Source organism: Clostridium sp. (assembly GCF_029267215.1).
Lineage (GTDB): Bacteria > Bacillota > Clostridia > Clostridiales > Clostridiaceae > Sarcina.
This window is the reverse complement of record NZ_JARIDH010000027.1, coordinates 1-50,673: the sequence shown is the minus strand read 5'-3', so window position 1 is coordinate 50,673 and position 50,673 is coordinate 1. Positions and strand designations below refer to the sequence as shown.

At 27.1% G+C, this 50,673-nt stretch carries 45 protein-coding genes; 33 read left to right on the top strand and 12 right to left on the bottom strand.

Annotated elements, in window-relative coordinates; all coding sequences use genetic code 11:
* Positions 1–553: 553 nt before the first annotated feature.
* Complete coding sequence (locus tag Q1K13_RS04420; RefSeq protein WP_300347986.1) at positions 554–1,462, bottom strand: DMT family transporter; 909 nt, start codon at positions 1,460–1,462, stop codon at positions 554–556.
* Between the two features lie 290 nt (positions 1,463–1,752).
* Here Q1K13_RS04420 and Q1K13_RS04415 point away from each other — a divergent pair, with 290 nt between their 5' ends.
* The 4 genes from Q1K13_RS04415 (at position 1,753) to Q1K13_RS04400 (ending at position 6,214) form a co-directional block, all read left to right on the top strand.
* The gene (locus Q1K13_RS04415; protein ID WP_300347985.1) at positions 1,753–2,307 is read left to right on the top strand and encodes an EndoU domain-containing protein; all 555 of its coding nucleotides are present in this window, start codon (positions 1,753–1,755) and stop codon (positions 2,305–2,307) included.
* 16 nt (positions 2,308–2,323) lie between these two features.
* Positions 2,324–2,653, top strand: coding sequence for a hypothetical protein (locus Q1K13_RS04410; RefSeq protein ID WP_300347983.1), 330 nt, complete (start codon positions 2,324–2,326; stop codon positions 2,651–2,653).
* A gap of 571 nt (positions 2,654–3,224) precedes the next feature.
* Entirely contained in the window at positions 3,225–4,463 is a 1,239-nt protein-coding gene (locus tag Q1K13_RS04405) for a competence/damage-inducible protein A (protein ID WP_300347982.1), read from the top strand.
* An 824-nt stretch (positions 4,464–5,287) separates the two neighbouring features.
* Complete coding sequence (locus Q1K13_RS04400; RefSeq protein ID WP_300347981.1) at positions 5,288–6,214, top strand: CPBP family intramembrane glutamic endopeptidase; 927 nt, start codon at positions 5,288–5,290, stop codon at positions 6,212–6,214.
* 262 nt (positions 6,215–6,476) lie between these two features.
* On the opposite strand, the gene Q1K13_RS13070 is transcribed toward Q1K13_RS04400, so the two are convergent.
* Positions 6,477–6,746: an iron-sulfur cluster biosynthesis family protein gene (locus Q1K13_RS13070; protein WP_498038036.1), complete on the bottom strand. Its 270-nt coding sequence runs from the start codon at positions 6,744–6,746 to the stop codon at positions 6,477–6,479.
* Between the two features lie 366 nt (positions 6,747–7,112).
* Between Q1K13_RS13070 and rbr the strand changes: the two genes are divergently transcribed.
* On the top strand, positions 7,113–7,700 hold the full coding sequence (gene rbr, locus Q1K13_RS04395) for a rubrerythrin (protein ID WP_300347979.1): 588 nt from the start codon (positions 7,113–7,115) through the stop codon (positions 7,698–7,700).
* 104 nt (positions 7,701–7,804) lie between these two features.
* Here the strand turns inward: rbr and Q1K13_RS04390 are convergent, their stop codons facing one another.
* On the bottom strand, positions 7,805–8,359 hold the full coding sequence (locus Q1K13_RS04390) for a 2'-5' RNA ligase family protein (protein ID WP_300347978.1): 555 nt from the start codon (positions 8,357–8,359) through the stop codon (positions 7,805–7,807).
* 1,000 nt (positions 8,360–9,359) lie between these two features.
* Here Q1K13_RS04390 and Q1K13_RS04385 point away from each other — a divergent pair.
* The 3 genes from Q1K13_RS04385 (at position 9,360) to Q1K13_RS04375 (ending at position 13,126) form a co-directional block, all read left to right on the top strand.
* Entirely contained in the window at positions 9,360–10,916 is a 1,557-nt protein-coding gene (locus Q1K13_RS04385; protein ID WP_300347976.1) for an ABC-F family ATP-binding cassette domain-containing protein, read from the top strand.
* Between the two features lie 137 nt (positions 10,917–11,053).
* Positions 11,054–11,992, top strand: coding sequence for an Abi family protein (locus tag Q1K13_RS04380; protein WP_300347975.1), 939 nt, complete (start codon positions 11,054–11,056; stop codon positions 11,990–11,992).
* A gap of 267 nt (positions 11,993–12,259) precedes the next feature.
* Positions 12,260–13,126, top strand: a complete 867-nt coding sequence (locus Q1K13_RS04375; protein ID WP_300347974.1) for a DUF2971 domain-containing protein — start codon at positions 12,260–12,262, stop codon at positions 13,124–13,126.
* A 118-nt stretch (positions 13,127–13,244) separates the two neighbouring features.
* On the opposite strand, the gene Q1K13_RS04370 is transcribed toward Q1K13_RS04375, so the two are convergent.
* Positions 13,245–13,406, bottom strand: a complete 162-nt coding sequence (locus Q1K13_RS04370; RefSeq protein WP_300347973.1) for a ribbon-helix-helix domain-containing protein — start codon at positions 13,404–13,406, stop codon at positions 13,245–13,247.
* A 297-nt stretch (positions 13,407–13,703) separates the two neighbouring features.
* Between Q1K13_RS04370 and Q1K13_RS04365 the strand changes: the two genes are divergently transcribed.
* The 3 genes from Q1K13_RS04365 to Q1K13_RS04355 all read left to right on the top strand — a co-directional run bounded on the left by Q1K13_RS04365 (position 13,704) and on the right by Q1K13_RS04355 (position 15,495).
* On the top strand, positions 13,704–14,186 hold the full coding sequence (locus Q1K13_RS04365) for a hypothetical protein (RefSeq protein ID WP_300347971.1): 483 nt from the start codon (positions 13,704–13,706) through the stop codon (positions 14,184–14,186).
* Positions 14,176–14,562, top strand: coding sequence for a type VII toxin-antitoxin system MntA family adenylyltransferase antitoxin (gene mntA, locus Q1K13_RS04360; protein ID WP_300347970.1), 387 nt, complete (start codon positions 14,176–14,178; stop codon positions 14,560–14,562). Before Q1K13_RS04365 ends, mntA begins: the two co-directional genes overlap by 11 nt.
* A gap of 249 nt (positions 14,563–14,811) precedes the next feature.
* Positions 14,812–15,495 (top strand): TVP38/TMEM64 family protein, encoded by a 684-nt coding sequence (locus Q1K13_RS04355; RefSeq protein ID WP_300347968.1) that lies wholly within the window; start codon positions 14,812–14,814, stop codon positions 15,493–15,495.
* A 582-nt stretch (positions 15,496–16,077) separates the two neighbouring features.
* Here the strand turns inward: Q1K13_RS04355 and Q1K13_RS04350 are convergent.
* Positions 16,078–16,722 (bottom strand): DedA family protein, encoded by a 645-nt coding sequence (locus tag Q1K13_RS04350; RefSeq protein WP_300347967.1) that lies wholly within the window; start codon positions 16,720–16,722, stop codon positions 16,078–16,080.
* Between the two features lie 302 nt (positions 16,723–17,024).
* On the opposite strand from Q1K13_RS04350, the gene glpT reads away from it, so the two are divergent.
* The 6 genes from glpT (at position 17,025) to Q1K13_RS04320 (ending at position 24,281) form a co-directional block, all read left to right on the top strand.
* A complete protein-coding gene (gene glpT / locus Q1K13_RS04345; protein ID WP_300347965.1) occupies positions 17,025–18,338 on the top strand; it encodes a glycerol-3-phosphate transporter in 1,314 nt (437 codons plus the stop codon).
* Between the two features lie 505 nt (positions 18,339–18,843).
* Positions 18,844–20,085, top strand: a complete 1,242-nt coding sequence (arcA, locus tag Q1K13_RS04340) for an arginine deiminase (RefSeq protein ID WP_300347964.1) — start codon at positions 18,844–18,846, stop codon at positions 20,083–20,085.
* A 76-nt stretch (positions 20,086–20,161) separates the two neighbouring features.
* Complete coding sequence (argF, locus tag Q1K13_RS04335) at positions 20,162–21,157, top strand: ornithine carbamoyltransferase (protein ID WP_300347962.1); 996 nt, start codon at positions 20,162–20,164, stop codon at positions 21,155–21,157.
* A 153-nt stretch (positions 21,158–21,310) separates the two neighbouring features.
* The gene (arcD, locus tag Q1K13_RS04330) at positions 21,311–22,744 is read left to right on the top strand and encodes an arginine-ornithine antiporter (protein ID WP_300347960.1); all 1,434 of its coding nucleotides are present in this window, start codon (positions 21,311–21,313) and stop codon (positions 22,742–22,744) included.
* A 66-nt stretch (positions 22,745–22,810) separates the two neighbouring features.
* A complete protein-coding gene (gene arcC / locus Q1K13_RS04325) occupies positions 22,811–23,755 on the top strand; it encodes a carbamate kinase (RefSeq protein WP_300347959.1) in 945 nt (314 codons plus the stop codon).
* 70 nt (positions 23,756–23,825) lie between these two features.
* Complete coding sequence (locus tag Q1K13_RS04320) at positions 23,826–24,281, top strand: arginine repressor (RefSeq protein ID WP_300347957.1); 456 nt, start codon at positions 23,826–23,828, stop codon at positions 24,279–24,281.
* Between the two features lie 183 nt (positions 24,282–24,464).
* On the opposite strand, the gene mscL is transcribed toward Q1K13_RS04320, so the two are convergent.
* Positions 24,465–24,959 (bottom strand): large-conductance mechanosensitive channel protein MscL, encoded by a 495-nt coding sequence (gene mscL / locus Q1K13_RS04315; RefSeq protein ID WP_300347956.1) that lies wholly within the window; start codon positions 24,957–24,959, stop codon positions 24,465–24,467.
* 241 nt (positions 24,960–25,200) lie between these two features.
* Here mscL and Q1K13_RS04310 point away from each other — a divergent pair, with 241 nt between their 5' ends.
* The 7 genes from Q1K13_RS04310 (at position 25,201) to Q1K13_RS04280 (ending at position 32,570) form a co-directional block, all read left to right on the top strand.
* A complete protein-coding gene (locus Q1K13_RS04310) occupies positions 25,201–25,746 on the top strand; it encodes a DUF4352 domain-containing protein (protein WP_300347954.1) in 546 nt (181 codons plus the stop codon).
* A 199-nt stretch (positions 25,747–25,945) separates the two neighbouring features.
* Positions 25,946–27,616: an ABC transporter substrate-binding protein gene (locus Q1K13_RS04305; RefSeq protein WP_300347953.1), complete on the top strand. Its 1,671-nt coding sequence runs from the start codon at positions 25,946–25,948 to the stop codon at positions 27,614–27,616.
* A gap of 59 nt (positions 27,617–27,675) precedes the next feature.
* Positions 27,676–28,635: an ABC transporter permease gene (locus Q1K13_RS04300; RefSeq protein WP_300347952.1), complete on the top strand. Its 960-nt coding sequence runs from the start codon at positions 27,676–27,678 to the stop codon at positions 28,633–28,635.
* A 10-nt stretch (positions 28,636–28,645) separates the two neighbouring features.
* A complete protein-coding gene (locus tag Q1K13_RS04295) occupies positions 28,646–29,566 on the top strand; it encodes an ABC transporter permease (RefSeq protein ID WP_300347950.1) in 921 nt (306 codons plus the stop codon).
* A gap of 11 nt (positions 29,567–29,577) precedes the next feature.
* The gene (locus Q1K13_RS04290; protein WP_300347948.1) at positions 29,578–30,600 is read left to right on the top strand and encodes an ABC transporter ATP-binding protein; all 1,023 of its coding nucleotides are present in this window, start codon (positions 29,578–29,580) and stop codon (positions 30,598–30,600) included.
* A gap of 16 nt (positions 30,601–30,616) precedes the next feature.
* Entirely contained in the window at positions 30,617–31,636 is a 1,020-nt protein-coding gene (locus Q1K13_RS04285) for an ABC transporter ATP-binding protein (RefSeq protein WP_300347947.1), read from the top strand.
* A gap of 1 nt (position 31,637) precedes the next feature.
* Positions 31,638–32,570 (top strand): N-acetylneuraminate lyase, encoded by a 933-nt coding sequence (locus tag Q1K13_RS04280; RefSeq protein WP_300347945.1) that lies wholly within the window; start codon positions 31,638–31,640, stop codon positions 32,568–32,570.
* A 100-nt stretch (positions 32,571–32,670) separates the two neighbouring features.
* On the opposite strand, the gene Q1K13_RS04275 is transcribed toward Q1K13_RS04280, so the two are convergent.
* Entirely contained in the window at positions 32,671–34,260 is a 1,590-nt protein-coding gene (locus Q1K13_RS04275; protein WP_300347940.1) for an oleate hydratase, read from the bottom strand.
* 400 nt (positions 34,261–34,660) lie between these two features.
* Here Q1K13_RS04275 and Q1K13_RS04270 point away from each other — a divergent pair, with 400 nt between their 5' ends.
* Positions 34,661–35,623 (top strand): alpha/beta hydrolase, encoded by a 963-nt coding sequence (locus Q1K13_RS04270; RefSeq protein WP_300347938.1) that lies wholly within the window; start codon positions 34,661–34,663, stop codon positions 35,621–35,623.
* A gap of 358 nt (positions 35,624–35,981) precedes the next feature.
* On the opposite strand, the gene Q1K13_RS04265 is transcribed toward Q1K13_RS04270, so the two are convergent.
* From Q1K13_RS04265 to Q1K13_RS04255, 3 genes are read right to left on the bottom strand one after another with little or no spacing between them, the layout of a single operon-like run.
* Complete coding sequence (locus Q1K13_RS04265; protein WP_300347936.1) at positions 35,982–36,773, bottom strand: ABC transporter permease; 792 nt, start codon at positions 36,771–36,773, stop codon at positions 35,982–35,984.
* A 4-nt stretch (positions 36,774–36,777) separates the two neighbouring features.
* On the bottom strand, positions 36,778–37,596 hold the full coding sequence (locus Q1K13_RS04260) for an ABC transporter permease (protein ID WP_300347935.1): 819 nt from the start codon (positions 37,594–37,596) through the stop codon (positions 36,778–36,780).
* Positions 37,597–37,598: 2 nt separating this feature from the next.
* Positions 37,599–38,624, bottom strand: coding sequence for an ABC transporter ATP-binding protein (locus Q1K13_RS04255; RefSeq protein WP_300347933.1), 1,026 nt, complete (start codon positions 38,622–38,624; stop codon positions 37,599–37,601).
* 331 nt (positions 38,625–38,955) lie between these two features.
* Between Q1K13_RS04255 and Q1K13_RS04250 the strand changes: the two genes are divergently transcribed.
* From Q1K13_RS04250 to Q1K13_RS04225, 6 genes are all read left to right on the top strand, one after another.
* Positions 38,956–39,624 carry an NAD(P)H-dependent oxidoreductase gene (locus Q1K13_RS04250; RefSeq protein WP_300347932.1) on the top strand — a complete coding sequence of 223 codons (669 nt, stop codon included), beginning with the start codon at positions 38,956–38,958 and terminating at the stop codon, positions 39,622–39,624.
* Between the two features lie 358 nt (positions 39,625–39,982).
* The gene (locus Q1K13_RS04245) at positions 39,983–40,648 is read left to right on the top strand and encodes an N-acetylmannosamine-6-phosphate 2-epimerase (RefSeq protein ID WP_300347930.1); all 666 of its coding nucleotides are present in this window, start codon (positions 39,983–39,985) and stop codon (positions 40,646–40,648) included.
* 477 nt (positions 40,649–41,125) lie between these two features.
* Positions 41,126–42,013, top strand: a complete 888-nt coding sequence (locus Q1K13_RS04240; RefSeq protein WP_300347929.1) for an ROK family protein — start codon at positions 41,126–41,128, stop codon at positions 42,011–42,013.
* Positions 42,014–42,306: 293 nt separating this feature from the next.
* Positions 42,307–42,942, top strand: coding sequence for a 3-hexulose-6-phosphate synthase (gene hxlA, locus Q1K13_RS04235; protein WP_300347927.1), 636 nt, complete (start codon positions 42,307–42,309; stop codon positions 42,940–42,942).
* Between the two features lie 5 nt (positions 42,943–42,947).
* Positions 42,948–43,505, top strand: a complete 558-nt coding sequence (gene hxlB, locus Q1K13_RS04230; protein ID WP_300347925.1) for a 6-phospho-3-hexuloisomerase — start codon at positions 42,948–42,950, stop codon at positions 43,503–43,505.
* Positions 43,506–44,152: 647 nt separating this feature from the next.
* Complete coding sequence (locus tag Q1K13_RS04225; RefSeq protein ID WP_300347923.1) at positions 44,153–44,317, top strand: hypothetical protein; 165 nt, start codon at positions 44,153–44,155, stop codon at positions 44,315–44,317.
* 174 nt (positions 44,318–44,491) lie between these two features.
* On the opposite strand, the gene Q1K13_RS04220 is transcribed toward Q1K13_RS04225, so the two are convergent.
* The gene (locus Q1K13_RS04220; protein ID WP_300347922.1) at positions 44,492–45,355 is read right to left on the bottom strand and encodes a 5'-nucleotidase, lipoprotein e(P4) family; all 864 of its coding nucleotides are present in this window, start codon (positions 45,353–45,355) and stop codon (positions 44,492–44,494) included.
* A gap of 240 nt (positions 45,356–45,595) precedes the next feature.
* Here Q1K13_RS04220 and galU point away from each other — a divergent pair, with 240 nt between their 5' ends.
* Complete coding sequence (galU, locus tag Q1K13_RS04215; protein ID WP_300347920.1) at positions 45,596–46,471, top strand: UTP--glucose-1-phosphate uridylyltransferase GalU; 876 nt, start codon at positions 45,596–45,598, stop codon at positions 46,469–46,471.
* Between the two features lie 294 nt (positions 46,472–46,765).
* Here galU and Q1K13_RS04210 read toward each other — a convergent pair whose 3' ends face one another.
* On the bottom strand, positions 46,766–47,992 hold the full coding sequence (locus tag Q1K13_RS04210; RefSeq protein WP_300347919.1) for a murein hydrolase activator EnvC family protein: 1,227 nt from the start codon (positions 47,990–47,992) through the stop codon (positions 46,766–46,768).
* Between the two features lie 821 nt (positions 47,993–48,813).
* Between Q1K13_RS04210 and Q1K13_RS04205 the strand changes: the two genes are divergently transcribed.
* A complete protein-coding gene (locus Q1K13_RS04205; protein WP_300347917.1) occupies positions 48,814–49,482 on the top strand; it encodes a hypothetical protein in 669 nt (222 codons plus the stop codon).
* Positions 49,483–50,673 lie beyond the last annotated feature (1,191 nt).

Sequence of the window (50,673 nt, the reverse complement as noted above, 5' to 3'; positions counted from 1 at the left end):
CTATTATGGGAAATTTAATTGGTTTTGGAGCTAGGGAAGGTTTATTTATTTACCTTAGTATTTTAGGAGGTCTATCAATAAAAGTTTATGATATATTTCACGCAAAAGATAAATATGATAAAAAAAGAAATTGAAAGTATAAATAAAGGTTAGATTAAGCTTTAGAAAATTCTAAATATTCTTTAGTTTATGAGGGTTTCACAAGCTAGTTAATAGGTGAAATTTTGTGAAAAAATTAGAAAATAAGAAGGTTTAATAGAGTATGTCCATAAAATAACTTTAGTGAAAAGTGAAGAACATTGATTTTTATTAAATAAAAAATTATAATTAATTGATTTCATTAGTTAATAACAATTTTATATTTCGACAATCAAAAAAAAAGCCGTGATTTCATCACGGCTTTTTTATAAAATATAATTATGTTATACATAAAGTGAATTACTCACCACTTAGATAAAGCTTGAAGTGGGAAATTATTAGTAAATATAACCAATATTACAATTTTATCCAAGTTAACCTAGTTGTATCAACGGTTTTTAAAAATCAAATATAATTATATGCTTAAATCTTCTTCAATTAATTCAGAAGTAATTTTTTCTTCAGTAATTTCTTTTGAAGATTTTTTATTTCCAAGTATATTTAATATGGATGCTCCAATTATTATTACATATCCTAAGAATGATAATAAATCTGGGATTTCTCTAAAGAATGCAAATCCATATAAAGCAGCTATGATTAATCCTATGTAGTCATACATTGATATTTCAGAAGCTGGTGCGTTTTTATAAGCAATTGTTAAGGCAACTTGTCCAAGAGTAAAGGCAACTCCTGCTCCCATTAAAAACAATACATTTGATGTTGTTAAGTTTTCAGTATTAAAAAACATTGATGGAAGCATAACTATGGTTGCTATTCCTGTGAAAGAGAGAATAATTGTCCAAAAGTCCTCTTTATTTCCTAATACCCTTATCATTGTATAGGCAAATCCAGCAAATCCAGCTGAGGCAACTCCTATTAATGCAGGAATAACAGCTGTACTAAATTGAGGTTTAATTACGAATAAACTTCCTAAAAAGGCTACTATTAGAAGAGTAGCTTGTCTTTTAGTAATCTTTTCACTTATTAAAAGATAAGAAAAGATTATTGTGAAAAATGGAGCTAATTTAGTAAGTATTGTTGCATCTGATAAAAACATTTTATCTAAGGCATAGTAATTTGTAAGTATTGCTAATGTTCCTGCAATTCCTCTTGAAAACAAATATTTTCTGCTTTCTTTTTTTCCTAGGAAAGAACCTTTTTTTCTCCAAAGAATAAAACAAACTATTACTGTGGCAACTACATTTGTTAAAAAAGTTTTTTGATACGAGTTAACTCCTTCAGCCAGTTTGCTAAATAGATTCATAGTAGCAAAGGAAGCTGAAGAAAGTATCATAAAGATAATTCCTTTAAATTTTGAATTCATTTCATTTCTCCTTAATAAAAGTATTTAATACAACATTAATATAAATTAACAAACATAACCTATTATAGGAGTTAGAAATTAATAGGTCAAATTCATAATAGTTTGATTTATAAATAAATAATAGACAGATAGTAATAAATTATAAGAAAAATTAAATTTAATTAATTATTTTAGAAAACTTTAATTTTTTATGATATTATTTATGAAATTAATTTTTGAATTTAATTAAGAATCAAATTTAAAACTGGTAGAATATTTATTAGAAATTAAAAAAAGAAAGAGAGGATAATATGAAAAAACTAATAAAAAATAACTTTATTAAATTATTTTTAGGGATGTTTTTAATTGCAGGGCTACTTACAGGGTGTAGTACTAATAAGGTTAGTATGCAAAATAGTAATTCTAATATTGAAAAACATACAGTAAATTCAATAGAAGATTTAAAACATACGGAGCATTTTCAAAGAGGTGCTTTGAAACATATTTTTGATGGTGAGATAAATGGTAGAGGAAAAGCTGTAGGTTTTCACTATGAAGATTTTCCAGGTACAAAGGGAAAAGTTATAGAGGGAACTAGATCAAAACCTAATAAAGAAGGGGTTTACACAGGAAAGGTAGAAATTGAAGGAGTTAAGAAAACTGCTAACCATGGTAAATCAACTTTCTTCCCAGAAGATTGGACACCTCAGCAGGTTGTTGATGCTATTAATGAGGCTTATAGAGATAGGGAGTTTGTAGAAGGTAGTAAGAATACATATGTTGGAGAAAGTAAAGAGGGTGTTGAAATAAGTATGTATATAAATGATGAAACAGGAAAAATTATTTCAGCCTTCCCAGTTTATTAGGAGTGTATGTAGAGAGATGAAATATGCATATAAATTTGATGAAATTACTTTTAAAAGTGGAAGAAAGAAAAAAATAATAATTGTTGAACCTAAAATAAGATTAGTTGCAGAATTTTTAATGTCAGATATACAGGGGTCAGATGCAAGTTATGTTTTTAGTGCCATAGATAAAGTATTAAATGGAGAAAGTGAATATGAGGAACTAGATGGAAATGTATGTGGAGTTGAAGTGAGAAAAGACTTTACAACTATCTATGACAATATTTCCAATGATGAAGATAAATGCATAATAGAAACGAAAGAGCTTAGAGAATTCGTAGAAATATGGGTTGAAAATAGAGAGTAATTTATATAAGAATTAAATAATGTTATTAAACCTCAGTAAGTATAATATATTTTTTACTAAACTGAGGTTTTTATTATGAAGGATTTAAATATTAGGTTCTGTTTTAAGAGCATGTTGATTTTAACTAGTCCTTCAGACCTACTTAATTTCGCAGAGAGTTTCTATTGAATATTCCAGAATAATAGCTAAAGCGAAGAAACTTCTGTAGGTCAAACAACTTCGCTTTTTAATGCTATTATTCTTCCATATTCAATGAAACTCTAAACTACTTATTAAAATGGTCTTAAAGTTCTATATAAAATCAACACTAGTTTGAAGTAGAGCTAAATATTAAAATAACATGGAAGAATTCTTTTTTGACTTTGTACAAAATGTATTTAAAAATAGACTGGTATTTAAACAAGAGTATACTTTAAAATTTTTAAATTTAGGATTATATTGGAATAGAAGAAATAAAAACAGTAAAACAAAATGGGATGGAATTTGATATTTAAAAATTAAAATTTGATGTGATTAATTTTCTCACTTGTATAACTTGGTGAGTGATTAAGAAGAGTAAAGAGGTGATTTTTTGAAAGCTGAAATAATTTCAATAGGAACAGAGATACTTTTAGGTGATATATTAAATACTAATGCACAGTTTCTAGCTAAAGAACTTGCTGAATTAGGTGTTGAAGTTTATCATCAATCAGTTGTGGGAGATAATAATAAAAGAGTATTAGAAGCTTTTCATAATGCTTTTAAGGAATGTGATACTATAATTACTACTGGTGGCCTTGGACCAACTAAGGATGATTTAACTAAGGAACTTTCTGCAAAATATTTTAATATGGAAATGAAGCTTAGAGAAGATCTTCTTTGTGATTTGGAAGCTTATTTTAAGAAAAATAACTTTGAAATGACAGAGAATAATAAGAAACAATGCTATTTTCCAGAGGAAGCAATAATACTTCCGAATCCTAATGGAACTGCCCCAGGAGCTATATTTGAAAAGGATGGCAAGAGGATAATTCTTTTACCAGGACCTCCAAGAGAAATGGAGCCTATGTTTAAAAATCATGTAGTTCCTTATTTAAGCAAGTTTACTAATGGAATAATAGTTTCAAAAGTTTTAAGAATTTTTGGCTTAGGAGAAAGTAAGATGGAGGATTTAGTTTCAGATCTTTTAGACAATGAAAATCCTACTGTTGCCCCTTATGCTAAAAATGTTGATGTTATATTAAGAATAACAGCAAAAGGAAAAGATGAAGAGGAAGCTAAAAAACTTATTGAACCAATGGAAAAGGAAATAAGAAGTAGACTTGGTGATAATATTTATGGTGAAGGAGAAATTTCATTAGAAGAGGTTGTTGGAAAGATGTTGGTTGATAAAAAAATGACTATTTCAACAGCAGAATCTTGTACAGGTGGTTTGGTAGCTTCTACCTTAATAAATTATCCAGGAATATCAGAAGTATTTATGGAAGGTGCAGTTACTTATTCAAATGAAGCTAAGATGAGAAGACTTGGAGTAAAAAGAGAAACTTTAGATAAATTTGGAGCTGTAAGTGAGGAATGTGCTAGAGAAATGGCAGAGGGAATCTCAAAAACAGCTAATACAAGAATTGGAGTTTCAACCACAGGATTGGCAGGCCCAGGTGGTGGAACATTAGAAAAACCAGTTGGATTAGTTTATGTTGGTCTTTCAATTGATGGTGAAACTAAGGTTAAAAAGTTTAATTTTAAGGATAATAGACAAAGAATTAGAAGAAAAACTATGATGAATCTATTGGATTGGATAAGAAGAGAATTGGAAAAAAAAGAGAATTAAAATTAGAAAAATTGAAATCCCAATTAGGATAAATCCTAATTGGGATTTTATATGTGCTTAGATTAGTTAAATAATTTATCTAAAAATATTTTATGTCTAAATTTATGTTTTTATTTAAATTAAGAATAATTTTGATTTTGTTTAAATAAAAAATAATATGAGATTGAAAAAATTCATTTACTTTAATATATTATTTTTAAAAAGTAAGAGAGTATTTTTAATACTCTCTAACTAAAAACATGAAGAAAATTTATTACATTATAAGGGTTTTAAGGGGGAGACAGCCTCGTTATTCCGTACATTAACGAAGCTGTCAGTATAAATAAAATGGGGGAGAGGCTATTATAAGATTGAAGCTTATTGCCTCAGTAAATAGTATTGACATTATTATTTTTTTTATACAATTTAATTTAAATTTTTATAACTTTTAATTAATTGTAAGAAAAAATTAGGTGGATATAAGTTAGTAATACTTAAAAATTATTACATATAAATGATTTTCAGTTTGAATAACATTTATAATCAATAATATTAAATATTAAATGCATTTATATTTCCTGCAATTATACATATGATTAATTTTATAAAGTGTGAGAAAAAATAGGTAAAGATTTTAAATTTGAACTCTTTAGTAATATGAAATTATAATGTAATATATTGTATAGTGATTGAATTTTAGATATTTCTTAGCAAATAAGGATTAAAGGAGTTATTTTAATATTAGCTTTGTTTTAAGTGTTATATTAAAACAAAGCTAATATTTAGATTTTTATTATATTAGAAAATTCAATTTTAATTTAAAAGTTAAAGAAAGGAAGAATATGATGAAACCTATATTCAAAGTAAGCTTATATTTTCTAATAGTATTAGTTGGCTCTATAATTGGTCAAATATTCTTAGGAGCAGAACTTTATAAATTAGGTATAGCACCTCCATTTAGGCTTATAATACTTCATTTAGTATTATTTATAACACCAGCAATAATATATATAGTAGTGACAAAGAGTAATTATAAAAAAGTATTTAGTCTAAAAAAACCAAGAATGATAGATATTTTTTATGCTTTATTAATAGCTGCATTATCACAACCTGTGATGGCTTTATTTTCTTATATAGCAAGCTTTTTTACTGTTGATAATGTATCTTTAATGCTAAATCAGATGAATACATACCCAGTATGGCTTATGATAATAGTTGTTGGTGTTACTCCAGCTATAACTGAGGAAATAACTATAAGAGGGATTGTTTTATCAGGATTTGAATTTAAAGGTAAGAATGTTGCAGCTATTATGTCAGGAATTATGTTTGGAATACTTCATTTAAATGCCTATCAGTTTTTATATGCAACAGTTATGGGAATGATTTTAGCTTATGTTGTGAGGGCTACAGGAAGTATATATTTATCAATGCTTATACATTTTTCAGTTAATACATTTAATCTATTACTTCAAAGAATAAATAATAGTGGAATTCACACAGATGATTTACTTCATCAAATTAATAGTATGAAAAATTGGCCAATTCAGTTAAAAATAGAACTTTTCTTTTATTATTTAATCTTCGCAATAGTTGCAGTGGTATTAATAAGTTTTCTAATTAGACGTATGGAAAAAGGAAACTTAAACATAACTTTAGATGAATTAGATGTTGCAACAAGAGTATCATATAAAGAGGAGAAAATATTAAATATACCAATTATATTAAGTTTTGTTGTATTTATTTCATATACTTATTTTCTATATTTTAGATAAAATTATATAAAATAAAAAAGGAACTGTCTTGGGAATGACAGTTCCTTTTTTATTTAATTGTGTGGTTAACTTAAGAGTGTATTAAGCTATTTATATTATTGCCCCAAAAATAAAATATTATACTCAATATTTAGAATCTTTTTTTATAGTTTTGATTTTAGATATAACTGTAAGTAGATCTTATGTTATAAATAAAATCAAAATTTTAATAAAATAAAGCATATATTTATATATTTTTAGAGATAGTTATTAATTTAGTTTTTTAATAAACCTTAAATTTATGACCAAAAAAAGTTCTTTTATATTCTATTGTTGCATCTGTGAAAAAGTGAGAAATCTTTTTGTCTGCAACAATTTTTATTCCATTATCAATAACTAAATCATCATTATCATGTTGTTCATCCAGAACAACCTCAATATTTAAGCCGGTTCAGCCGGCAGAACATGCCTTTATTCTTATTGCATCTTTTTCGCTATTAGAAAGCATGTTTTTAATTTTATCAACTGTGTTAGGGTGTATTTTTACTTTCATAAAGATCCTCCTAAATATATTTTTATATTATAGTTATTATAACCTAAATTATAATAGATTCATTTGTGAATTTTATGAATAATATTAATTTATATAAGAAAAAATACTATCACAGCAGAAATTAAAATAAACATTTTAAAAAATTATAAATAAACTCTATTAAAATTATTTTGTTAGTATTTAAAGAAGAAATATTTTTAAAAATTTACAAAATGTTAAAAAACTCTTGAAGTTTTAATTGGAAGTGGTAAAATAAGAAATATAAAAAATAATAATTATTATTGTTTAAAAATTAGAAATCATTTATTTATCTAAATAGTTTTATCTTATGTTTGTATAAATAAGTGATTTGTAGGAGGGTTTATTATGAAAAGTTTAAAAGGAACTAAAACAGCAGAAAACTTAATGAAATCATTCGCTGGAGAATGTCAAGCAAGAACAAGATATACTTATTTCTCAAGCACAGCTAGAAAAGAAGGATATGTTCAAATATCAAACATATTTATGGAAACAGCTGAAAATGAAAAAGAACATGCTAAAAGATTCTACAAATTTTTACAAGCAGATTTACAGGGTGAAGCTGTAGAAATTAATGCTGCATATCCTGTAGAATTACCAACAGATACTTTAACTAATTTAAAATTTGCTGCAGAAGGTGAGCATGATGAATTAAGCAATTTATATCCAACATTTGCTGATGTAGCTGATGAAGAGGGATTCCCAGAAGTTGCAGCTGCTTTTAGAATGATAGCTAAGGCTGAAACAGCTCACTTTAATAGATTTACTAAATTAGCTAAAAACATGGAAGAAGGAAAAGTATTCAAAAAAGATGAAACTCTTCTTTGGAAATGTGGAAACTGTGGATTTATTTGGGAAGGTGCTGAAGCTCCATTAAAATGCCCAGCTTGTTTACATCCACAAGCTTACTTTGAAGTATTTAAAGAAAACTACTAAGATTAATAATTAAAAAAGACTCAAACCATTTTATGGATTAACATACGAATACTTATAAATTAAAAGGTGTAAGATTAAAACTTACACCTTTTTTATATATAATATTAAATCATTGGTTTTAGTGGGTAATCAAAAACAACCATCTTACTTTCGTCATTTATTGGACGCCAAAATTGTATATGATCTATTAAAAGTTCTCTATTAAACCCATAGTTTTTAAGTTTTATACAGGCTGATTCAAATTCATCTTCCCCCCATACTCTTTGAGCAAAATATGGATTAGCTAAGGATACATGAAGTTGCCATGTATCTGGATTTGAAGTAAGAGTAAACCCTTCTTCACATAATCTTTTATGTATTATTCTAGAAATAGACTTTATTGAGCCACTTTCTTCATCAACCTTTAAATTAACTGATTTACAATCCCCTCCAAAACATATAACCCCATTTAAATGAACTTCAAATTCTTTATAATCTTTTAATGTATCAGAAAGAATTTTATTTAATTTATCCATATCAGGGTCTTCAATTACAGCTAACGTAATATGAAGCATAGGTAAGTTTTTGTATAATTTATATTCACTTGAAAGTGATTTTTGCATTGGCTTTATTAAATCATATGAATCTTTATTAAATAATGCAACTAAATAATATAGCATATATACCCCTTTCTTACTAATGTACAAGTTTATACCATTTTAATTTATTATATCATAATTAATGGGATATTTTTATGATTTAATATGACTTTAGGATGATAGGGGAGATAGTTTTAAATTTCTTGTAACAATTTTTAATATGGATGTGTATATTGTGATATTGAAATGATAATATTTTATAAAGATCTTAGTAGAGGGAATTAAGAGAAAGTGATATTTAAGTTAATGTGTGTAGTTATAGCCTTTTTAAATTTGAGAAATTGGTCTAATTATATAAAGAATTATTAGTTCACAGTTTATATTGTGGGAAAAATATATTTGAAAAACTAATGTTAGATAATATACTATATAATATGTATATTTGATTGAATTTAATAAAGTCAAATTTTTATAATTTAGGAAGAAAAATTGGGGAATTTAGCTTTAATTTCAACTGATACAATTAGTTGAACAAAAATGCATTATAAAAAATAAAAGTTAGAATTAAATATGAAATAAAAATTTGAAAGTGAGGTGAAAAACCATTGTCAATTTAAAAAACTTAAAAGTTTTTTGATGATGGTAAATTAAAAATGGTTGAAAGTAGAATGGAAAGACTACACAAAAAGAAATCATCAGTGGTATATAACATAGTAGGCATTTGTTTTTTAGCTTTTATTATATTTATTGGTGGAAGAATATTTCTTTAAAAAGCAGATAGTTGGAATTAAACAATAATTTTATGCTTTTAATAAGGTTCCAACTTATGCTTACAATTTTACATAATAATTAAAGGTTATATTTCAAGCTGAAAACAAGATGTATAATAAGGAGATAATTTTATCTATTTTAAAGATAAATCAGTTTGAATTTTATATATATATGAGGGTATAAAACATGGAGGCTTTATGGTAGAGGATGAGAATTAATTACTTTAGTATATAATTATATTTTCATAAAAAATAATACCAAGGATTAAAAATAACTTTTGAAAGAATATTTTTAGAATAGGAGATAGTAAATGAGTGTTTTAATAGTAAAAAATATTAATCATGGTTTTGGAGACAGAGCTATATTCGAAGATGTTTCTTTTAGACTTTTAAAAGGAGAACACGTTGGACTTATAGGAGCAAATGGAGAAGGTAAGTCTACTTTTATGAATATAATCACAGGAAAGCTTATGCCTGATGAAGGAGATATTCAATGGAGTAATAAGGTTAGAGTAGGTTACATGGATCAGCATGCTCAGCTTGAAAAAGGAAAAAGTATAAGAGAAGTTTTAAGAGAAGCTTTTAAGTATCTTTTTGATATGGAAATTGAAATGAATGGGCTTTATGAAAGAATGGGTGAAATGACTGAAGATGAGATGAATGAAGCCTTAGAAAGAACTGCAACAATTCAAGATATGCTAGATCATAATGGATTTTATATGATAGATGCAAAGGTTGAAGAAGTAGCAGGGGGACTAGGTCTTAAGGATGTAGGACTAGATAAGGATGTTACTGATTTAAGTGGAGGACAAAGAACTAAGGTCTTATTAGCTAAACTTTTATTAGAAACTCCAGACATATTACTTCTAGATGAGCCTACAAACTATCTTGATGAAGAACATATTGAATGGCTTAAAAATTACTTACTTGCATATGAAAATGCCTTTATATTAATATCACATGATATTCCATTCTTAAATAGCGTAGTAAATGTAATATACCATGTTGAAAATAGAGCATTAACTAGATATACAGGGGATTATGATAACTTTAGAAGAGTATATGAAGCAAATAAAAAACAATTAGAAGCTGCCTATGAAAGACAACAGGCTGAAATTGCTAAACTAGAAGATTTCGTTGCTAGAAATAAGGCTAGGGTTGCAACAACAGGCATGGCAAGAGCTAGACAAAAGAAATTAGATAAAATGGATAGAATAGAACTTGCAGGAGAAAAACCAAAACCAGAGTTTAACTTTAAACAAGGAAGAACTTCAGGTAAATTAATATTTGAAGCAAAAGATTTAGTAATAGGATATGATGAACCATTAACTAAACCTCTAAACATAAGAATGGAAAGAGGGCAGAAGATAGCCTTAGTTGGAGCTAATGGACTTGGAAAATCAACACTTCTAAAAAGTTTAATGGGATTAATAAAGCCAATAAGTGGAGAGGTTGAAACAGGAGATTACCAAAGCATAGGATACTTTGAGCAAGAAATAAAAGAAGCAAACTATAACTCATGTATAGAAGAAGTATGGCAAGAATTCCCTGGATATACTCAATACGAAGTAAGAAGTGCCTTAGCTAAATGTGGATTAACAACTAAACACATAGAAAGCTCTGTGGCAGTATTAAGTGGAGGAGAACAAGCTAAGGTAAGACTTTGTAAACTAATAAACAAAGAAACAAACATACTTATCCTAGACGAGCCAACAAACCACCTAGATGTTGAAGCTAAGGATGAATTAAAAAGAGCAATAAAAGAATATAAAGGAAGTGTACTTCTAGTATGCCATGAACCTGAATTCTATAGAGATGTAGTAACAGATGTATGGAATTGTGAATCTTGGACTTTAAAAATTGTCTAGAAGTAATTAAATTAAAAAACAGTCTAAACATTAGTTTAGGCTGTTTTTATATTAATAAATAACAGTCAATTGTTTTATATAAAAATATTGGATGTTATAATTAAGTCTAAGTTATAAAATTATAGATTGAGGTTAAGATGGAAAAAGTTAATTTATGTTTAGATAGGCAAATAGAATATATGAGAGATATTAGTGGAATAAAGTTTGATATAATTTCAGAAGAGGAGGCAAAAGAGTTTTTAAAAAATAGTAATTATTATTTTAAGATAAAGTCATTTGCAAAGAATTATGATAAATATTATAAAGGAGAAAACCAAGGGAAATATATAAATTTAGACTTTGCATACTTACAGGAATTATCTAAATTAGATATGGTTTTAAGAAAGTTAATAATAAATATGACTTTAGATATAGAACATTTTGCTAAAACTAAATTAATTTATGATTGTTCTGAAAATACATATGAAGATGGCTACTCAATAGTTGAAGAATTTTTAAATAAACATCAATACATAAAAGAAGAGTTAATAAGAAGTAAGTCTTACTATAATTCAATAAGTGGAGATCTAAAAAGAAAATATTCAGAAAAACCTGCTATTTGGAATTTAGTTGAAATGATATCTTTTGGTGATTTTATAAAATTATATGGATTTTATTATTCAAAATATAAAAGTAAAGATAATTATGCAAATTCATTATGGTCAGTTAAATGTTTAAGAAATGCAGCAGCTCATAATAATTGCATATTAAATGCATTGAAAAATCCATATAATATAAAACTTAATAGTAATAAAGAAGTTTTAAGATACATACATAATATTAAATCAATTACAAAAATAGAAAAACAGAAAAAAATGTCTAATCCTATAATTCATGATTTTGTTGTTACAATATATGTTTTTAATAGTTTAGTAAATAGCAAATCTACTAAGAAAAAGAATATGATAGAATTAGAGAATATAATTAATAATAGATTTATAAAAAATAAAGAGTATTTTGAAAAAAATCAAGTTATAAAGAGTTCATATAAATTTATTAAAAAAGTTGTTGAACATTATTCTATGTTATGTATATAATATATTGAAGGACAAAAACATAATGTTTTTACTGAAATGGTGCCCGCACCAGTTTCATGGTTTTTTTTATTATTTGTCTTATAAAGATAAGCAAAAAAAGCTCAAGATTTAATCTTGGGCTTTTTTGCTCATATAAAATATATGTATATATTTTATCATATTTAAAAGAACAAAATTTGAAAATAAAAAATACTTAATAAAATCAAAAAGCTATATATTTGTAAGATAAAATTTCTTTATAATATAATTATAAAGAGGAGTGATTGTATGTCGTTTGAAATTAAAACTTATATTTCTATGATAAGAGAAAATAAAGATTATGATTCATATAGGATGAAATACATTCCTAAGAAGTTATATAAATATATTTATTTAAGTGATGTTCCGAGTTGTAAAAACAAATGTAGTATAGATTATTTAAATGATTTAAAACTTAATTCACTAAAAAATAATGAGTTTTGGTTATCATTTTGCAAAAATCTTAATGATCCATTTGAATTAAAAACACTATTTATAACAGAAGATAAAATTAAAAAGTATAACTATCCTATAAAGTTAGTAAAAGATTTAAGGGATTCTTATTATAATGGATTTTTAATAGGATGTTTTACACAGAATCTAACAAACAATATGCCTATGTGGGCACATTATGCCAACAATCATACTGGGTTTTGTATTGAATATATGATAGAAGATCCAAAGTTTTTTTATCCAATTTCGTATGAGAAAACACGATCAGTAGCTAATGTTACATATATGAATTGCATAGCTTTAATATGTAAAGAAATGACAGGAACAATCACAGAAAAAGAAAAAGAGGATTTAGTATTATATAATACATTATTATTTCATAATTGTGTTGTAAAAAATGATGCATGGAAATATGAAAATGAGTATAGGTTGCTATTTCCAACTGAATCAGCTAAGCTCGTTACTAATGTTAATGATGAAGGTGGTTTAATACCTAATGAAGTTTTAGGTATTAAAATAACAGGGATATATTTAGGTATTGCTTGTGAAAAATATAAGGACAGGCTAATTGAGATAGGAAAAGAATTAGAAATAAATACTTATCAAATGTATTTTGATGATAATTCAGAAAACTATCAATTGAGTTATAAAAAAATAGAATAACTTATTTTTATAAGTATTTAAATATTATTAATGAAGGTGAATTTAAGTTAAAAAGCGTTCAAAAGAATTGCTTTAAGTAATTAAATATAGTAGAAGAAAAATTTACTTGAAGAAAGTACTAAATTTTTTTAGTACTTTCTAAGTACATAGTCATAGCTCTATCTAGTATCTTAGATATTGGGATACCAGTTTTTTCTGAGTATGCCTTCATTTCATAATAAATTTTATTATCCATTGCACTTCCTACAGGCGTTCTATTTTTCAAATCTTTTCTTGGCATTAATAAATCACCTCTTAGAATATTATTAACCTAAAATAAATTTTTCATAACTGAATACAGTTGATATAAGTTTGGAATACTATTTTTGAAAAATATTTTAGGGGGAATTACTTATGGATGAGTTAATCATAAAAGAGTTTAACCAATAATGATTTATATACCTGTCATCTTAACTTAAAATCTGATACTAGAGATTTTAAAAATATAATTAAAAAATAGATATTTACATAAGTAATTATAAGAAATAAGTTACTATGGTATAATTATTAAAAGAAATTAGGTTTGGAGTGATATTTTATGATGAGAATTAACTCTATGAGATTACAGAGAATATATAATAATTATACAGAGATTTTATCAGAACTTGAAGAAGATAGTATTTTATATAGTGAAATGACTGAAGAAGATAAATATTATAAGCAGGTTTCAAATTCTTTTAGAAATAATATGAAGGAAATGTATACTGTTTTTGAGGATTACTTAGCTTTTTCATTAAGTAGTGTTGGAGTAGCTGTTACTGATAAAAGACTTAGAGATTATTTGAATAATGCACATAAATTAAATTTACTACCAGATGATTTTTATGAGTTTTATGATAAAACAATTAATATAAGAAATACTTTTTCACATCAGTATAAGAAACCGTCAACGAAAGAATTAGTCAAGTTGTATACTTCTAATAAAGAAATACTAATGGATTTTAATAAATTTATGGGAGATAGACTTTCAGAATTAATAAAAAATAATAGAAGGGATCTGTTATCTTTATATGATGAGTAATAATGATATAAAAAAAGAAATTAAAAAAATACTTAATAGAGAAGACATAGATGCTGTCTATATTTTTGGAAGCTTTCTAACTAAAAGATTTCAAGAAACATCTGATATTGATATAGCTATTATTGGTGATATTTCATTAGAAGATATACTTTATTTAGAATCATCATTAGAAGAAAAGCTAGGAATAGAAATAGATTTAGTTAATATTGAAGATTTGGAAAGACCAATACAGTTACAAGTTATAAGTAGAAATAAAAGGCTTATATTTAAAGAAACTGAATTGGTTAGAGATTTTTTAAATAACCTAGATAAATGGTATAGAGAAGAATATCCATTTTGGGTAAAAATGCAAAGAGAAATTGGATATGAAATATAAATTTTATGATAAGTATGAATGTTTTAGTTAAACTAGAATTTTCATACTTATTTTTAGTTAAAAATGTAACTCAAATTTAATATTATTTTGATTAAAAAAAGGTAAAATCATATTACATAATATAAATTTAGTATATGTTTTGATAATATATTATACATAAAAATATGTTAAGATTAATTAATACTAATGAATATACAAGTATAAGGGAAGTATAAGCGAAGAATAAATGAGAATAGGGGTTTAAATTTTATGAATAAGAAAAAAAAGATTTTCATTATTTTAGGAATATTAATTTTAATATTTGCTGGAATAACAATTTTTTTAACAAGGGAACATATAAAACTTTTTTATGAAATGATTACTGATGGTAATTTTATGAAAAAATATATTGAGCGCTTTGGTCCATGGGCAGCTGTAATATTTTTTGTTTTTCAAATATTACAGGTTGTTATATTCTTTATTCCAGGAGAAATTATACAGGCTGCAGGTGGATATGTATTTGGAACATTTTGGGGGTCTGTTCTTTCATTCTCTGGAATTGCAGTTGGATCAGCTATTTTATTTTATATATGTCAAAGATTTGGTAAGAAACTAGTTGAAAAATTAGTTCCTAAGGAAATGTTTGATAATCTAGAGAGGATATTAAATAGTTCAAAAATAAAATTGATTTTAGTTATATTATTCTTCATACCAGGTGCACCTAAGGACTCACTTATTATGGTTTGTGCATTAAGCAATATAACATTAAAACATTTTATAATCTTTTCTATGATTGGAAGAATACCTGCATTAGTTGTTTCTTCATTTATGGGAGCGAATTTAGCACAAGGTAAGATTGCTATGGTTATAGTCACAGGAATAATAGCCTTAATAGCTTGTGGAATAGGCGTATTTTTTAAAAATGATATTATGAAATACGTTGAAAAACTTTAAATTAAGTTTTTAGATAGAAAGTTTTTATTAGTTCTATAAGAATTTACTTGAAATTTAAATAGTATATTAGGTAAACTAGTTCCATTAGGAATATTGACCAATAAGCTTCCACTTCAAGTTTAGCTAAGTGGTGAGTAGTTCAAAAACTAGATATTAAGGCAATTATGAGTAACAGAACTTTTATTATAAACTTAAAAAGGGCATATATAAAATAACTTTTTATAAAACTTACAAACATATTCCTAGAATCACTAGATTTTGGTAAGAATTTATAATCATTACTACGGAAATATCACCAAAGCTTAGAAACTTACTAAGCTTTTTAGGTGATATTTTCTACGTAATAATTTAAATTTTAAAGCTCATCTAGATATTCTTTTCATATTATTTGTAAGTTTTATTGTTATATTTTCATACAGACAATTTTCATATTTAAAATAAATATTATTATAAGAATAATTTTCATTTTAAAGAACTTAAAAACTTCTACTTATAAATCAGTATATTTTTAAAAAACTTTATATTTATTAAAAAAGATAAACTTTAATAATTGACTAATAAGCCTTTATCTTAATATATTTTCTAAGCAGTTGCTTTATTTGAAAATTTAGCTTTAAGTATGCCTACTATTGCAGGTAAAATTGAAACTAAAATTATAGCTATAATAACTATTGAAAAATTATTGGCTACAACTTTTATATTCCCAAAGAAATATCCTAAAGCTGAAACTAATAATACCCATATACATCCACCTAGTGCATTGTAGGTTAAAAATTTTTTATATTTCATTGTACCTATACCTGCAACAAAGGGAGCAAAAGTACGAACTATTGGTATAAATCTAGCTATTATGAGGGTTTTGCCACCATATTTATCATAATAAGCATTTGTTTTTTCTATGTACTCTTTTTTTATAATTTTTGAATTGTTAAGTAACTTATCACCTAATAATTTCCCAATACTATAATTGAATGTATCACCAACTATTGCAGCTATTAAAAGTAATGGAATTAATATGTAAATATCAAGCAATCCTAAGGCACAGAATGTTGATGCTGCAAATATTACTGAATCTCCTGGTAAAAAAGGAGTTACTACAAATCCAGTTTCAGCAAGTATTATAAGAAATAAAACTAAATAGGTTAATGTTCCATAATTGTTGATGAAAGCACCTAGATACTTGTCTAAATGTAGTATCAAATCAAAAAAGTTGACTATAAAATTCATAAAAATTCTCCTAACTTTAAATTTTTTCTTTCTTTTCTATTATAAAACTAATTTACAAAAATTTTATTAAATTTTTCTAATAATACTAAATATATTTATTGTTAATAAAAAATAAATTTTTATTTTTATTTATAAATGTATTGTAAATGTTTTCTTAATATGTTATTATTGGAAACAGGGTAACGTTATCAAAAATAAATAAGATAAAAATGGTTAAGAGAATTTAGAGAAAAAACCATGAAAATATATTTTAGAATATATTTTCATGGTTTTTTGTTTAACATAAGAGAAAGGTGAGAGAGATGTTAGAAATTTTAAAACCAGCTAAGCCCATTGAAAGATTACCAAAAGACAAGATAGACTCAACATATAAAAGATATAGAATACAGGTATTTCTAAGTATCTACATTGGCTATATGACATACTATTTTGTTAGAAGTAACTTTTCACTAGCAAAAGCTTATTTAGTAAAACAGGGATTTACAACACTTCAACTAGGCTTTGTTGCATCAGCACTAGGAATAGCTTATGGTATAAGTAAATTTGTTATGGGAAATGTTTCAGATAGATCAAATCCAAGATATTTCTTGGGAATAGGACTTATATTATCAGGAATTGTGAATTTTATGTTCCCACTTACATCAAGTATTACAGTAATGTTTATATTAATGCTTGCAAATGGTTGGGTTCAAGGTATGGGATGGCCTCCTTGTGGAAGAACAATGACACACTGGTTCTCAGATAGAGAACGTGGTGTTAAAATGTCAATTTGGAATACAGCACATAACGTTGGTGGTGGATTTATTGCTACAATAGCTTTAATTGGAGTATCAATGTTTGGAAATTGGAAAGGTATATTTTATTTACCAGCAATAATTGCAATCATAGTTGGAATTCTTTATATGATATTTGCAAAGGATACTCCACAATCAGTTGGATTACCTCCAATTGAAGAATATAAAAATGACTATCCAGATGTTAAAGTTGATGATAGAGAAAGAGAATTATCAGGAAAAGAAATATTATTTAAATATGTACTTAATAATAAATATTTATGGGCAATAGCAATTGCTAACATATTTGTTTATTTAGTTAGATATGGAGTTATAAACTGGGTACCAACATACTTAGAAGAAGTTAGACACTTTAGTATGAAAGAATCATCTATTGCTTTTGCATTATTTGAATATGCAGCAATCCCAGGAACTATATTAATTGGATGGCTTAGTGATAAGGTTTTCCATGGAAGAAGAGCTCCGCTTGGAATTTTCTGTATGATAGGTGTTTGTGTAGGAGTATTTGTTTATTGGAGAAGTTCAAGTCCTATAGTAATAAACTGTGCATTAGCATCAATTGGGGCATTAATATATGGTCCAGTTATGTTAATAGGAGTAAGTGCCTTAGACTTAGTTCCTAAAAAAGCCGCAGGTACAGCCGCAGGATTTACAGGATTATTTGGATATATGGGTGGACAAGTATTAGCAGAGATTGCTATTGGTGCCGTAGTTGAAAAATTCAGTTGGAATGGTGGATTTATTGTACTTATGGCTTCATGTATATTAGCAATTATATTCTTATCATTCACTTGGAATGTTCATGACAGATCAAAAGAATAATAAAATTAAGCGTGAAAATAGCATATTTTGTAGTTAATTTTATAGATTAGAATAAAAATAGTTAGTTAAATAACCATAATAAAAAGAACTTAGCTTTTAAGCTAAGTTCTTTTTATTATAATATATTGAAAGATAAAAAACTCTTAAGTTTTGTTTTGATTAAAGTTAAAGATTTATTAAAAGAAGAATTAAAAGAAGAATTAAAAGAAGGCTGATTTACACCTTGAAAATGAATAAATGAATATTTTTTCAAAAAAAAATATTCATACAATATACATAGTATATTCAAAAAAATTACTTTTAAAATAAATTTAGGAATATTGAAGTTTACAAATATTGAGTGATTTAATGGTTTATAAACCATTTTTTTTTGAATAAAAATTAATTATTATATACATCTTTTTCCAAAAAATACAATTGTAATCGTTTTAAAATGGGTGTATAACATAGTTGTGGACAGGAAATAAGCTCACAAAGATAAATGTATAAAAGGAGGAAGGGCATTATGAGAGATAAAAGAGTATTAAACGTTACTTCTGAAATTGGAAGATTAAAAACAGTTTTATTACATAGACCTGGAGAAGAAATTGAGAATTTAACACCAGATTTATTAGACAGACTATTATTTGATGATATTCCATTTTTAAAGGTTGCAAGAGAAGAACATGATGCTTTTGCACAAACTTTAAGAGATGCTGGAGTAGAGGTTCTTTATTTAGAGGTTCTTGCTGCCGAGGCAATAGATACTAGTGAAGAGGTTAAGAAAGAATTTATAAGTGAATTTATTGATGAAGCTGGAGTTAAGAGTGAACATTTAAAAGAAGCTTTAACATCATATTTTAATTCATTTAATGATAATAAATCAATGGTTGATAAAATGATGGCTGGAGTTAGAAAAGAAGAACTTAAGGATTATCATAGAGAATCACTATATGATCAAGTTAATGATGACTATCCATTTGTTTGTGATCCAATGCCAAACTTATATTTTACAAGAGATCCATTTGCAACAATTGGACATGGTATAACATTAAATCATATGAGAACAGAAACTAGAAATAGAGAAACAATATTTGCTAAATACATATTTAAATATCATCCAAGATTTGAAAATGGTAACGTATCATTCTGGTTTAACAGAGATGAGAAAACTTCTATCGAAGGAGGAGATGAATTAATACTTTCAAAAGATGTACTAGCTGTTGGTATTTCTCAAAGAACTGATTCAGCTTCAATTGATAAATTAGCAAAGAGATTACTGTATAATCCAGATTCAACTTTTAAAACTGTATTAGCATTCAAAATACCTGCAACAAGAGCATTTATGCATTTAGATACAGTATTTACTCAAGTTGATTATGATAAGTTTACAGTTCATCCTGGTATAGTTGGACCTTTAGAAGTTTTTGCCCTAACTAAAGATCCAGAAAATGATGGTGAATTATTAGTAAAAGAAGAGTTAGATACCTTAGAAAATATATTGAAAAAATATCTAGATAGAGATATTAAATTAATAAAATGTGGCGGTGGAGATGAAATAGCAGCTGCTAGAGAACAATGGAATGATGGTTCTAATACACTTGCTATAGCTCCTGGTGAAGTTGTAGTTTATTCAAGAAACTACATAACAAATGCGATATTAGAAAAAGAGGGTATTAAATTACATGTTATCCCTTCATCAGAGTTATCAAGAGGTAGAGGCGGCCCAAGATGTATGTCAATGCCACTAGTAAGAGAAAATTTATAATTTGAAAATAATAGAGAATTTAAAAATAAATTATTTTTTGGACAATCAGAAAAGTCCAGATTGGGAGGAATTAAAAATGGCAGTTAACTTAAAAGGAAGAAGTTTCTTAACATTAAAAGATTTTACACCAGCAGAAATTAGATATTTATTAGATCTTTCTCATGATTTAAAAGCTAAGAAAAGAGCAGGAATAATAGGAGATAGTTTAAAAGGCAAAAATGTAGTTTTATTATTTGAAAAAACTTCAACTAGAACAAGATGTGCTTTTGAATGTGGAGCTGCTGAAGAAGGTGCTCATGTAACATTCTTAACTAACTCACAAATGGGTAAGAAGGAATCTATAGAAGATACAGCAAAAGTTCTTGGAAGAATGTATGATGGTATTGAGTTTAGAGGATTTAAACAATCAACAGTTGAAGAGTTAGCTAAATATGCAGGAGTTCCTGTATGGAATGGATTAACTGATGCTGACCATCCAACTCAAATATTAGCAGATTTCTTAACAATAGAAGAACATGCACATAAACCATTAAGCGAAATAAAATTAGTATTTACAGGTGATACAAGAAATAATATGAGCTATGCATTAATGTATGGTGCTGCTAAGATGGGAATGCACTTTGTAGCTCTTGGACCAGATAGCTTAAAACCAGATGAAGATATTATAAAAGAGATGCAAGAATACTCAAAACAGACTGGAGCAACTATAGAGTTTAGTTCAGACGTTGATGAGGCAGTTAAAGAGGCTGATGTTATCTACACTGATATTTGGGTATCAATGGGTGAAGATGAAAGTTTATACCCAGAAAGAGTTAAATTATTAACTCCATACAAAGTAACTAAAGAAATGATGAATAAAACAGGAAATAAAAATACTTTATTTATGCACTGCTTACCATCATTCCATGATGAAGATACAGAAGTATGTAAAGATATGATGGATAGATTAGGTCTTGATATAAGAGAAGTTGAAGATGAAGTATTCAGAAGTAAAAATTCAGTTGTATTTGATGAAGCTGAAAATAGAATGCATACAATTAAAGCAGTAATGGTAGCTACTGCAGGAAGATAATAAATTTTATTAATGGGCCGTATTTATAATGTCATCTAAGGAAAATGGCTAATATTTAAAGTTATTTAAATTCAAAAATTGAATTTTCCTTTCAATGTGTTATAAATGCGGCCCTATTATTTTTAAGAAACATATGAAGGTAGGTGAATACATATGGCAGAACAGCATGAGGAAAGAAAATTAGGGTTTGCTCAGTTGGCAGCATTAATAGTTGGATCTATGATTGGAGGAGGAGCATTTAATCTTCCATCTGATATGGCAAGAGGAGCAGGAACAGGTGCAATTATAATAGGTTGGATTATAACAGGTATAGGAATGATATCTTTAGCTTTTGTATATCAATCATTAGCTAATAGAAAGCCAGAACTTACAGGTGGAGTGTATAGTTATGCTAAAGCTGGATTCGGAGAGTATATAGGATTTAACTCTGCTTGGGGGTATTGGTTAAGTGCATGGATAGGAAATGTATCTTATTCAGTACTTTTATTTGGAGCTTTAGGATACTTTTTCCCAATCTTTGGAGAAGGAAATAATGTAGCTTCAATTATAGGAGCTTCTATATTATTATGGGCATTTACAGCTTTAATTTTAAATGGTGTAAGTGGTGCTGCACTTATAAATCTTATAACTACTATAGCTAAGTTGGTACCTATTTTCTTATTTATAGTTATTTCTTTATTTATGTTTAATTTTAATAAGTTTACTTTCCAATTTTGGGGCACAACTGATTTAGGTGGAATTGTATCACAAGTAAAAAGTACAATGTTAGTAACTTTATGGTGTTTTATAGGTATTGAAGGTGCTGTAGTTGTTTCAGGTAGAGCTAAAAAGCAAAGTGATGTAGGTAAGGCAACCGTATTAGGACTTATTGGTACACTTGTGATTTATATGCTAATAACATTGATGTCTCTTGGTGTTATGGATAGAGTAAATCTTTCAGGACTTAACAATCCATCAATGGCTTATGTATTAGAATTTGCTGTTGGAAAATGGGGCGCAGCTCTTATAAATTTAGGATTAATAATTTCATTATTTGGATCACTTCTTGGGTGGTCATTACTTGCAGCTGAGATACCTTATGTAGCAGCTCAAGATGGAGTTTTACCTAAAATTTTTGGCAAACTAAATAAAAAAGGAACACCAAATGGTTCATTAATAATTACAAATATTTTAGTTCAAATATTTTTAATATTAACTTTAGTTGCTAGTAGTACATATCAAGCTTTATATTCAGTCGCTAGTACAGCTATTTTAGTTCCTTATCTTTTAAGTGCTATGTATGGATTGAAATTAGCTATAACAGGAGAAACATATGATAAAGATCCAAGCGGAAGAACTAAGGATAAATTTTTTGGTGCAATATCAACAGTTTATGCTATATGGCTTTGTTATGCTGCAGGAATTAAATATTTATTATTATGTTTCATATTATATGCAGTTGGAATAATATTCTTCTACATTGGTAAGAAGCAAAAGAATAAAGAACAAAAAGTTTTTGTTGGAGTTGAAAAAGTATTAGCTATTTTAGTAATTGTTATAGCTATAGTAGCTATAGTAATGCTTGTAAATGGAATTATAACTATATAAAAATAAATAGATTAATGAAAACGGTTAATAAAGATTGTGTTGTTAGAATTTGAGGAGGAATAAACAATGAAGATTGTTTTAGCATTAGGTGGAAACGCATTACAAAAGGATTCAAAGGATAAAAGTGCAGAAGGTCAATTACAAACTTGTAGAGAAACAGCAGTTTCAGTGGCTAATTTAATAGAAGATGGACATTCAGTTTCAATAGTTCATGGAAATGGCCCTCAAGTAGGACAAATTTTAGCAAGTATTGAGGCTGCTCATAAAGTTAATAATGATAATCCATTATTTCCTTTTGATGTAGTTGGAGCATTTTCAGAGGGATATATAGGATATCATCTTCAAAATGCAATAAGAGAAGAGCTTTTAAAAAGAGGAATAAAAAAATCTGTAGATACAATAACAACTCAAGTAATTGTTGATAAAAATGATTCAGGTTTTAAAAATCCAACTAAGCCAATAGGATCATTTTATTCAAAAGAGGAAGCGGAAAAGTTAGAAAGAGAAAATGGATATGTAATGAAAGAAGATGCTGGAAGAGGCTATAGAAGAGTAGTGGCTTCACCAAAGCCTATAGATATAGTAGAGAAAGAAGCTATAAAAACTATGGTTGATAATGGCTTTGTTGTAATCGCTTGCGGTGGAGGTGGAATACCTGTAATAGAAGAAGGAGAGAGACTTTCAGGGGTTCCAGCAGTTATAGATAAGGATTTTGCGGCAGAAAAATTATCTGAAATATTAAATGCAGATGCATTATTAATATTAACTGCTGTTGATAAAGTTTGTGTAAACTTTAATAAACCAAATCAGATGGCTTTAGATGAAATAAACTTAGAAATAGTAGATAAATACATAGAAGAAGGACAGTTTGCACCAGGAAGTATGCTTCCTAAAGTAGAGGCTTGTAAGAAATTTGTCCAAAGTGGAGATGATAAGATAGCAATAATTTCATCATTAAGTAAAGCTAGAGAAGCACTTAGAGGAGAAGCTGGTACTAGAATAATTAAGTAATTTTTAATATGATTAAATTTTATTAATTTATTTTAGGTTATGATAGTTTAATAACAAAGGAGAAACTACCATGAAAAATTCAGAAAAAATTTTAAGACAGAAGGCGATATTGGATATAGTAAAAAATAAGAGCATATGTAAACAAAATGAGTTAATAATAGAGTTGAAATCTCGTGGTATAAGGGCGACACAAGCAACCTTATCAAGAGATTTACATGAATTAAATATAGTTAGAAAATCATTACCTAACAAAGATATTAGATATGTGTCTATTAGAAAAAATGATCTTATTAAAAAATATAAAAATATTTTTAAGATGACAACCTTAAGTATATCCACCCAAGACAAATTTATATCTATTGATACATTAGACGGAATGGCAGAAATGACTGGATCATTTTTAGATCAACTTGAAGATAATAGAATAGCTGGAAATATTGCTAGAAAAAATCATATACTTATTCTTTGTAGAAATGTTAATTTTGCCAATCAAGTTTTTAGAGAATTAGAATCACTAAGATTATAATATTTTGTATTTAAAACTTGCCTTCTTTAGTGAATTAGTAGGCAAAAGATAATTTATAATATTAACTACCTCAAAAAATGTTGCTTTTATATTAAAAGTATTGTATTAAACTAATAAATACCTTAAATATAAAGGGTATCAAAATGATTTATTTAATCATTTTGATACCCTTTAAAATTTTTATTAATTGTTTTTGCTTGTAGCTGCAACTTCTTTAAGGACTAAATTATCTTCACTTAATATTGATGTACAATGAGGACATCTAGTTGCATCTACATTTATTTTACTAAAGCAATAAGGACATTCTTTTTCTGTAACTTTAACCTCTTCTTCTTTTTTCTTAATAGCGAAATTTTTAAGTCTATTCATTTCTCTTATTGCTATGAATATTGAGAATGCTATGATTAAGAAGTTTATTAAGTTATTTAAGAATAATCCATAGTTTATTGTAGCAGCCCCAGCAGCCTTAGCAGCTTGTAATGATGTATAATCTTTACCACTTAAATTTATATAAAGATTAGAGAAATCTACTTTACCTAATAGTAAACCAACTAAAGGCATGATAATATCATTAACTAATGAAGTAACTATTTTACCAAAAGCTCCCCCTATAACAACCCCCACTGCCATATCAACTACATTACCTTTCATGGCAAATTGTTTAAAATCTTTCCACATATCTATCGCTCCTTTAAATGTTTTAGCCTATACATAAATATCTTAAGTTTGTTGTATGAATAATTTATTAAAAAAATATGAATATAGCAAATAGATTTTAACAAAATAATCATCTCAAAGTCAATTAAATACTTAATAAATTATGAGTTTTTACTGTTAAGAGAGAAAGGTATAAAAGTATAAAAAGTGGGTAGTATCATAATTGAATATTTTTAGTTGATTATTAGTTGGCGGAGGGGTTATGAAAGTAGGTAATTTATTTAAAGAAAAAGTACTAATAGGTATAGTATTTTTTGCAATTGGAACAGTGGTTGGTATTTTAGTAAATGATTTTTGTGTTAGAGAAATAAGAGAAGCTAAACAAAGCAATTTAGAAGTTTCTAGTATGCCTGTTAGTGAAACATTTTATTTGAAAAAGAATAGTGGTGTTAAACTTATGGGATTAACAATAAATAGTGTAAATCTTACTGAAGATAGAAATGAATTTTCAGAGAAAGAAGCAAAGAAAGTAGTTGAGATAGAATATACATATGAAAATTTAGGATATAATGAAAATTTGTATGTTTCTGATTTAAACTTTAAGATTTATGATAAGTCAGGAAATATATTAGAAACTTATCCTATTGGAGGAGATAAGGTTCCTCAATCAATAAGCAAGGGAAAAAAGTGCACTGCTAATATGAGTTTTGCTTTGAATGATAATTCTAACGATTTGGAAGTAGAGTTTTATGAAAATATATTTGATGATAATGCTATGGAGAAATTTTATGTTACTGCAAAAGAATAAATAGGTAATAATATTAATTAAAAGGTTAGGTTTACAAAAAACTTAACCTTTTTTAGCTTAAATTTAAGTAGTTCACTCAATGAAAAATAAGGAATAATTCAATTAATAAAATAATATAATTTTCTGTAAGCATTAAAGTTAAATTTATTTTTATGATTAAATTTAAAGCTATTTTCTAATTTGGATAGGAGGAATTAAAATGAAGTTTAAAACATTAGCCGTATTATTGTTAGCTACAAGTTTTTCCTTATCTATGATTGCTTGTGGTGGAGGCTCAAAGTCATCAAATAATGGAGGTGCTGGATCAACAGAAAAAATAGAGGAAGCTTCAGATAAAGTTTTATATTCAAATGGAGGACCAATAGAATTTTTTGAAGTTCCATGGTTAAATCCAGCTGTAAATACTTACAATAAAGCTATGTATGATCAATTAATAGAGGCTGATGCAAGTTTAAATCCTAAAGAAGGGGAACTTGCGAAAACGTTTAACTTAAATGAAGATGGTACTTTGCTAACTTTTGAGTTAAGAGACGATATATATTGGCATGATGGAGATAAAATAACTGCTGAAGATATTAAGTGGAGTATTGAATATTCTATGAAAACTGCAGTTTTAAATCAGGTGTTTTTAAATACATTTAAATCTATAGCAGGAAGTGAAGATTATTTAGAAGGAAAGGCAGAAGAAATAAGTGGAATTAAGATTGATGGTAATAATATAGAAATTACTTTTGATAAGGTTGCACCTGATGCCTTAGTAACTTTTTCTCAATTCTCCCCATTACCTAAGAAGCATTTTGAAGGGGTAGACCCATTAAAATTCCAACAGGCTAAATATTTCCAAAAACCTGTAGGTTCAGGTCCATTTAAAGTGGAAGAGGTTAAGATGAATGATTATACAACCTTAACTGCCTTTGATAAGTATTATGATGGTCAAGCTGAATTCTCAATTCATTTAACACCTAGCCCTGGAGATAGTGATACAAATTTAGTTAATAATGCAAAGTCAGGAATGCTTGATTATGGATATACTAAAAATATTGCTGATGTTAAAGCTTTAGAGGGGGAAGATAACTTAGAAATAAATAGAGTAGATGTTAGATATACTCGCTTATTCTTTGCAAATAAATTTAATAAGAAAGATGGAAAAGAATCTCCATTAAAAGATGCTAAAGTTAGACAGGCTATAAGATATGCCATAGATATGAAAACAATAGGTGAGAACTTATTTAATGGAAGTATAACTCCTGCTAATAGTTTAACTCCTAACGGAGCAGACAAGGTTAATGGATTAGATACTTATGATTATAATCCTGAAAAAGCTAAGAAATTACTAGAAGAAGCTGGTTGGGATCCAAATTATGAATTAGATGTTGTTTACTATTATACAGATCAATTAACAGTAGATTTCATGACGGCTATACAATCATATCTTTCTGAAATAGGAATGAAGATGAAGTTTAGACTTGTTGAGGGAGATTTAGCTACTTTATTATGGTCAGCACCAGAAGACCAAGTAAATGGTCCATCAGAAGTAGACTGGGATTTATGTTATGCAGCTACCTCAGCCCTTTCAATGCATGAATACTATGATAAGTTTAGAACAGGTTCACCAGTAAATTCACATACTCCTTCTGATGATAAGCTAAATGAACTTATTGATGCCACTAATAAAACAGCAGATACAGAAACTCAGAAGAAAGCTTATTTTGAACTTCAAAAATATGAGAATGAAAATATGTTTGTGATTCCTTTATATTATCAACCTGTATTTGTCATAGAAAGTGATAAGATTCAGGAAGGTATCAAGGAACATGGTAATCCTCAGTTCCATTATGATTGGAATATTCAAAATTGGAAGCTTAAATAAACTAATTTATAGGGAGTGGTGGGATTATCCCATCACTTTTTTTGTAAGGAGGGGTTTTGATGTTTAAATTTATAGTTAAGAAAATTTTAGGATTAATTCCTATGCTTATTATAATAACTTTCATAATTTATCTTGGACTTGAATTAACACCAGGTGATGCTGTTTCACACATGATAAATCCAGAGATTTTAGCAAATGTTGCACCAGAAAAATTAGAGGAAATTAGAAATGCCTATGGATTAAATGATCCATTTTTATTTAGATATTTTAATTGGCTTAAGGAGATTGTTCAAGGAAATTTTGGATACAGTATAACAAGTGGAGTTCCAATAAGTCAGTTAATAAAAGAATTATTACCTGCAACTTTAGAATTGGCCATAGCTTCTCTTTGTATTTCTACAATTTTAGGAAGTGTTTTAGGATTATTTAGTGCTATAAGAAGAGGAACTATATCAGAAAATTTATTAACAGTGGCTGGAATGATTGGCGTTTCAATTCCACAGTTTTTCTTTGGAATGGTTTGTATATTAATATTCTCATTACGTCTTAAATGGCTTCCAGTTGGAGGAAGAATGATGCCAGGTCATACTGCTTTTATTGATAGATATGAATATTTAATTTTACCAGCCTTAGTTTTAGGTTTTTCACTTACTGCGGGGGTTATGAGATATGCAAGGTCTAGTATGTTAGATACTATGAATAAGGAATATATTAGAACAGCTAGAAGTAAGGGGTTACCTGAGTGGAGAGTAAATTTAGTTCATGGATTTAGAGTGGCATTAACACCCGTTGTTGTTTTAATAGGATTTAGACTTCCAACGCTTATTGGGGGGGCTGTTGTTATAGAGAGTATATTTAGATGGCCAGGAATAGGAGATGCCTTTGCAACGGCAGTAAGAGGACAGAATTATTCTTTGGTTATGACCATAGCTTTGTTAACAGTGACTGCTGTCCTTGTCTCAAGTGTAATAGTTGATATTGCCACAGCCTTGCTTGATCCAAGAGTTAAATTAGATTAGGAGGTTAATAATGTTAAGTAGTAAAAGCAGATTTGATAGAAAGTTAGATAAGATTAAAGCTAAGGAAGAGGCTGGTCAACTTAAGAATAAGGGTGGAAATAGAGCTTTAAGAAAATTACTTAATAATAAGCTTGCTGTTATTGGAATAATAATCTTTTCAATAATAATTTTATCCTCAATATTTGCACCGTTTATAACTAAATATGATCCATTGGCAGTTGATATGAAAAGCGTATTAAAAGAGCCCTCTGTAGAACATATTTTAGGAACTGACAAGGTTGGAAGGGATGTATTTTCAAGGATTTTATATGGAGGAAGAATTTCTATATTTATAGGCCTTGGAAGTGCCTTAGGATGTGCGTTAATAGGTGTTTTATTAGGATGTTATTGTGGATATAAAGGAGGATTTTTTGATAAGATAGTTATTCGTTTATCAGAGATTTTTATGTCTTTCCCACAAATGATTTTAGTTTTACTTTTAGTAAGTATTTTAGGTCAGAGTTTAATAAATCTTATCATTATATTTATTTTAACAGGATGGGGTAGTGTTTATCGTATGACTAGGGCAAAAATACTTTCTATTAGAGAAGAAGAGTATGTTCAGTCTTTAAAGGCTTTTGGTATAAATGATTTTATAATTTGTTATAAACATATGTTGCCTAATGCTATTGGGCCAATAGTTGTTAATATAACTTTAAGCACAGCTATGTTCATATTAGAAGAAGCTGCATTAAGTTTTTTAGGTCTTGGAGTACCTTTAGAAATAGCAACCTGGGGAAATATTTTAAATGCATCTCAAGATATGTTTACTCTTCAAAATAACTGGTGGTTATGGTTACCAGTAGGTATAGTAATATCATTATTTGTTATGAGTATTAATTTTGTTGGTGATGGATTAAGAGACACCACAGATCCAACACAACAAGGATAGGAGGATTATTTATGAGTGGAGAACCTATTGTTACAGTAAAAAATTTAAAGACTTATTTTTATACAAATCAAAGATGTAATAAGGCTATAAATGGTGTTTCTTTTCAAATAAAAAAGGGTAAAACTCTTTGTGTGGTTGGTGAGTCAGGATGTGGAAAGAGTGTTACTGCCTCATCAATAATGCAACTTCTTCCTAAACTTTCTAGAATTGAAGAGGGAGAAATAATATATCATGGTGATAATGGTGATATTAAAATAAATGAACTTAAAAGAAATGGTAAAGAGATGAGAGGGTTAAGAGGAAAAGATATTGCTATGATATTTCAAGATCCTATGACTGCTTTAAATCCTGTTTATACCATTGGATTTCAGATAATTGAGAATATAAAGTGTCATGAAAAAATAAGTAAGAAAGAAGCTTACAATAGGGCGCTTGAACTTTTGAAAAATATGGGGATTCCATATCCTGAACAAAGGATAGAGGAATATCCACATCAATTTTCAGGAGGGATGAGGCAAAGAGCCATGATAGCCATGGCAATGAGTTGTAAACCTAAGGTTTTAATTGCAGATGAACCAACTACAGCCTTAGATGTAACTATTCAAGCCCAAATTTTTGAACTTATGGATAAGCTTAAAAAAGAAAATGATACAGCGATTTTACTTATAACTCATGATATGGGAGTAGTTAGTGAATTGGCTGATGATGTTGCAGTTATGTATATGGGAAATATAATTGAGTCTGGAACTATTGACGAGGTTTTAAGAAAACCTGCACATCCTTATACAAAAGCACTTTTGAAATCAATTCCTATTTTAGGGAAAGGAAAGAATCAAAATCTTAATCCTATTAAAGGTTCAACTCCAGATCCTTATGATAGACCTATTGGTTGTCAATTTGAACCAAGATGTGATTATGCTTGTGATAAATGCAAAACTATGCCTAATGAAAAAATTATAGAAGGAACTCATATGGTTAGATGCTATAATTATGAAAAAATGTATGTAAAAGGAAAAATGCTTGAGGTAAAATAAAAGGGAGGATGAGTTTATGAGTAATAAAGAAAAATTGTTAACAATAAAAGGGTTAAAAACTTACTTCCCAATAAAAACAGGAATGTTTAAGAAACCTACTAAGTTTGTTAAAGCTGTTAATGATGTAGATTTAGTTGTTTATAGGGGAGAAACCTTAGGTCTTGTTGGAGAATCTGGCTGTGGAAAGACAACGTTAGGAAAAACTATTCTTCAGCTTGTTAAACCAACTGATGGAGAAATGATTTATGACTTTGGAGAGGAAGGAGAGAAGAATTTAATAACTCTTAAAAAAGAAGAGATGGATATTGCAAGGAAAAAGATGCAAATAGTTTTTCAAGACCCACATTCTTCTTTAAATCCAGCTTTTACAATATATCAATCTTTATCAGATCCTTTAAAGAAGTTTGGGGTTAAAAAGAAGGTGGAAAGAAGAAAGGTTATAGGAGATATTTTAGAAGCTGTTAATATGAGAAGAGAGTATATGGATAGGTATCCTCATGAATTTTCAGGGGGACAAAGACAGAGAATAGGCATAGCTAGAGCTTTATGTATAAATCCAGAACTTATAATTTGTGATGAATCAGTATCAGCTTTAGATGTTTCAATCCAAGCTCAAGTTTTAAATCTTTTAAAGAAGTTAAAAGAAGAGAGAAATTTAACTTATATATTTATAACTCACGATTTAAGTGTTGTTGAGTATATTAGTGATAGGATCGCTGTTATGTATCTTGGAAGAATTGTTGAATTAACAAATACAGAGGAATTATTCTCTAATACACTTCATCCTTATACAGAGTCTTTATTATCGGCTATTCCAATTGCTGATTTAGATAGAAAAAAAGAAAGGATTATACTTCAAGGAGATGTTCCAAGTCAAGTAAATCCACCTAGTGGATGTAATTTTCATACAAGATGTAATAAGTGTATGGAAATATGTAAAAAGGAAAGACCAAAACTTAAAAAATATATTATAAATGGGCATGAACACTCAGTTGCATGTCATTTATCAGATGAAAGGGTAAGGGAGTTATTGTAATATGAGTAAGTTTGAGATTAAGGATTTTAAGGGGGTTATCCCTGCTTTATTAACAGTATTTGATGAAAATGAAAATATTGATGAAAAAGGAATGAGAGAGCTTGTAAGTTATCTTATAGATTCAGGGGTTGATGGACTATATTTAACTGGATCAACAGGTGAAGGATTTACTATGAGTAGTGAGGAAAGAAAAAAAGTTGTTGAAATAGTTATGGATGAGGTTAAAGATAGAATACCTGTGGTTGTCCATGTTGGGGCAATTGGAACTAAGCTTTCTATAGACCTTGCAAAACATGCGGAAAGTCTTGGAGTTACTGGAATATCAAGTGTTCCACCATTTTATTGGAAGTTTTCTGAAAAGCAGATTATAAATTATTATAAGGATATAGCAGAGTCTTGCAAAACTCCTATGATAGTTTATAATGTGCCATTAGCAGGACTTTTAACTGTGGATACTATTGAAAAGCTTGCATCCATAGAAAATATTAAGGGAATAAAATACACAGCCCAGTCTCATTATGAAATAACCCAGATAAAGGATAAGTTTGGAGATGATTTTTTAGTTTATTCAGGGTGTGATGAAATGGCTTTATCAGGCCTTTTATCTGGAGCAGATGGAATAATAGGTTCAACTTATAATGTGCTTCCAGACTTATTTATAAATATAAATAATGCTGTTAATAATAAGGATATAGATTTAGCTAAGAAGCTTCAAAAAGAGGGAGTATCTATTATAATGTATCTTTTAAATACTCCATGTTTTTTAGCAGGAATGAAGTCTTTACTTAGAGCTATGGGAATAAGGGCTGGATATTGTAGAAGACCATTTGAAAATTTTAATGAAGAGTATGAAAAAGAGTTTTTACAAGGGTTAAAATCTCTTAAAGAAGTGAAATCTATTGAAAATGTTCGTTGTTTAAATATAGATATTTAGAAAAAGGAAATAAATTAAGCATAAAAATAAGCTGAGAATATTAAAATTCTCAGCTTATTTTTATTTATTTTTATTGGTGTGCATATGAAAATTGAAATTTTTATTTAATCATAGTTGCCAAAGCACCTAAAAGCACTCTAACATCATTTTCTCCTTTAAATATAGGAGTTACTTCTTTATAATATAATCCTAGTAAGCCATATACAGCCATTTGTGCAGATCTTACTGAATAATCTACAGTAAATACTGTATCATCAGGTATTTCACAGAATTGACCTAAAAATGCAAGGTTGTGTGATGATTTTGGAATAACATTAGGTCTATCTCCATATGTTCTAGTTAAAAATTGACTTGTTATAAATGGCATTACGCAAGGCTTACATATAGCAGATTTTAATATTTCATCTTTATATTCTTCAAATCCCATTAAACCTATAATTTCTTCAAGTATTTCTATACCATTACAATCATGCATTTTCTTGTGAACAAAGTTACCTTCTTTGTCAGGATGTAATGCATAACCCCAAGCAACTTGTATATCTTTAGATTGAGATTTGAAGTATGGTTGATGAGGTAAAACTAATGATAGGAACCAATTTGAATCTTTAAATGTGAACTCAGTTCCTGTACCACTACAGAATTCACGTACTAAGTCAAAGAATAATGGTGTTTTGAATGTAAGTGTTATTGATTCCCAAAGTGATTCATTTATACGATTATCAAATACTTCAGGATGACCAAATAGAGGGTCTTTCTTAGCTATGTTTTCCCATAAACTCCAAGTACCATCTGCATATTTATCTTTTATTTTTGTTGGTGTTTCATTATCACCAACATCAAAGCAAGCAGTCATAGAGCCTATTGTAACTAGTACAAGATCTTCAGGTTTAACAAATATTTCTTCATTTAAACCTTTTTTAGTATAAAGTATTTTGCTAACAGCTTTCTTTCTATTAAATTCATTAAATTCTAAATCATTTACTTTAACTCCCATAACAAAATGAACGCCAGCATTTTTTAAGTATTCAATTATTGGTTCAATTATTGAATCATATTGTATGTATCTTGAATGTCTAACACCTGCCATATCTGTAACATGAGGGAATTCATGTATGAATCTGTGAAGATATCTTTTGAATTCAACTGCACTATGCCAAGGTTGGAATGCAAAAGTAGTTGCCCACATATACCAGAAGTTTGTTTTAAAGAAATCAGGTGTGAAACAATCACAAATTCTTATTTTATCAAATTTAAATTCAGGTTGAATTATCATACTGCTTAATGCAAGTTGGTCTGCTTTTGAAAGTTCGAAAGAAAGAACATCAATTTTTTCAGCATTTTCTCCAATAAGTCTAACGGCAGATCTATTAAACTTAGTATCCTTATTAAATTTATTAAAATCATCTAAAATCGTCATGTTAGAATCCTTTGATAAAGGAACTCTTGAAAATAGGTCATAACAGCAAGCATAAGCTTCCTTATCAAACATTCTAGCACCGTGTGCTATAAAGCCAGTAATATTATCTCCAGCACCATCCATACTTCCTCCAAGACATTCTTGCTGTTCAAATATGTGAATATTATCAGCTGGAATATGTCCTTCTTGAATAAAGTAAACAGCACTAGCTAATGAAGCAATTCCTCCTCCAATAAGATATACCTTTCTTGTTTTTAAAAGACTATTTCCCATATTAAAACCTTCTTTCAAAGTAATTTATAGAAACTATAAATTTCATCAAGAATTTTCAAAGATGCCTACCTTTAGATGGAATCTATAATTTAAAAACATTTTAACTAACTTATAATAATAGTTTACTTTTGAACATTTAATGATTAAGATGATTATAGCATAAGTATATAAAAATGTTTTTTTTATGAATATCATAATTAAGAAAAGGAAGCACTTTTTATAATCAATTTATTAAAAAAATTATGGTTTTAAATAATGTCTTAACTTAAATCAATCTTTAAGATAAAAAAGTATTAAATTTTAATTTAAATAAGTTTAATTATAGATATACCTTATAAATTTAGAGGTATATAATATGTGTGTAGATAAGATTGTGTGTAGGACTTAAGGAAGTGAGAAAATGAGCATAAAAAATTTATATTATAGTGTAATTAATTTATCATCAAATATTATGGAGAAGATTACTACATGTGATATGGCGGCTAAAATATATAAATTTATATTTCAGTTTGGAGTTTTTCCAAAGCCTAAAAATTTTAAGAGTATAGTTGGAAGTTTAAATATAGAAGAAAATTTAGTTTATGAATCATCTATAAATAATAACAATAAGTTAGATATATATTATCCTAAGAATACAAAAGAAAAACTGCCTGTGATTATGTGGGTTCATGGGGGCGGATATATAGCAAATAGCAAGGAAACTGTAAAAAATTATATGATTACCTTAGCAAATGAGGGGTTTGTTGTTGTAAACATAGATTATGCTTTATCACCTGAATATAGATATCCAACTCAGATTATTCAAAGTAATGATGCTCTTGAATATGTATGGAATAACATAGAAAAGTTTAATGGAGATAGAGAAAAAATATTTATAGGTGGAGACTCTGCTGGAGCTCAAATAAGTAGCCAGCTAGGAGCAATAATAAGTAATAATAATTTAGCTAATTCTATGGGAATAAAACCTAGCATAGATAATGAAGTTTTAAAAGGAGTTATATTATTTTGTGGACTTTATGATATGGATACAGTTAGAAAAACAAAGTTTCCAGGAATTCAAACGTATATGGAATCTCTAACTGGAGTTAAAGAGTTTGAGAAGTATGAAAAGATAAATGAATTATCAACAGTTAAGAATATAACAGAAAATTATCCAAGTACATTTATAACTGTAGGTGATGCAGATCCTTTTAATATCCAAGGAAGAGATCTTTCTAATAAACTAAAAGATTTAGGGGTTAAGGTTAATGAAAAATTCTTTGATAAAAATGGATTATGGCATGAATATCAGTTTAAGTTTTCATTAAAAGAAGCAAAGGATAATTTTAATAGTTTAGTAAGTTTTATGAAAGAATGTGCATAGCAAGTATATAATAATATAAGTTTTTTTAAAACTGAAAATAAATAGACAGTTTTAATTAAAAGCTTTGTTTTATTAGAGTGTTGATTTTAGCTATGCCTTCAGACTTACTTAATTTTAAGTTAAAATAAAAATTTTGAATTTTATATTTAAAAATTATAATGAATATGAGAAGAAACTTTCTATTTAAGTTTGAATATTACAGAATAATAGCTAAAGCGAAGAAATTCCCTTTGGTCAAATAACTTCGCTTTTTAGGGCTATTATTCTTACATATTCAATGAAACCTTAAATTGATTATTAAGAGTGGGTTATAGTTCTATTTAAAATCGACATTCTAGTAAAATAGAGTCTAATTAAACTAGTTTCCTGCACTTTCATAAGAGGACACTCCTTTAAGCCATATCATATAGGCTACTGAAATTGTGATTATTCCAATGATTAAAGTTGAAATGACTCCCATAAAAAAGTTAAGTTTTCCTAATAAATATGATGCAGGATAATATCCTGTAAATGCAAAAGGAATAATAAATATTAATAATCCTTTTATTCCACCTGGATATATGGTTATAGGATATTTAGCAAAGTCACTTAAACTATAGGCTACTTGAACATGACCAAAACTATTCTTTGTCCAAAATGATATGGAGGCTGTTGCAAGTTTTACTCCTGTGTAGACTAGAGTACCTCCAATAATTGAAATTATAAAACTTATTATCCAAATAGGGGTTATAGTTACTCCTAGCTTAATTCCTGAATAAATAACAAGAATTAACCCAACAAGAAGTTCTCCAAACCCTTCAGGTTGAAATCTCTCTGCAATTACCTGAAATAGTGGGTTTAATGGTCTAAGAAGATATCTATCAAATTCTCCGTAAATTATACTTTTTCTACAGAAAATCCAAAGATAATCAGTAAAAATATGGTCTATTCCTCTAGGTATTTGAGAAAAACCATAGATAAATATTATTTCATAAAAACTCCATCCTTTAAGAGAAGGTATATTATTAAATATAAGAGAGATAAATATTAAAGATGTAAATTGTACAAGTATGAAACCAAATAATCCATATATAAAATCTTCCTTATATTCAACTAGTGTTTTTATATATTGTTTTAAAAATTGTATGTAAATCTTATAATATCTTTTCATATTCTTAACCTCCTTGAATAGCTAAGTTATCAATTAGCTTACTCCACATAGCCTTAGATAAAAATATTAAAATTACTATCCAAATAAGTTGCAATCCAAGAGATTTAGCTATTTCAATTCCACTAAATTTATTAAGGTAAATCATTGTAGGAGTATAAATTATGGAACTGAAAGGCATGAAGTTAAATAAGCTTTGTATTATTTTAGGAAAAAAAGTAAGGGGTATCATAGCACCTGAAACAAGCATTATAATCGCCCTAGCTATTTGGCTTATTCCCCAAATGTTATAAAATTTAAAAGATAAAAGTCCAAAAATATATGAGTAATAAATATTAATAAGTACTCCTAAAGAAATACTTACTAAAGATAACATTATTGAGAAAAAATCTATTTGAACTCCATTTTTTATTCCATAAATTGTTATTAGTATTGCACCAGGTAAGAACAAAGTCAAAAATGAAAATATAAATTGACCAAGTCCCATAAATATAATTCTTCTACTATAATCAATTGGTTTAATAAGATTCATAGCAATTGAACCATCTCTAACTTCATTACTTATTTGAGAACTTATATTAGAACTGGTAACGATACCTATTAAAAGAGTAATCATTATATAAGTAAGCATTTCTCCTAAGTTAAATCCATTCATAACACCTTTAGAAGAACTACTATATATGGCAATCCAAAGAAAATAAGTTACAACAAGCAATATAAGTTGTCCTATAAGGCCCATTAAAAGATTGGCTCTATAGGCACTCATTATCTTGATTTGACCTTTCGCAAAGGCTCCATATGTTTTTATTGATTTAATAAAACCCATATTTACACCTCATTTCTATAGATTTTCTTTATGATGTCTTCAATAGTACTTTCTTTTAATGAAAAATCTAAAATATCCATATTCTCCATAACCTTTGAAAGGATTTTAGAGGAGCTTATTTTATTTTTATTAAATGTTATAATTAGCTTTCCATCTTCAAATGATTGGATTAAATCACTAGGATCAATGTTATCATCTAAAAATGAATTATTAGGAAAAAGCAAATCTTTTATATTTAAAAGGTTTTCATAATTCTTTTTAGTTTGAATCTCTAAAGTAGTCATATACCCATATTTCTTTTTAATATCAGAAAGAGTACCATCATAGATTTTTACTCCTTTATCTATAATTATTATCCTTTCACAAAGCTCTTCAATATCGCTTAAATCATGGGTTGTAAGAATTATGGTCGTACCAAATTCTTTATTTATTTTCTTAATAGCCTCTCTAACTCTTTCTTTAACAACAATATCCAGGCCAATTGTTGGTTCATCTAAGTAAAGTATTTTAGGGTTATGAAGCAAGGAGGCTGCTAAATCTCCTCTCATTCTTTGACCTAATGAAAGCATTCTAACAGGTCTAGCCATGAATTCATCTAAATCTAAGGTTTCACTTAGAAACTTCATGTTTTTTTCGTATAAGTCGTCTGGAATTGAATATATGTCTTTTAAAATTGTGAAAGTTTCAGATAATGCTATATCCCACCATAACTGAGTTTTTTGACCAAATACAACTCCTATGTTTTTAGCATTTTCCTGTCTATTTTTATATGGAATTATTCCATTTACAGTAACCTTACCTGAAGTTGGGGTAAGTATTCCTGTCATCATTTTTATTGTTGTTGATTTACCAGCTCCATTTGAACCAATATATCCAACAATTTCACCTGAGCCTATTTCAAAATTAATATTTGAAACTGCTGTCTTTGTAGTAAATTCGTTAGAAAAAAGTCCCTTTATAGCTCCTTTAAATCCAGATTGCTTTTTTCTAATCTTGAATTCTTTCGTTAAGTTTTCAACCTTAATCATAAAGTCACCTCCTAAAAATCTCAATAATTCTTTTAAATCAACACTCTCTTAAAACATAACCTAAATAAAATATTTTTGTATACGATTAAATAAAGTGTGTTATTTAATTTTACTCTTTTTACAATAAAATTACAAATTTGTAATTTTAAAATTATGTAATGAGGAGATAAAATACTATAGTTTATTATTTTGATGGGAATTATGGTATAATGAAATTGTATTGTTAATATTATTTAAAAAATCTACATATAAAACATATAATTTTAGAGTAGGTTATTATTAAGTGATATTTGTATTATTCTAATTAAAAGGATAAAAAGGAGCGAAAAATATGAAAATTAAAAGAGAAAATGTAATAGATATATTTAATTTTAGATTTGCCACAAAGGAATTTAATGGAGAAATTATTCCAAGAGAAGATATGAATATGATAATGGAAACAGCAAGATTATCACCAAGTTCATTTGGTCTTGAACCTTGGAAGTTTCTTGTTATAGAAAATAAAAATCTTATAAAAGAGATTGCAGAGGTTTCATGGGGATTCCAAAGACAGGCACCTACAACAAGTCATCTTGTAGTGGCTTTAACTAGAGCAGGAAAAGATGTTAAGTATGATTCAGAGTATGTGAAAGATCTTTGGATTAATACAAAAGGTGTTAAAGAGGAATTATTTGAGAGAACAAAAGGTGTGTTAAAAACTTTCCAAAATGAAAATTTAAAAGCTGATGAAAATTATGATGAATTATTAGAATGGTCTAAAAGACAATCTTACATAGCCTTAGGAAATATGATGACATCAGCAGCCATGATTGGAATTGATTCATGTGCAATAGAAGGATTTGATAAAGAAAAAGTAGAAGAAATTTTAATTAAAAAAGGATTATTAAATAAAGAAAAATTTGATTTAACATACTTAGTTGCTTTTGGATATAGAAAAGAAAATCCATCAAGAGAAAAAGCTAGACTTTCAGAAGAAAAAGTAATTGAATGGGTTAAATAATAATTAAATATTCAAGAATAGTAGCTAAAGTGAAGAAACATCCATAGATCAAAGAACTTCGCTTATTAAGGCTATTATTCTTCCTTATTCAATGAAAATCTAAACTTTTTAATTAACACGGGCATAAAATTCTATCTAAAATCAACACTAGTTTAAAATAAAATTTTAGGTTGAAACTTAAACACCAAACTACCTTAAAAGAATCCTTGTGGCTTTATGGCAAAGGTAGTTCAAATTTTAATACAGTCTTCTTTAAACTTTTATTATTTAAATTTAAGAAATAAATGTCTTGAAAAAACTTTGGAATATTATTACAATTGTATAAAGAGAAAATGTTTTCAGAGAGAGGAAGAAATTTATGTTAAATAATATAAAAGGAAAGTTAATAGTTTCTTGCCAAGCTTTAGAAAATGAACCATTGCATAGTTCATTTATTATGGGAAGAATGGCATTGGCAGCTAAAGAAGGAGGAGCTTCTGGTATAAGAGCACAAGGTATTGAGGATATAAATGAAATTAAAAAAAATGTTGATTTACCTGTAATAGGAATAATAAAAAGGTCATATGATGACTCTGAAATTTATATAACACCTACTTTAAAAGAGGTAGAAGATTTACTAAATACAGAATGTGAAATGATTGCTTTGGATGCAACAATGAGAAAAAGGCCTAATGATGAAAAATTAGAAGATTTAGTGAAAGCTATACATGAAGGTGGAAAGCTTGCTATGGCTGATATTTCAACACTAGAAGAAGGAATTCAGGCAGAAAAATTAGGGTTTGATTGTATTTCAACAACACTTTCAGGATATACACCATATTCAACTCAAAGTCCTACTGTAGATATACCTTTGTTAAAGGCGTTGGTTGAAAAAGTTAGTGTGCCAGTTATATGTGAAGGTAAGATAAATACTCCAGAAGATTTAAAGGAAGCATTTAATAAAGGAGCTTATTCAGCAGTCGTTGGAGGGGCAATAACAAGACCACAACAAATAACAAAAAGATTTACTGATATTTTAAAATAACTTTTAAAAGTTATTTATAGATAAATATACTGTTCCTAATAATTTTATAGTGTTTTTAATTAAGAAAAACTTATGATATAAATCTATAAGTTTAGAAATATTTTAATAAATAATAGTACCCTGTTATGATTCATTATAGGGTACTATTTATATTTGGTATTTTATATTCTAATTTATGGTTTGTTTTTTATATTACCAAGTATTAAGGCTTAGTTTTAAATATATTAATATAAAGGCTTTTTAATGCTCTAATATTTATTGGCGTAACAGAACTTAGGTTTAAATATTTTGACATGCAGAATTAAAATAAGTCTTTTGATTAACTTAATAATTATTTTGTTTTTTAACTGCATTTTAAATAGTTTTTTAGAATAAATATATATATAGAAATAAATAGAATATTACTTATTTTAATTTATTATGGATGTAATATAGTGGTTTTTATATTTGATAATATTTTATGTGGAGGATTTATTTATGGGTGATTTTGTTGTGGTTGATATAGGAGGAACTAGTATTAAGTATGGTCTTATTGATTATAGTGGAAATTTAAAAGAGCATTATAATATGGATACAGAGGCTTATAAAGGTGGGCCAAGTATAATAGAGAAAGTTAAGGAAATAGTAAATAACTTTAAAGAAAAGACTGAAATTAAAGGAATATGTATATCAACAGCAGGAATGGTTTGTCCAAATGAAGGGAAAATAGTCCATGCAGGACCTAGTATTCCTAATTATACTGGTGTTGAAATTAAAAAAATTATGGAGGAAGAATTTAATATTCCTTGTTCTGTAGAAAATGATGTTAACTGTGCTGCCTTAGGAGAATTTTATTGTGGAGCAGGTAAAGGAAGTAAGTCCATGGCTTGCTTAACTGTTGGAACTGGCATTGGAGGGGCATTAATTTTTGATGGAAATATACTTCATGGTTTTTCTAATTCAGCTGGAGAAATTGGATATATGATGATTGATGGGGAACATATTCAAAACTTGGCTTCAGCAAGAGTTTTAGTTAATAAAGTTGCTTATAGAAAAGGATTAGATTCAAAAAGCATAAATGGAAAATTTGTATTTAAAGGATATGAAGAAGGAGATGAAATTTGTGTTGAAGAAGTCAAAAATCTAGCTGATATATTAGCCTTAGGAATATCACACATAGTTTACTTAGTTAATCCAGAAATTATTGTTTTAGGTGGAGGCATAATGGCTAGGGAAGATATTTTAAGACCATTAATAGAAAGAAATCTAAAAAAATATCTTATAGAATCAGTTTACAACAACACAAAATTAGCTTTCGCAGAATTAAAGAATAATGCTGGTATGATAGGTGCATTTTGTGATTTCAAAAAAAGATACATTAATTAGATAAAAGATAATTACAACTAAGATGTAAATTGAAAATTATCTTTTTTTATTTATTTTTTTATAATTTTACAATTTATAATTTTTTTGTGATTTATTTGCTATACTTTTAATTCTTTAATGAAATTCTTATAAAAGTAGTTAAACTTAGTATATTTTAAAGAGTATTAATAGTCCAATAGGCACCTTTTGGTAAGTAGAATACCAAAAGGTGCCTACTTTTAATTTAAAAAATTATGTTTATACTAAGAAATATAATGATTATTAAGAAATAATTAATAAGGAGTGAATAGAATATGAAATTACAATTAGCATTAGATCTTGTTGATATACAAGGTGCAATAGATATGGTAAATGAAGTAGGAGAATATGTTGATGTTGTTGAAATAGGAACACCAGTAATAATTAATGAAGGACTTAGAGCTGTTAAAGAAGTTAAAAAAGCTTTCCCTAATATAACAGTATTAGCAGACCTAAAAATAATGGATGCAGCTGGATACGAAGTAAGTCAAGCATCAGAGGCAGGAGCAGATATAATAACAATCCTTGGAACTTCAGAAGACGAGTCAATTAAAGGGGCTGTAGCAGAGGCTAAAAAACAAGGAAAAGAAATACTTGTTGACATGATAGCTGTTAAAGATCTTGCAACTCGTGCAAAAGAAGTAGATGAATTTGGTGTTGATTATATTTGTGTACATACAGGATATGATCTTCAAGCAGTAGGAAAGAATTCATTTGAAGATCTTAGAACAATCAAAAAAGCAGTTAAAAATGCTAAAACAGCTATAGCTGGAGGAATTAAGTTATCAACTTTACAAGAAGCTATAGATCAAAATCCAGATTTAATAATTGTTGGTGGTGGAATCACAACAGTTGAAAATAAAAAAGAAGTAGCTAGTAAAATGCAACAATTAATAAGAAAAGGTTGTTAATTGATATGAATACAGTTGAATATTTAACTGAAATAATTGAAGAGCTTAAAAAATCTGTGAAGTTAATTTCAGAAAGTGAGGCAGAGAGCTTAGCTAATGAAATTTTAAAAGCAAAGAAAATTTTTGTAGCAGGAGTAGGACGTTCAGGATTTATGTGCAAATCTTTCGTTATGAGAATGATGCATATGGGATTTGAGGCTTATGCTATTGGAGAAACTACAACTCCAAACTTTACAGAAGATGACTTATTAATAGTTGGAACAGGCTCAGGAGAAACTAGAACACTAATACCTATTACAGAAAAAGCTAAAAGTTTAGGAGGAAAAATTGCAGTTGTAACTCTTTCTCCTGATTCATCAATTGGACAGTTAGCTGATTTAATAGTTAAGTTACCTGGAGCACAAAAAGACCAAGAAAAAACTAACTATAAAACAATACAGCCAATGGGTTCACTTTTTGAACAGATAATGCTTTTATTCTATGATGCTGTTATTTTAAGTATAATGGAAAAAAGAGGATTAGACTCTAGTAAAATGTATGGAAAACATGCTAATTTAGAGTAATTTTAATATTGCTTTAAATTAGACTTTGGCAACAAAAAGGCAGACTTTTTAATAGTCTGCTTTTTTTATATTTAAATAATTCTTTCCTTTTATTATTATGTTTATAGCTTATGTATCAGAAATAGTTTTTTACACTTTTAAAAAAGTTAAATTCTAAAATATATAGGAAATTCATTTTGCAAAATATTTCTATTAAATAATTTTATTAAGATATAAAATAAATTTGTTTTAGAAAATTTTGAATTGAGTTTAATACAGTTCAAAATAATATAGTTGAAACTAGTGTAAAAATGCATTTTAATACCATATATGAATATTATTTCATTTAATATAATTATAAAAAATAAGTTTTATCTGGAAATAACTAGCTTAAATAAATTTAAATTACCTTTAATTAACATTTTGTTAATATTATGGTGTTAAAAAGCATAAATAATATAAATTTATATCTTAATTTAATAAATAATTATGGTCGAATTTTGTTGTTAGAATTTTATTTACTAATTTATTGAATAAATTTAAAATATAAGTAGAGTAAATTTATTGAAATCAATAAATCAGATAATGGATTTGTGTTGTGTTTAATTTTAATAATAGAGTTTAAAAGTAGGGGTTGATACTAAATTAAAACGGGAGAGTATGATTTTATGTTTACAAATGATTTAAAGGATTTATTGGCAGGGTTATATCAAAAATATGGGTGTACTCAAGAAGTTATTATGCTAAGTAATATAATAGATAAAATTATTGTTGAAGAGCAGAGTGAAAGGCTAAAAGAATATAATATAAGAATAGGAAAAAGTAATATTTAATCTTTAGAACTTATGTATATTTATTAACTTAATTTCATCTGACTACTTATAGTAATAAGCATCAGATAGATATTATTTTATTTGGAATTTAAGGTAGAATTTTATATAATAATATTAAGAAAGCTATACTAAATTTAGTATAGCTTTTATTTTTGTAAAATAATAAGGAAAGTTCTATTTAAAAGATTTTATACTATTTAATCTATCTTGTAATTTTTGTTCAGGTGATTTTTTAAAGTTATATCCATAAACAGCATTTTCAAAATCTCCATAAGTTGGGTTTGGAAGCATTATATATGTAGTTCCAAAGAATTTAGCTTCTTTCTCTACTATAGCTCTTCTTTCTTCATTTGATTTATTATCATATCCATTAGGGAAATCACCTAAATTATCACCACAATACATTACAAGATTATATTTTTCTTTTATTTTATCCCATCTAGCTTCTTTGTTATTTGTATCTGTTTTTAAAAGAACATGATCTTTGTCAGCATCAACAAATCCTAATTTTTTCATATTTTTTAATGTTGCATCTAATTCAGTTTTTTCACTTCTGTTAGAAACATAGAATACTTCAAAACCTTTACTTTTTGCATAGTCTGTAAATTCTTTTGCTCCATCTATTGCAGAAGCATCAGCCATTTGAACCCAAGCTCCCCAGTTTTCTTTTGAATAAGTTTCATTATGTTTAATTTGGTATCCTGCATGTTTAGAGTTATCAAGAATTGTTTCATCTATATCTAAAGTAACAGCATAAGGTTTGTCTGTGTGTTCTTTAACAAGTTTATCAACATATCTCATTCCAGAATTATAAGCTTCATATCTTAAAGCCTTAACTTCACCTGAATTTTGTTCCCATAATGTAGCTAATACATTCCCTCTAACTAATTGCTCAGTAGCATTCTCTTTTGATGCTGCTTCTACCTTAGCCATTTGTTGTGTGTCTTGATGTTTTTCATAGGCAATTGTTCCACCAGTACCAACACCTAATCCTATTATTGCTGATAATACAATCGAAGTAACTTTTGAACTTTTCATAAAATCGTCCTTTCATTTTAAAAAAATAATATGTATAAAAAATAAACAATATTCACAATATGTTAACGCTTTCATTATATTTTAAGTTGAAAATAAAATCAAGTCAATTAATAGAATAATTATAAATTTTTATAATTATAAGATATATTTAATTAAGATTAAAAAGGGTGTATAATAAGAATATATTTGTTATTACTGTTATTATTTGAAATAAATGGCGGTTTAACAGGAGGTTGTGAAATGAAGAGAGAAACTATAAAAAAAGCTATTATACCAGCAGCTGGACTGGGAACAAGATTTTTACCAGCAACAAAGGCTCAACCTAAGGAGATGTTACCTATAGTTGATAAGCCTACAATTCAATATATTATAGAAGAAGCTGTTGCATCAGGAATAGAAGAAATATTGATTGTAACAGGAAGAAATAAAAAATGTATTGAAGATCACTTTGATAAGTCAGTAGAACTTGAGTATGAACTTGAGAAAGCTGGAAAAAGTGAATTATTAGACTTAGTTAAAGATATTACGGATATGGTGGATATACATTATATAAGACAAAAAGAACCAAAGGGATTAGGCCATGCAATAAGCTGTGCTAGAACTTTTGTTGGGGATGAACCTTTTGCAGTTCTTCTAGGTGATGATGTTGTTTATAATGATGAAAAACCATGTTTAAAACAATTAATAGATTGTTATAGTGAGTATCATACAAGTATATTAGGTGTTCAAACTGTTCCAGAAAAAGATACTAATAAATATGGAATAGTTAATGGAATACATATTGAAGGCGACGTTTACAAGGTAACTGATTTAGTAGAAAAACCAGATATTGATAAAGCACCTTCAAATATAGCTATATTAGGAAGATATATATTAACACCAAAAATATTTGAAATATTAGATAAGACAGAACCAGGAAAAGGTGGAGAAATTCAACTTACAGATGCTCTTTTAAAACTTTTAGATTATGAAGCAATTTATGCTTATGATTTTGAAGGAAAAAGATATGATGTTGGAGATAAACTGGGATTCTTAAAGGCAACTGTTGAGTATGCGTTAAGAAGACCAGAACTTAAAGATGGGTTTACAGACTATCTAAGGGGAATAATAGAGTAAAAATAATATTTAAAAAGGGGCTTTATCAAAATATAACAATAAAACTTAAAAATTTATTCTAGTAATTACTAGATTTCGCTAAGAATTTATAATAATTACTTTGAAAATATTACTGAAGCTTTTAAACCCGCTAGGTTTCTAACGGTCTTAGCTTTTAATGTGATATTTTCTAAAGAACAATTTAAATTCTAAAGCTAATCTATATATTATATTAATATTATTTGTAAGTTTTATAAAAGGTTATTTTGATACAAGCCCTTTATTTAAGTTTTTATAGTTTGAAATTATATAAATTTATACAATATAATTCATTGGATTTACATGTTGTCCATTTACTCTGACTTCAAAGTGAGCATGGGGGCCTGTACTATATCCAGTTGAACCTACTAATGAAACAATTTGTCCTTGTTTTACATGTTGTCCAACAGAAACTTTTAACTCTGAGGCATGAGCATAAAGTGTACTAATTCCACCACCATGGTCTATTATTACCATATTTCCGTATGCAGGATGGTAAGAAGCTGTTGTTACCACTCCATCTTTAGATGCGAAGAATGGATCACCAGCAGAAGCGGCAAAATCTACACCAGTATGAACCTTATATTCACCAGTAATAGGATGAATTCTAGGACCATAATTACTTGTAATAGTATTAGAAGAAACTGGGCGAATAAATCCAGTTGATAAGTTGTCAGATGGAGTAGTATAATCATCTGAATTACCACTATTACTTGATGAATTATTATCAAAATATGATTGGATTTCTTTTTCTATTTCATCTTCTTTAGAAGCTAAATTTTTTAGCTCGGCATTCTTATTAGCCTCTAATGCCTCTAATTCATCTAATTGTGATTTGTATAAATTTAAAGTTTCTACATGTTCTAACTGTATCTTTTCTAATTTACCTTGTTTTTCAACTAATTCAATTTTCTTGGTATCTAATGTTGATTTAGAACTTTCAAGTTGAGATTGTCTATCTTCTAACTCTTTTTGTAATGCTTCAACCTCTGAAATTAACTCATTATCGGTTTTAACAAGCATTTTTATATTGGCTATATTAGATAATAAATCTCCAAAATTCTTAGATTCTAAAAGTATGTACAAGAATTTATCTCCCATATTTGATTTATAGATATTCCTTAATCTTTCACCTAGAATTTCTTCTTTAAGTTTTTTTTCTTCTTCAGCATCAGATATTGCTTTAGTATTTTCTAAAATAGAATTTTGAAGTTTATTTATTTCAGAATCAGTTTCAGTTATTTCTTTATGTAAAGTATTTATTTTTCTTTCAAATTCATCTACTTTAGCTTGTGCATTATGAAGCTCCTTAGTTTTAGCATCCATATCTTCTTTAATTTGATCTAATTTACTTTTTTGAATCTTTTTTTCTTCTATAATTTGTTTCTTTTCTTCTTGTAGTTTATTAATATCAGTAGTTGCTTTTACTAATGAGGGGGCTGAAATTACATTAGCCATAATAAAGCTACTCATAAACAAAGATATTACCTTAAGTTTATTCATTTAATCACCTAGCCTTAATATTTTTTGAATTTTATCATAATGTCTCAAATTATATATTAAAATCATAGGGCATGGCCACAAACATTTTATAAACTTTTTTGAATAGTTTAAACAAATAGTTAATAAAATATTAACTATAGTTATTTTTATAGAAAAAAATGAAATATATGTATTTATTATTGAAATTATTAGAATAATTTTTGGAATAAATAGAAGAAAAATTATTTTTATTTAACTGTATAACTAGCATTAGACAATAATTTATTTTAGTTATATTAAATTATATACATGCAATTAATATTTATACTTAAAATTAGATAAGAGTAAAAAGTTAAGAGTTAAAAATTAATACTTTCAAAGTAGCTTCACAACAAAGAATACTGTTAAAATTCATAAAGTAAAACTTAAAAACTAACGCTTTAAAATGGATTTATAATTAAGGAATGCTATCTAAGAGTATAAATAACATCAAGTTAACAACCTGTCTTTATGGACAAAACTTAAATATAAATAATTAAACTATTTATGTAAAATAAAAAAAGTAAGATTTAAATTTATTCTTAAAAAAGAAGTAGATAATTAATAGCATATTAATTGCAGTCTGTAGACAAAATAGCTTTTGATTATTACAAAGGTTTATATAGTTAAATATACAAAATATTCAATTTTAATAGAGAATAATATAGATAATAAAGAGGGATGATTAAAAATACTAAATTTTAACAATAATTAAAATGAATAATAAAAAAATAGATGATTAAAACACTGAAAGTTTGTCAATTATTAAAATGTAAGTTTCATAATTTCAGGGGGAAATATTTATGGGAAGAAAATCATCTAAAAAGTATATAAAAGAAGTAAATGCTCAGATAGTACTATTTGTATTGATAATGATAATAATGAGAATGGTAGTATTAAACTTTATGAGTGACTTATCAGGAATAGGTTTTGAAGAATTATCAAAAGCTAGAATATATAATGGAAATATATCAACAGTAGTATTTCTTGAAGGCTTAGTTAATTTTTTTGGAAGCTTCATATTAGAAACATATAAAGGAATTACATTAATAGTAATAATAAATATAGTAATAGCTTCTTATATATTAAGTAAAAAGGATTTAACAGGTAATTTCTATTTTAATATGTTAATAGCATATGTTTTTTCTTCTATAATAACAGTATTTTTATTATTAGGAGGTGTTTTACTTTTCTTTGCAATAATACAAGGAATGGTTTTAATAAATTCATTTAAAATAGATGTATCTTCAGAAATACTTTGGATAACATTTTCTGTATTATTAGGAATACTTATAATAAAACATTTAAGAAAGAATGTTGTCTTTTCCTTAATTGTATTTATTACAATATCAATTTATTCAGGATGTTACATGGAAATAGGTAAAGATCCAATAAAAACCGATGATTTAAAATATAGTTTAGAGGAATTCTCATATAATTTAAGTAATTTGGATATAAAAGCGTCAAAATAGTTTATTCATAATAGGTTTAAACTGAATATAAATAATTATAAATAAAAAATTATGACTAAAAATAATTTATACAAAAATATATAAGTTATAAATTACGTAACATAAGTTAATTGATATAAAGAAATAAAAATATATAGATTAATTAAAAAATATACAAAGCAATGAAAATATATTTAAGAAATAAAAACATAATATAATCTGTTGTGCTAGTTATTTTACTAAACCTATTGAAATGACTACATAAGATTTTTTAACTATAAAATTATATATTACTGAAATATAGTATTTTCAATAACCATATTTAACTAGCACAACGAGTTAATATATAAAAGATAATATAAAAAACATACAAAGTATTTTTTTGTATGTTTTTTATAAAATTAAATTTATATATAAGTATTAAGTATATAGAAGAATAAATATCCATAAAGTATATTCTATGGACGAGTATATATTTTGATATTATTAGAAGTCATATATATTTTGAGGATTTTTATAAAGCAAATAACTATTTTTTATAACATTATTAAACTTTGAAATTGTTTTAACTCAAAACTATGCATAAAGCAAATAACTATTTTTAGAACTATAAAATAATATATATTATGATAAACTTGGTTTTAAAGTACTACTAATTTTATATTTATATATTATATTTATACTTTAGTAAATAATATTAAGTAAAATTAAAAATATAATCAAATGTTTTAAAAATAGTTATAAATAATAGTCATTTTTCAAATTTTAAAGAGTTAATAGTAGGGTTTTAATTATATATTAAAAAAATAGAGTATAATTATATAAAAAAAGTATAAAATTTCAAATAAAACAATAAACACTATTCCTAGTGTATCTATATAAGATAAATAAAGAAAAAATGAGAAATAAGAAGTAATTTAGTTTTAATTTATAAAAATAGATAAAATAAAATAAAATTAAGTTCGATAAGATGATAAGATAAATCTCGTCAGCGAGAGACACGGCAACAAAATATCACATTAATTGATAAAAAGTTGTTGACAAAGTTTCTTAAAGATGTTAAAATAAATGAGTCGCTTGAAGGTGATGAAGAAATGGTCTTTGAAAATTAAACAGAAGATATTAACATAAACCAGCAATTCTTTTAACAAGTAATATGAGTATAGATTAAACTTTTAAATTGAGAGTTTGATCCTGGCTCAGGATGAACGC

What these genes read in the sequence shown, in the direction of transcription:
- Q1K13_RS04420 (WP_300347986.1), bottom strand. Translation starts at nt 1,462, where the DNA reads ATGAATTCAAAATTTAAAGGAATTATCTTTATGATACTTTCTTCAGCT.
- Q1K13_RS04415 (WP_300347985.1), top strand. Translation starts at nt 1,753, where the DNA reads ATGAAAAAACTAATAAAAAATAACTTTATTAAATTATTTTTAGGGATG.
- Q1K13_RS04410 (WP_300347983.1), top strand. Translation starts at nt 2,324, where the DNA reads ATGAAATATGCATATAAATTTGATGAAATTACTTTTAAAAGTGGAAGA.
- Q1K13_RS04400 (WP_300347981.1), top strand. Translation starts at nt 5,288, where the DNA reads ATGAAACCTATATTCAAAGTAAGCTTATATTTTCTAATAGTATTAGTT.
- rbr (WP_300347979.1), top strand. Translation starts at nt 7,113, where the DNA reads ATGAAAAGTTTAAAAGGAACTAAAACAGCAGAAAACTTAATGAAATCA.
- Q1K13_RS04390 (WP_300347978.1), bottom strand. Translation starts at nt 8,359, where the DNA reads ATGCTATATTATTTAGTTGCATTATTTAATAAAGATTCATATGATTTA.
- Q1K13_RS04385 (WP_300347976.1), top strand. Translation starts at nt 9,360, where the DNA reads ATGAGTGTTTTAATAGTAAAAAATATTAATCATGGTTTTGGAGACAGA.
- Q1K13_RS04380 (WP_300347975.1), top strand. Translation starts at nt 11,054, where the DNA reads ATGGAAAAAGTTAATTTATGTTTAGATAGGCAAATAGAATATATGAGA.
- Q1K13_RS04375 (WP_300347974.1), top strand. Translation starts at nt 12,260, where the DNA reads ATGTCGTTTGAAATTAAAACTTATATTTCTATGATAAGAGAAAATAAA.
- Q1K13_RS04370 (WP_300347973.1), bottom strand. Translation starts at nt 13,406, where the DNA reads ATGCCAAGAAAAGATTTGAAAAATAGAACGCCTGTAGGAAGTGCAATG.
- Q1K13_RS04365 (WP_300347971.1), top strand. Translation starts at nt 13,704, where the DNA reads ATGATGAGAATTAACTCTATGAGATTACAGAGAATATATAATAATTAT.
- mntA (WP_300347970.1), top strand. Translation starts at nt 14,176, where the DNA reads ATGATGAGTAATAATGATATAAAAAAAGAAATTAAAAAAATACTTAAT.
- Q1K13_RS04355 (WP_300347968.1), top strand. Translation starts at nt 14,812, where the DNA reads ATGAATAAGAAAAAAAAGATTTTCATTATTTTAGGAATATTAATTTTA.
- Q1K13_RS04350 (WP_300347967.1), bottom strand. Translation starts at nt 16,722, where the DNA reads ATGAATTTTATAGTCAACTTTTTTGATTTGATACTACATTTAGACAAG.
- glpT (WP_300347965.1), top strand. Translation starts at nt 17,025, where the DNA reads ATGTTAGAAATTTTAAAACCAGCTAAGCCCATTGAAAGATTACCAAAA.
- arcA (WP_300347964.1), top strand. Translation starts at nt 18,844, where the DNA reads ATGAGAGATAAAAGAGTATTAAACGTTACTTCTGAAATTGGAAGATTA.
- argF (WP_300347962.1), top strand. Translation starts at nt 20,162, where the DNA reads ATGGCAGTTAACTTAAAAGGAAGAAGTTTCTTAACATTAAAAGATTTT.
- arcD (WP_300347960.1), top strand. Translation starts at nt 21,311, where the DNA reads ATGGCAGAACAGCATGAGGAAAGAAAATTAGGGTTTGCTCAGTTGGCA.
- arcC (WP_300347959.1), top strand. Translation starts at nt 22,811, where the DNA reads ATGAAGATTGTTTTAGCATTAGGTGGAAACGCATTACAAAAGGATTCA.
- Q1K13_RS04320 (WP_300347957.1), top strand. Translation starts at nt 23,826, where the DNA reads ATGAAAAATTCAGAAAAAATTTTAAGACAGAAGGCGATATTGGATATA.
- mscL (WP_300347956.1), bottom strand. Translation starts at nt 24,959, where the DNA reads ATGTGGAAAGATTTTAAACAATTTGCCATGAAAGGTAATGTAGTTGAT.
- Q1K13_RS04310 (WP_300347954.1), top strand. Translation starts at nt 25,201, where the DNA reads ATGAAAGTAGGTAATTTATTTAAAGAAAAAGTACTAATAGGTATAGTA.
- Q1K13_RS04305 (WP_300347953.1), top strand. Translation starts at nt 25,946, where the DNA reads ATGAAGTTTAAAACATTAGCCGTATTATTGTTAGCTACAAGTTTTTCC.
- Q1K13_RS04300 (WP_300347952.1), top strand. Translation starts at nt 27,676, where the DNA reads ATGTTTAAATTTATAGTTAAGAAAATTTTAGGATTAATTCCTATGCTT.
- Q1K13_RS04295 (WP_300347950.1), top strand. Translation starts at nt 28,646, where the DNA reads ATGTTAAGTAGTAAAAGCAGATTTGATAGAAAGTTAGATAAGATTAAA.
- Q1K13_RS04290 (WP_300347948.1), top strand. Translation starts at nt 29,578, where the DNA reads ATGAGTGGAGAACCTATTGTTACAGTAAAAAATTTAAAGACTTATTTT.
- Q1K13_RS04285 (WP_300347947.1), top strand. Translation starts at nt 30,617, where the DNA reads ATGAGTAATAAAGAAAAATTGTTAACAATAAAAGGGTTAAAAACTTAC.
- Q1K13_RS04280 (WP_300347945.1), top strand. Translation starts at nt 31,638, where the DNA reads ATGAGTAAGTTTGAGATTAAGGATTTTAAGGGGGTTATCCCTGCTTTA.
- Q1K13_RS04275 (WP_300347940.1), bottom strand. Translation starts at nt 34,260, where the DNA reads ATGGGAAATAGTCTTTTAAAAACAAGAAAGGTATATCTTATTGGAGGA.
- Q1K13_RS04270 (WP_300347938.1), top strand. Translation starts at nt 34,661, where the DNA reads ATGAGCATAAAAAATTTATATTATAGTGTAATTAATTTATCATCAAAT.
- Q1K13_RS04265 (WP_300347936.1), bottom strand. Translation starts at nt 36,773, where the DNA reads ATGAAAAGATATTATAAGATTTACATACAATTTTTAAAACAATATATA.
- Q1K13_RS04260 (WP_300347935.1), bottom strand. Translation starts at nt 37,596, where the DNA reads ATGGGTTTTATTAAATCAATAAAAACATATGGAGCCTTTGCGAAAGGT.
- Q1K13_RS04255 (WP_300347933.1), bottom strand. Translation starts at nt 38,624, where the DNA reads ATGATTAAGGTTGAAAACTTAACGAAAGAATTCAAGATTAGAAAAAAG.
- Q1K13_RS04250 (WP_300347932.1), top strand. Translation starts at nt 38,956, where the DNA reads ATGAAAATTAAAAGAGAAAATGTAATAGATATATTTAATTTTAGATTT.
- Q1K13_RS04245 (WP_300347930.1), top strand. Translation starts at nt 39,983, where the DNA reads ATGTTAAATAATATAAAAGGAAAGTTAATAGTTTCTTGCCAAGCTTTA.
- Q1K13_RS04240 (WP_300347929.1), top strand. Translation starts at nt 41,126, where the DNA reads ATGGGTGATTTTGTTGTGGTTGATATAGGAGGAACTAGTATTAAGTAT.
- hxlA (WP_300347927.1), top strand. Translation starts at nt 42,307, where the DNA reads ATGAAATTACAATTAGCATTAGATCTTGTTGATATACAAGGTGCAATA.
- hxlB (WP_300347925.1), top strand. Translation starts at nt 42,948, where the DNA reads ATGAATACAGTTGAATATTTAACTGAAATAATTGAAGAGCTTAAAAAA.
- Q1K13_RS04225 (WP_300347923.1), top strand. Translation starts at nt 44,153, where the DNA reads ATGTTTACAAATGATTTAAAGGATTTATTGGCAGGGTTATATCAAAAA.
- Q1K13_RS04220 (WP_300347922.1), bottom strand. Translation starts at nt 45,355, where the DNA reads ATGAAAAGTTCAAAAGTTACTTCGATTGTATTATCAGCAATAATAGGA.
- galU (WP_300347920.1), top strand. Translation starts at nt 45,596, where the DNA reads ATGAAGAGAGAAACTATAAAAAAAGCTATTATACCAGCAGCTGGACTG.
- Q1K13_RS04210 (WP_300347919.1), bottom strand. Translation starts at nt 47,992, where the DNA reads ATGAATAAACTTAAGGTAATATCTTTGTTTATGAGTAGCTTTATTATG.
- Q1K13_RS04205 (WP_300347917.1), top strand. Translation starts at nt 48,814, where the DNA reads ATGGGAAGAAAATCATCTAAAAAGTATATAAAAGAAGTAAATGCTCAG.